The organism is Klebsiella planticola ATCC 33531, from assembly GCF_000735435.1.
GTDB lineage: Bacteria > Pseudomonadota > Gammaproteobacteria > Enterobacterales > Enterobacteriaceae > Klebsiella > Klebsiella planticola.
Window position 1 is genome coordinate 1 of record NZ_JMPP01000070.1, and the last position, 56,748, is coordinate 56,748.

55 protein-coding genes and 4 pseudogenes are annotated in these 56,748 nt (G+C 51.7%); 17 read left to right on the forward strand and 42 right to left on the reverse strand.

The window, feature by feature from the left end:
• The first annotated feature begins 163 nt into the window (after window positions 1-163).
• Window positions 164-1,573, forward strand: coding sequence for an ISNCY family transposase (locus tag GRPL_RS00520; protein WP_032700783.1), 1,410 nt, complete (start codon window positions 164-166; stop codon window positions 1,571-1,573).
• A 43-nt stretch (window positions 1,574-1,616) separates the two neighbouring features.
• On the opposite strand, the gene GRPL_RS00515 is transcribed toward GRPL_RS00520, so the two are convergent.
• The 3 genes and pseudogenes from GRPL_RS00515 to GRPL_RS00500 all read right to left on the reverse strand — a co-directional run bounded on the left by GRPL_RS00515 (window position 1,617) and on the right by GRPL_RS00500 (window position 5,652).
• Entirely contained in the window at window positions 1,617-2,135 is a 519-nt protein-coding gene (locus tag GRPL_RS00515; RefSeq protein WP_032700784.1) for a GrpB family protein, read from the reverse strand.
• 897 nt (window positions 2,136-3,032) lie between these two features.
• Window positions 3,033-3,455: pseudogene (locus GRPL_RS00505) on the reverse strand (SOS response-associated peptidase family protein); the annotation flags it as partial.
• A 433-nt stretch (window positions 3,456-3,888) separates the two neighbouring features.
• A complete protein-coding gene (locus GRPL_RS00500) occupies window positions 3,889-5,652 on the reverse strand; it encodes a sensor domain-containing phosphodiesterase (RefSeq protein WP_032700788.1) in 1,764 nt (587 codons plus the stop codon).
• Between the two features lie 730 nt (window positions 5,653-6,382).
• Here GRPL_RS00500 and GRPL_RS27355 point away from each other — a divergent pair.
• The 5 genes and pseudogenes from GRPL_RS27355 to GRPL_RS00490 all read left to right on the forward strand — a co-directional run.
• Window positions 6,383-6,541 (forward strand): annotated as a pseudogene (locus GRPL_RS27355) (transposase); the annotation flags it as partial.
• A 267-nt stretch (window positions 6,542-6,808) separates the two neighbouring features.
• Window positions 6,809-7,105 carry a TonB family protein gene (locus GRPL_RS0126135; protein ID WP_224275728.1) on the forward strand — a complete coding sequence of 99 codons (297 nt, stop codon included), beginning with the start codon at window positions 6,809-6,811 and terminating at the stop codon, window positions 7,103-7,105.
• Window positions 7,106-7,129: 24 nt separating this feature from the next.
• A complete protein-coding gene (locus GRPL_RS00495) occupies window positions 7,130-7,672 on the forward strand; it encodes a GNAT family N-acetyltransferase (protein WP_012539969.1) in 543 nt (180 codons plus the stop codon).
• A 150-nt stretch (window positions 7,673-7,822) separates the two neighbouring features.
• Window positions 7,823-7,888 carry a hypothetical protein gene (locus tag GRPL_RS28630; protein WP_422119904.1) on the forward strand — a complete coding sequence of 22 codons (66 nt, stop codon included), beginning with the start codon at window positions 7,823-7,825 and terminating at the stop codon, window positions 7,886-7,888.
• 72 nt (window positions 7,889-7,960) lie between these two features.
• Window positions 7,961-8,251, forward strand: a complete 291-nt coding sequence (locus tag GRPL_RS00490; protein WP_012540036.1) for a hypothetical protein — start codon at window positions 7,961-7,963, stop codon at window positions 8,249-8,251.
• Between the two features lie 35 nt (window positions 8,252-8,286).
• Here the strand turns inward: GRPL_RS00490 and nadS are convergent, their stop codons facing one another.
• Together nadS and GRPL_RS00480 are read right to left on the reverse strand one after the other, a co-directional pair.
• On the reverse strand, window positions 8,287-8,589 hold the full coding sequence (gene nadS / locus GRPL_RS00485) for a NadS family protein (protein ID WP_012540018.1): 303 nt from the start codon (window positions 8,587-8,589) through the stop codon (window positions 8,287-8,289).
• Window positions 8,590-8,637: 48 nt separating this feature from the next.
• Entirely contained in the window at window positions 8,638-8,961 is a 324-nt protein-coding gene (locus GRPL_RS00480) for a type II toxin-antitoxin system RelE/ParE family toxin (RefSeq protein ID WP_012539985.1), read from the reverse strand.
• A gap of 116 nt (window positions 8,962-9,077) precedes the next feature.
• On the opposite strand from GRPL_RS00480, the pseudogene GRPL_RS28530 reads away from it, so the two are divergent.
• Window positions 9,078-9,737, forward strand: a pseudogene (locus GRPL_RS28530) (transposase); the annotation flags it as partial.
• Between the two features lie 136 nt (window positions 9,738-9,873).
• Here GRPL_RS28530 and GRPL_RS00475 read toward each other — a convergent pair.
• Window positions 9,874-10,509: a DUF2268 domain-containing putative Zn-dependent protease gene (locus tag GRPL_RS00475; protein WP_012540037.1), complete on the reverse strand. Its 636-nt coding sequence runs from the start codon at window positions 10,507-10,509 to the stop codon at window positions 9,874-9,876.
• A 493-nt stretch (window positions 10,510-11,002) separates the two neighbouring features.
• Between GRPL_RS00475 and GRPL_RS00470 the strand changes: the two genes are divergently transcribed.
• Window positions 11,003-11,998 (forward strand): IS110 family RNA-guided transposase, encoded by a 996-nt coding sequence (locus GRPL_RS00470; RefSeq protein WP_032700789.1) that lies wholly within the window; start codon window positions 11,003-11,005, stop codon window positions 11,996-11,998.
• A gap of 120 nt (window positions 11,999-12,118) precedes the next feature.
• Here the strand turns inward: GRPL_RS00470 and GRPL_RS00465 are convergent, their stop codons facing one another.
• On the reverse strand, window positions 12,119-12,913 hold the full coding sequence (locus GRPL_RS00465) for an AraC family transcriptional regulator (protein WP_012540031.1): 795 nt from the start codon (window positions 12,911-12,913) through the stop codon (window positions 12,119-12,121).
• An 87-nt stretch (window positions 12,914-13,000) separates the two neighbouring features.
• Here GRPL_RS00465 and GRPL_RS00460 point away from each other — a divergent pair, with 87 nt between their 5' ends.
• Window positions 13,001-14,191 carry a CynX/NimT family MFS transporter gene (locus GRPL_RS00460; protein WP_032700790.1) on the forward strand — a complete coding sequence of 397 codons (1,191 nt, stop codon included), beginning with the start codon at window positions 13,001-13,003 and terminating at the stop codon, window positions 14,189-14,191.
• A gap of 208 nt (window positions 14,192-14,399) precedes the next feature.
• Here GRPL_RS00460 and GRPL_RS0126145 read toward each other — a convergent pair whose 3' ends face one another.
• The gene (locus GRPL_RS0126145; protein WP_323092569.1) at window positions 14,400-14,738 is read right to left on the reverse strand and encodes a nitroreductase family protein; all 339 of its coding nucleotides are present in this window, start codon (window positions 14,736-14,738) and stop codon (window positions 14,400-14,402) included.
• On the opposite strand from GRPL_RS0126145, the gene GRPL_RS27365 reads away from it, so the two are divergent.
• Window positions 14,708-14,893 (forward strand): winged helix-turn-helix transcriptional regulator, encoded by a 186-nt coding sequence (locus tag GRPL_RS27365; protein WP_071822081.1) that lies wholly within the window; start codon window positions 14,708-14,710, stop codon window positions 14,891-14,893. The genes GRPL_RS0126145 and GRPL_RS27365 overlap by 31 nt on opposite strands.
• Window positions 14,894-15,129: 236 nt before the next feature.
• On the opposite strand, the gene GRPL_RS27960 is transcribed toward GRPL_RS27365, so the two are convergent.
• From GRPL_RS27960 to GRPL_RS00445, 3 genes are all read right to left on the reverse strand, one after another.
• Window positions 15,130-15,702, reverse strand: coding sequence for a flavin reductase family protein (locus tag GRPL_RS27960; protein WP_032700791.1), 573 nt, complete (start codon window positions 15,700-15,702; stop codon window positions 15,130-15,132).
• A gap of 93 nt (window positions 15,703-15,795) precedes the next feature.
• Window positions 15,796-16,311, reverse strand: a complete 516-nt coding sequence (locus tag GRPL_RS27965) for an NAD(P)H-dependent oxidoreductase (RefSeq protein WP_012540014.1) — start codon at window positions 16,309-16,311, stop codon at window positions 15,796-15,798.
• A gap of 16 nt (window positions 16,312-16,327) precedes the next feature.
• Window positions 16,328-17,293, reverse strand: a complete 966-nt coding sequence (locus GRPL_RS00445; protein ID WP_032700792.1) for an aldo/keto reductase — start codon at window positions 17,291-17,293, stop codon at window positions 16,328-16,330.
• Window positions 17,294-17,409: 116 nt separating this feature from the next.
• Here GRPL_RS00445 and GRPL_RS00440 point away from each other — a divergent pair, with 116 nt between their 5' ends.
• On the forward strand, window positions 17,410-18,303 hold the full coding sequence (locus GRPL_RS00440; RefSeq protein WP_032700859.1) for a LysR family transcriptional regulator: 894 nt from the start codon (window positions 17,410-17,412) through the stop codon (window positions 18,301-18,303).
• 196 nt (window positions 18,304-18,499) lie between these two features.
• On the opposite strand, the gene GRPL_RS00435 is transcribed toward GRPL_RS00440, so the two are convergent.
• Window positions 18,500-19,387: a LysR family transcriptional regulator gene (locus GRPL_RS00435; RefSeq protein WP_032700793.1), complete on the reverse strand. Its 888-nt coding sequence runs from the start codon at window positions 19,385-19,387 to the stop codon at window positions 18,500-18,502.
• A 142-nt stretch (window positions 19,388-19,529) separates the two neighbouring features.
• Here GRPL_RS00435 and GRPL_RS00430 point away from each other — a divergent pair, with 142 nt between their 5' ends.
• The 3 genes from GRPL_RS00430 (at window position 19,530) to GRPL_RS00420 (ending at window position 22,374) form a co-directional block, all read left to right on the forward strand.
• On the forward strand, window positions 19,530-20,927 hold the full coding sequence (locus GRPL_RS00430; RefSeq protein WP_032700794.1) for an amidohydrolase family protein: 1,398 nt from the start codon (window positions 19,530-19,532) through the stop codon (window positions 20,925-20,927).
• Window positions 20,928-20,941: 14 nt separating this feature from the next.
• The gene (locus tag GRPL_RS00425; RefSeq protein ID WP_032700795.1) at window positions 20,942-21,415 is read left to right on the forward strand and encodes a DMT family transporter; all 474 of its coding nucleotides are present in this window, start codon (window positions 20,942-20,944) and stop codon (window positions 21,413-21,415) included.
• A gap of 98 nt (window positions 21,416-21,513) precedes the next feature.
• Window positions 21,514-22,374: an SMP-30/gluconolactonase/LRE family protein gene (locus GRPL_RS00420; RefSeq protein WP_012540029.1), complete on the forward strand. Its 861-nt coding sequence runs from the start codon at window positions 21,514-21,516 to the stop codon at window positions 22,372-22,374.
• Between the two features lie 105 nt (window positions 22,375-22,479).
• Here GRPL_RS00420 and GRPL_RS00415 read toward each other — a convergent pair whose 3' ends face one another.
• The gene (locus tag GRPL_RS00415; RefSeq protein ID WP_012540026.1) at window positions 22,480-23,433 is read right to left on the reverse strand and encodes an aromatic alcohol reductase; all 954 of its coding nucleotides are present in this window, start codon (window positions 23,431-23,433) and stop codon (window positions 22,480-22,482) included.
• A gap of 69 nt (window positions 23,434-23,502) precedes the next feature.
• On the opposite strand from GRPL_RS00415, the gene GRPL_RS0126150 reads away from it, so the two are divergent.
• Together GRPL_RS0126150 and GRPL_RS00410 are read left to right on the forward strand one after the other, a co-directional pair.
• On the forward strand, window positions 23,503-23,937 hold the full coding sequence (locus tag GRPL_RS0126150; RefSeq protein WP_012539944.1) for a winged helix-turn-helix transcriptional regulator: 435 nt from the start codon (window positions 23,503-23,505) through the stop codon (window positions 23,935-23,937).
• A gap of 330 nt (window positions 23,938-24,267) precedes the next feature.
• Window positions 24,268-25,224: an alpha/beta hydrolase gene (locus GRPL_RS00410; protein ID WP_012539955.1), complete on the forward strand. Its 957-nt coding sequence runs from the start codon at window positions 24,268-24,270 to the stop codon at window positions 25,222-25,224.
• A 1,010-nt stretch (window positions 25,225-26,234) separates the two neighbouring features.
• Here the strand turns inward: GRPL_RS00410 and GRPL_RS00405 are convergent.
• The gene (locus tag GRPL_RS00405) at window positions 26,235-27,068 is read right to left on the reverse strand and encodes an oxidoreductase (protein WP_032700796.1); all 834 of its coding nucleotides are present in this window, start codon (window positions 27,066-27,068) and stop codon (window positions 26,235-26,237) included.
• A gap of 104 nt (window positions 27,069-27,172) precedes the next feature.
• Between GRPL_RS00405 and GRPL_RS00400 the strand changes: the two genes are divergently transcribed.
• A complete protein-coding gene (locus tag GRPL_RS00400) occupies window positions 27,173-28,093 on the forward strand; it encodes an AraC family transcriptional regulator (RefSeq protein ID WP_012540028.1) in 921 nt (306 codons plus the stop codon).
• 230 nt (window positions 28,094-28,323) lie between these two features.
• Here GRPL_RS00400 and GRPL_RS28680 read toward each other — a convergent pair whose 3' ends face one another.
• The 28 genes and pseudogenes from GRPL_RS28680 to traU all read right to left on the reverse strand — a co-directional run bounded on the left by GRPL_RS28680 (window position 28,324) and on the right by traU (window position 56,714).
• Entirely contained in the window at window positions 28,324-28,464 is a 141-nt protein-coding gene (locus GRPL_RS28680; RefSeq protein WP_491895533.1) for a hypothetical protein, read from the reverse strand.
• A gap of 641 nt (window positions 28,465-29,105) precedes the next feature.
• Window positions 29,106-30,125 carry a plasmid replication initiator RepA gene (gene repA, locus GRPL_RS00395; RefSeq protein WP_032700797.1) on the reverse strand — a complete coding sequence of 340 codons (1,020 nt, stop codon included), beginning with the start codon at window positions 30,123-30,125 and terminating at the stop codon, window positions 29,106-29,108.
• Complete coding sequence (repA, locus tag GRPL_RS00390) at window positions 30,118-30,669, reverse strand: plasmid replication initiator RepA (RefSeq protein WP_032700798.1); 552 nt, start codon at window positions 30,667-30,669, stop codon at window positions 30,118-30,120. Before repA (GRPL_RS00390) ends, repA (GRPL_RS00395) begins: the two co-directional genes overlap by 8 nt.
• On the reverse strand, window positions 30,662-30,733 hold the full coding sequence (gene tap, locus GRPL_RS27970; protein WP_072023609.1) for a RepA leader peptide Tap: 72 nt from the start codon (window positions 30,731-30,733) through the stop codon (window positions 30,662-30,664). Before tap ends, repA (GRPL_RS00390) begins: the two co-directional genes overlap by 8 nt.
• 213 nt (window positions 30,734-30,946) lie before the next feature.
• Window positions 30,947-31,217: pseudogene (locus tag GRPL_RS27390) on the reverse strand (replication regulatory protein RepA).
• A gap of 140 nt (window positions 31,218-31,357) precedes the next feature.
• Complete coding sequence (locus GRPL_RS00385) at window positions 31,358-31,924, reverse strand: phospholipase D family nuclease (protein WP_050500342.1); 567 nt, start codon at window positions 31,922-31,924, stop codon at window positions 31,358-31,360.
• Between the two features lie 6 nt (window positions 31,925-31,930).
• Window positions 31,931-32,530, reverse strand: a complete 600-nt coding sequence (locus tag GRPL_RS00380) for a DUF2726 domain-containing protein (RefSeq protein ID WP_050500343.1) — start codon at window positions 32,528-32,530, stop codon at window positions 31,931-31,933.
• A 132-nt stretch (window positions 32,531-32,662) separates the two neighbouring features.
• Window positions 32,663-33,247: a hypothetical protein gene (locus GRPL_RS00375; RefSeq protein ID WP_032700799.1), complete on the reverse strand. Its 585-nt coding sequence runs from the start codon at window positions 33,245-33,247 to the stop codon at window positions 32,663-32,665.
• Window positions 33,248-33,400: 153 nt separating this feature from the next.
• Window positions 33,401-34,045: a hypothetical protein gene (locus GRPL_RS00370; protein ID WP_032700800.1), complete on the reverse strand. Its 645-nt coding sequence runs from the start codon at window positions 34,043-34,045 to the stop codon at window positions 33,401-33,403.
• 38 nt (window positions 34,046-34,083) lie between these two features.
• Window positions 34,084-34,869, reverse strand: a complete 786-nt coding sequence (locus GRPL_RS00365; protein ID WP_032700801.1) for a DsbA family protein — start codon at window positions 34,867-34,869, stop codon at window positions 34,084-34,086.
• Window positions 34,870-34,980: 111 nt separating this feature from the next.
• Complete coding sequence (locus GRPL_RS00360) at window positions 34,981-35,568, reverse strand: fertility inhibition protein FinO (RefSeq protein ID WP_032700802.1); 588 nt, start codon at window positions 35,566-35,568, stop codon at window positions 34,981-34,983.
• A gap of 141 nt (window positions 35,569-35,709) precedes the next feature.
• Window positions 35,710-36,435 (reverse strand): type-F conjugative transfer system pilin acetylase TraX, encoded by a 726-nt coding sequence (traX, locus tag GRPL_RS00355; RefSeq protein ID WP_032700803.1) that lies wholly within the window; start codon window positions 36,433-36,435, stop codon window positions 35,710-35,712.
• Window positions 36,436-36,527: 92 nt separating this feature from the next.
• Window positions 36,528-41,789, reverse strand: a complete 5,262-nt coding sequence (traI, locus tag GRPL_RS00350) for a conjugative transfer relaxase/helicase TraI (RefSeq protein ID WP_032700804.1) — start codon at window positions 41,787-41,789, stop codon at window positions 36,528-36,530.
• Complete coding sequence (gene traD / locus GRPL_RS00345; RefSeq protein WP_032700862.1) at window positions 41,789-44,119, reverse strand: type IV conjugative transfer system coupling protein TraD; 2,331 nt, start codon at window positions 44,117-44,119, stop codon at window positions 41,789-41,791. Before traD ends, traI begins: the two co-directional genes overlap by 1 nt.
• Window positions 44,120-44,312: 193 nt before the next feature.
• Window positions 44,313-45,044 (reverse strand): conjugal transfer complement resistance protein TraT, encoded by a 732-nt coding sequence (gene traT, locus GRPL_RS00340; protein WP_032700805.1) that lies wholly within the window; start codon window positions 45,042-45,044, stop codon window positions 44,313-44,315.
• Window positions 45,045-45,228: 184 nt separating this feature from the next.
• A complete protein-coding gene (gene traS / locus GRPL_RS00335; RefSeq protein WP_032700863.1) occupies window positions 45,229-45,774 on the reverse strand; it encodes a conjugal transfer entry exclusion protein TraS in 546 nt (181 codons plus the stop codon).
• Between the two features lie 13 nt (window positions 45,775-45,787).
• Window positions 45,788-48,637: a conjugal transfer mating-pair stabilization protein TraG gene (traG, locus tag GRPL_RS00330; protein ID WP_032700806.1), complete on the reverse strand. Its 2,850-nt coding sequence runs from the start codon at window positions 48,635-48,637 to the stop codon at window positions 45,788-45,790.
• Window positions 48,637-50,007, reverse strand: coding sequence for a conjugal transfer pilus assembly protein TraH (gene traH, locus GRPL_RS00325; protein ID WP_032700807.1), 1,371 nt, complete (start codon window positions 50,005-50,007; stop codon window positions 48,637-48,639). Before traH ends, traG begins: the two co-directional genes overlap by 1 nt.
• Complete coding sequence (locus tag GRPL_RS0126165; RefSeq protein WP_032700808.1) at window positions 49,994-50,422, reverse strand: conjugal transfer protein TrbF; 429 nt, start codon at window positions 50,420-50,422, stop codon at window positions 49,994-49,996. Before GRPL_RS0126165 ends, traH begins: the two co-directional genes overlap by 14 nt.
• Entirely contained in the window at window positions 50,415-50,981 is a 567-nt protein-coding gene (gene trbB / locus GRPL_RS00320; protein WP_032700809.1) for a type-F conjugative transfer system pilin assembly thiol-disulfide isomerase TrbB, read from the reverse strand. Before trbB ends, GRPL_RS0126165 begins: the two co-directional genes overlap by 8 nt.
• Window positions 50,956-51,192, reverse strand: coding sequence for a type-F conjugative transfer system pilin chaperone TraQ (traQ, locus tag GRPL_RS00315; RefSeq protein WP_032700810.1), 237 nt, complete (start codon window positions 51,190-51,192; stop codon window positions 50,956-50,958). Before traQ ends, trbB begins: the two co-directional genes overlap by 26 nt.
• Before the next feature lie 10 nt (window positions 51,193-51,202).
• Window positions 51,203-51,961, reverse strand: coding sequence for a type-F conjugative transfer system pilin assembly protein TraF (gene traF, locus GRPL_RS00310; protein WP_032700811.1), 759 nt, complete (start codon window positions 51,959-51,961; stop codon window positions 51,203-51,205).
• Window positions 51,962-51,983: 22 nt separating this feature from the next.
• On the reverse strand, window positions 51,984-52,310 hold the full coding sequence (locus tag GRPL_RS00305; protein WP_032700812.1) for a hypothetical protein: 327 nt from the start codon (window positions 52,308-52,310) through the stop codon (window positions 51,984-51,986).
• A gap of 225 nt (window positions 52,311-52,535) precedes the next feature.
• The gene (gene trbE / locus GRPL_RS0126175) at window positions 52,536-52,772 is read right to left on the reverse strand and encodes a conjugal transfer protein TrbE (protein WP_032700814.1); all 237 of its coding nucleotides are present in this window, start codon (window positions 52,770-52,772) and stop codon (window positions 52,536-52,538) included.
• Window positions 52,762-53,142, reverse strand: coding sequence for a hypothetical protein (locus tag GRPL_RS00300; protein ID WP_032700815.1), 381 nt, complete (start codon window positions 53,140-53,142; stop codon window positions 52,762-52,764). Before GRPL_RS00300 ends, trbE begins: the two co-directional genes overlap by 11 nt.
• Window positions 53,143-53,157: 15 nt before the next feature.
• Entirely contained in the window at window positions 53,158-55,113 is a 1,956-nt protein-coding gene (traN, locus tag GRPL_RS00295) for a type-F conjugative transfer system mating-pair stabilization protein TraN (protein WP_032700816.1), read from the reverse strand.
• Window positions 55,113-55,742, reverse strand: coding sequence for a type-F conjugative transfer system pilin assembly protein TrbC (trbC, locus tag GRPL_RS00290; RefSeq protein WP_032700817.1), 630 nt, complete (start codon window positions 55,740-55,742; stop codon window positions 55,113-55,115). Before trbC ends, traN begins: the two co-directional genes overlap by 1 nt.
• Before the next feature lie 12 nt (window positions 55,743-55,754).
• Window positions 55,755-56,714, reverse strand: a complete 960-nt coding sequence (gene traU / locus GRPL_RS00285) for a conjugal transfer pilus assembly protein TraU (protein WP_032700864.1) — start codon at window positions 56,712-56,714, stop codon at window positions 55,755-55,757.
• Between the last annotated feature and the right edge of the window lie 34 nt (window positions 56,715-56,748).

Here is a 56,748-nt window from a genome sequence, read left to right on the forward strand (position 1 = left end):
GTATGATTGATCGTGGTCTGCAGGTGGTTATGAACTAAAGGGATGGTGGACAAGATTTAACATAAAACGCATTAAGCGTAGTTGCACTGTAGTAGCAAAGTTGTAATGTCCGCCTTGGGCTAAGTTAAGATGTCCGTCATGTATAATCAACAAGAAGATCACCATGACGGCTCATGCAGCGGAGTTTTTTACATTGGATGAAGTTAACCGACTCAAAATCATTCAGGATGTTGTTGATCGCCGTCTGACAACTCAAATGGCAGCTCAGCGACTGGGCATCTCGGATCGCCAGTGCAGACGCCTTCTGTCGCGTTACCGTGAATCTGGCCCACTTGGTATGGCTAATCGTCGTCGCGGGAAACCCAGCAATAATCATTTGCCTGATGGTCTTGCCCGGTATGCACTCAGTATTATACGTGAGCGCTATACAGACTTTGGGCCGACTCTGGCGTGTGAAAAGCTTGCAGAACTGCACGATGTCTACCTGTCCAAAGAGACTGTCCGGTCGCTCATGGTTAAAGCCGGTCTCTGGGTCCCTCGTAAGCAACGTGCGCCAAAAATTCAGCAGCCACGCTATCGCCGGGCCTGTTGTGGCGAACTGATACAGATAGATGGCTGTGACCACCATTGGTTCGAGAACCGTGCTCCAGCCTGTACCGTGCTGGTTTACGTTGATGATGCAACGAGCCGACTGATGCAGCTCCGCTTTGTAAAATCGGAATCAACATTCACCTATTTTGAGGCCACACGAGGCTACCTGGAAAAACATGGTAAACCGCTGGCGTTATACAGCGACAAAGCCAGTGTATTCAGAATAAACAACAAAAATGCCACTGGTGGCGATGGCTTTACCCAGTTTGGGCGTGCGATGCATGAACTGAATATCCAGACTATCTGCACGAATACCAGCTCTGCCAAAGGCCGCGTGGAACGCGCTCATTTGACGCTTCAGGACCGACTGGTAAAAGAACTCCGGCTTAGGGGAATTTCTTCTGTTGACGCAGCCAATGAGTATGCTGATGAGTTTATGGATGATTATAACCGGCGCTTTGCCAAAGCTCCCCGACATGACTTTGATGTGCATCGGCCACTTGAACATAATGATGATCTGGCTGCCTTTTTCACATGGCGGGAACCGCGCCGCGTTTCGAAATCTCTGACGGTTCAGTATGACAAAGTGCTCTATCTTATTGAAGACAGTGAAATAAGTCGCAAAGCAATCGGGAAATATATAGAGGTCTGGCACTATCCGGATGGCCTAAAAGAACTCAGGCTTAACGGCGTAGCTCTTCCCTACTCCACTTATGATCGCCTGTCGGAAATCGACCAGGGAGCTATCGTGGACAACAAGCGGCTCGGACGTACACTGGAATATATCAAACTGGTTCAGGACAAACGCGACAATAACCGTTCTCAGGCAATACCTGCTGGCGATGGGCCTTCACGGCGGCGCAGGAAACCAACTGATAAGAAATCCCAGCGATCACTGAACGGCGACGATATGCTGGAAGCTTTGAAAGTTTTACAGAGTCGTTCCGATGAAATATTCGGTTCTAATACTCAAAAAACATAGGGCATGATATAGAAAAAGACATGGGCTGTAGTTTATTTAAGGGTTAGCTCAGATGCCCCGCATCAATAAGCGCCATACGAAGATGTTTTCGAATGAAATCTGCTTTATAAATGCTGTATCGGTGGGTATCATTTTCACATAAAAGCACCGCGTTTTTTTTCATTAAAGCGTACTGATTTGCTATATCATTGTTTTTAATCAGATAATCACGAAATGCCAGATGTTTTATTATTTGAGCATCCCCAGTGGTAAAAGCATGAATGTGATGACTGCGCTGATCTCCACCTTTTGTGAAGTACCTACGATTTGAAATGCCATTTTCACCACGCACAGTATATCCGGCACGCTCCATTGCCTGATTCAGTCTGTCCAGTTCCTCAAGATTAGTAACTTCGATTAATATATCTATCACTGGTTTAGCTGATAGTCCTGGCACAGAGGTGCTACCAATATGGTGAATCTGGGATATCACTTTACCAAGCGCCATCTGCAATAGATAACGTTCGTTCTCAAATAATGTAGGCCACATCTCATCATAATCAACAACAGTCAACATTCGCATATTCAACAATCACACCTTTTAAGGTAATTTGAGCATTCACAATAACATAAATCGGATCTGCTGGCTTGAAGACAATATCTGTCTTCATAACGTTTTAGGACATTTCTACTTTGCTGACATGCGGACATCTGAACTTAGCTTTGACATGCACTGTAGTAGCTAAATTGAGATGTCCGTCTCGGGGCTGCGGATGTTTTCCTGGGCTGTTATGGGTTGCGCTCTGTTCCAGAAAAGTTATGATTAAGTATCAGTCATAGAAACTACAGGAAAGGATATGCAAGGTAAGGGGCTATTTAAATATACTTTAATATCATTATCATTAGGAATAGTCCCCATAATATTAATTTTTTTTATTTATTTCAGGAATGAAGACTCATATATAATTTCATATCTTTTTGATATCGCCAATGGATATCAAAGGGACTTTTCAGAACAATATTTAACAGTGAGCACTATAGCTTCCGCATATACTAAAACCGCACCACTTTTCGTCATGTTAATGTATATGATTTGCTGGAACAAGTTTGATATAAAAACCATCAAACTAGATTTGAAGCAATGGTTTAAACTTCTGCCTGGTCTGCTCCTTTTAACGACAGGGGCATATTATTTAACTTATGTAGGTGTGGAAAATATGTCGGATAGTATTTATCGCACCAAAAGAGTTATTGCTGGCAATGAGTACTTTCTATTTATTTATTACATCCTTTTATTTCTGACAAATTATTTTTTCATATGGTTATTTTTTATTTACCTCTATATGTTAAAAGGTCTACCTTACTTTCAAAAGCGGTGATAACCTCCGCTTTACACTAAACATAAATATTTATTTAAACAAACTAAGTACTGAATTATTCAGTGCTTTGGCTTTATCAGCATCGATATAAGATGTAAGTCTTCGTCACCGCGCTCAAAGGGTATACTGCCGATCGCGGTCATAAATATTGGCTGGCCATCTTTGCAGTGTAGGAAGTAGGGTTGTTTTTTATCTCCTTCCTTCTTCCACTCGAACCAGCCGTCAGCAAAACAAAGCGCCCGGCCATGCTGCCATAACGGTTTAAACATTCTGCTCGATGCGGCTGTTTCCACCTTGGCATTAATCAACGGCGCTTTATCCCACCACCCAGGCGCATACCCCCAGTGAACCGGATCGAGGTGCAGCTGTTCATCACGTTCGCTCAGCAGTAACACCTTGGTTCCTGGGGCGACGTTGTAGCGACCGATTGGTGCCGGATCATAAGCAATATTCCGATCAGCTTCATTGGCAATCAGTGACAGGTAATCTTCGCGGGTCATCGCCTGGGAAAAACGTCCACACATACACACCACCTCTGGCCAGACTTAAAGTATAGATAATGCCGCGTCAGCGGCATGGAGGCGCCTGCAGCAGTTGAATGGAGTACTGCGTGCAAATGGCGCCGTCGCCCGGCGCAGCCGGCTGCTGTTTTGACAGGTTCTGCCTCACCGCCCCCCCTTCCCTTAAGGCCGGAATCGTTTTTAATGATGAAGGCCTGAAACAAGTACTGTCAACCTGACTGTACCAGGCTGGCACTAAACTCAAAATAACGCTCGCTGCAGTAAGTGAGCGCAGTCTGCTATGAGCGAGAAGCGGAAGCGAGAATATGTCATGATTACCCGGATGCAGGACGAGCATCGGCCTCTGATAATCAATGGAGAGCAGGTCAGGATGACCAGTTCCCTTCTTATTTGTATATTACGGGCAGGCGACCATACGTATTTACTTAATACTCGTTCACTTTAAGGCTTCGTCTCTGCCGTGATACCAGGTTTCAAAAGCATCAGGGGTCATCGGTTTGGCAAAAAAATAGCCCTGAACTTCATCGCAGCCCAGCCTTCTTAAAATATCAACGGTCCTGGCGTCCTCGACTCCTTCGGCCAGAACGATATAGTCGAGCTGCTTGAGGAGTGTGATAACGTTGCGAACAATGATGCGGCTGGCATTGTCGCCAGCAACCTTACTCACAATAGAGCGGTCAAGCTTGATGATGTCCATCGGGATTTGTCGCAGGTAATTAATGTTGCTGTATCCGGAACCAAAATCATCCAGAGATATTTTAAATCCGCGTTGTTTGAGCATGTCCAGGCCGATAAGTGCAGCGGGGCTTTCCAGCATCTTCTCGGTTTCCAGACACTCCACCCCCAGCAGGGCGGGATCCAGACGCGCGTCCAGCATTTTCTGTTCCAGCTCATCGCAGAAATCTGGTCTTGAAAAATCACTGGCAGCCAGATTAATCGACACAGGTAAAGAAACTCCACGGCTTTGCCAGGCACTCAGTTGCACAATCGTGTGATCGATAACCCATGCTGTGAGTTCACGCATCAGGCTGGTCTTTTCGACCAGAGGAATAAACACACCCGGCAACACTTCGCCGTTTTTAGGATGTTGCCATCTAAGCAAAGCTTCGGCTCCCGTCACACGCCCTGTCACCAGTGAGATTTTCGGCTGATAAACCAGATATAAGCCCTGGTTTTCTTGTAGCGCTTGCCTAACTTCAGTAAGAAGGCTGAAATCAGTCTTCTTACGGCTATCCAGTGCGTCATCATAAACTGTAAACCGGCGCCCCTGACTTATCCCTTCATGCAATGCGCTGACTGCACGGCGCAGTATTTCATTCGATGTCAGGGATTTATCGCAAAGCCCGGAGTCACCCATGTGAATATCCAGATCAAGGGGAACTTCAGGGGTAAACCTGGCCTGGATCCCCTGAAGGCTTTGAGAGATATCTTCTAATGTCCGAATTTTTTCCTTATGGGTAAAAAAGGCAAATCGTCCAACTGCCACGGCGTAGAGCGGCCCTTCTAAAGGCAGGCGGATCTGCAGCTCTGCGACCATATTACGAAGTAGATTTTCTACGGCTGTCATACCGAGGGAGCGAGCCATTTCGTAGGCTAATGGCATATCAATACAATCAATAATGACGAGCCTGAATGCGCCTTCAGTTGAAACCTCTATATCCTTCAGCAGTCGCTGCCGGTTTGGTAATAGCGTGACTATATCGAGGTAGCCGACGGAGTGCCACGAGGCCAGAAAATCCGATATAAGTCCTGCAATCTTTTCAAAAAGATCGAGCTGCTCGTCTGAAAGTTCCCTGGGCTGAGTATCGAGGATACACAAGGTACCTATGGGTACTCCATCCTGGGTTTTAAGTGGGCAGCCTGCATAAAAGCGAATGAATGGAGCCTCTTTCACCGCGTGATAGTCACGAAAGGTAGGGTGCTGATGAGTGTCATGACAAATGAATGTCTTACTCTGTTCCTGGGTCTGTACGCAAAATGCCTCGCTCAGGCTGATTTCCGTGACGGCAACATTTTGGGCTGATTTGATGTATTGCTTTTCTTCATCGATAACAGAAACAAAGCCCATCGGCATGTTCAGCAATTGGCATATTAGATGAGTATATTTTTTTAACGCATCATCCCGGCCCTTGTCAGGATTTTTCAACAAGTCGATTGCCGCAAGTCTTTTACTTTCATCTCTGCTGAGATCGGTCAACATGGCAAGACATCCTCCGGCGCAATAGGCTTCTGGTTATTCCACACTCAAAGGTAGCATGCATCATTCTTCCAATGGCATATGGTAATACATACGCTGTGACCTGCATAAACTTTCACATTAAAATGTTTCCAGTTGATTGTCTCCCGGAAATGTCGCCCCCGGCTGCCCAGTAATCCATTTGCTGGTTGTGTTTGTGTCAGTAATGTCCGCTCCTGGCACAAAGCAGACATTAAAGACTACAGCATCGGATGCCGCGTTAGCGGCATGGAGGCGCCAGATGAAGCTGCATGTATCTGTGGAGTCAAATGGCGCCGAAAGCCCGGCGTAGCCGGTTACCTGGCTATAAATTCTGCCACCCTCCCCCCTGCCCTGATTAGCCTTAACCCGCTTACAGCAATGAAGAAGTTAAAGTAATCCCTTTTAACCCCGGTGAGCGGGCTTTACGGCGTTTACGACGTAAAGGGCGTGATTTCCGGGGCCTTAGCGGCGGCAACTTGCTGCTGACGCTTAGGGGGATGTTCTTCAGTTATTTCAGCAACACCAGGGAACTTAACACGGTAGCTTGTATCTAACAGTTTGTGGTGATTAGCTACCACCACTACAGCAGAGTGAGCCGCTCCCTTCGCTTAATGGACTGACCCCGCTCTGGTAGACGATCCTGCCCTATAGTTTGGAGTGCCTCCGAGCCCGTAGACAAATCTGCCCTATAGTTTGAGCATAGGAGGAGAGTATGGGCACACCACGATTTACCCCTGAATTTAAGGAAGAAGCCGTCCGTCAAATAACGGAACGCGGTTATACCGTCGCCGAAGTATCTGACTGTCTGGGCGTCTCTGCACACAGCCTCTACAAGTGGCTACGGGCTATCAAACCTGATAACAGCGTGCAGCATCCCCGAATTTGAAGCTGATGACGGTAGCATTGTACCGACTTACAAGAGTCTTATGGCCTACTCAGAATCATAAGAGCACGGCGTGCTTCAGCTGTAAGACCAAGCACTACAGAAGCTACTCATTGGATGAAGGACGTCGATGTCTACCATTAATAGGTGTTCTCATCTACATGTGAAGGCTGTACCTTGATAATATTAATTATCATTCACGATATTGGTGTTGTCATGAAAACGGGATTTATCAGTACGATCTTCCTGTGCGGTATGCTTCTGGGGTGTTCCAGCCCCGCTAAAAACCCGCATCCAAAGCTGCTATATTCGCCAACCCCTGCATATCCGTATTACGCACTGGCTAACAGGATTGAAGGATATGTGACGGTTAGATACAACCTAGGTGCTGACGGGAAGATATCAAAGGTTTGGATCCTAAAATCAGAACCTCAACACCTCTTCGACTCTGCAGTCATTGCGGCAATGGCACAATGGCGTTATGAAACCAATAAACCGAGTCAAGCCTTAACAAAAACAATATATTTTAAACTCCAGGCTCCGTCCAACTAAATTTTACATGGAAAATAGGAGTTTATGTACTGGGAGTCAGAAAGACTACTTTACAGACCAGTAATTATGTCCGACGTGGAAGCGCTGTTTCGCATATATGGTGACGAAAGAACGCACGCGTTTAACCCACGTGGGCCACACCGGGACATCGAGCAAAGTCGCAGTGTTATCCTGCAGCGAACTGCAGATCGTGAGCTATACGGGTTTGACGACTGGGCTGTCTCTGAAAAGACGGCTCCAGAACGAATCATTGGATTTGGAGGCGTATTTGTCAGCCATTTCAATGGCCGACAAACGAATAATCTGGGCTACCGGTTTGAACCAGAATCATGGGGGAAAGGTTATGCAACTGAACTTTCCTGTCGAGCTTTGATATATGGATTTGACGAGCTAAAACTGCCTGAAATTGTCGGAGTGACACGCGAAAATCATATCGCCTCCCGCCGCGTTCTTGAAAAAGCAGGTTTGCTGTTTACCCAAAGGGTGGACAATCCGGAGGACCCCCCGGCTAACCTGATGTTCACTCTGACTATAGAGCAATGGAAGAGGTTAAAACGACAGGCTTGAGGCATGGTTACAGCTTTTGACTACTTAATGTTATGTCCGCTAATTGCCTTCTGCTCTGGAGTGTAGTTAATGCGAGTTCTTCGTTTCATTGCAACGTCCCCCTTGATTAAGGATAGCGTTGCATCGACCCATTGAACTCACAAGGCATACCTGATGATGGATGGTATCAATCAGCTCATGAAAGCACTGGCGGAAGAGGGTTATGCACCACGGTAAGGATGGTTGTTCGTCGTCAGAATCCCTCTATGATAGAGTCCTGTACTGCCTGACGAAGACAAAGGAAATCAGATGATGCAAGTAGCTGATATTTTTGATTTATTCATTAAACTTACGCCATCGGGACTGGCATTACTGGTGTGGGCGTATGGGGTTTATAATCAGTTTTCACTGAAGAAACTGGAAGCCATGCAGTTGCAGAAAAGGTGGCCTGAGCTGCCTGACGGTTTAACCATACAGGACAAAAAAGAAGCACTCCACGCGATGATTTCTGCGGAGGAAAGGAAAACCAGAGCATCGTTAAAATGGCGATTTTCTTTACTGCCATCGCCATTTTCTGGACAGTTTATCTCTGAGAAATAAAGACAGGCCCTGTCGCGCTGACAGGGCCTGTTTTTTCAGACGTGAATACCACGCAACGTATCAATCAGTGCAGGCTCACGCTCGATGAGGCAGAGCATTTTCAGCGCTATACCCGACGGAATACGCCGTTGCTGTTCCCAGCTGCGGACAAGGTCAACGCTGGCACCCACCACTTCTGCAAATTCAGCCTGTTTCATGCCGGCATGTTTACGAATGGCTTTCACATCCGGCAGTGTATGGCGGTGAACCTGTTCTGCAGCGGGCTGGATCTGGCCATTTTCAATGGCCACCATTTCCTCCATGCTGCTGATCAGGGCATCAAAAAGTTTCTTTTCCATAAATTTTTCCTCGTTATGGAGAGGCCTGCCACCATTTGAGTGGCGCCATTACTTCAGCTGCTGTGTTAATGCCTTCATAACGGCTTTTTCTTTCTCGCTGAGATCATCTTTCGCATTCTTCGGGTATATCAGCAGCAGATACAGTCTGCCGCTGGCAAGACGAACGTAGTAAATCACCCTGACCCCACCTCGCTTACCCATCCCCGGGCGCCCCCAGCGAATCTTCCTGCATCCACCGGTATGACTGATTGTGTCACCCCGATCATGGGCTTCCAGTAAATAGGTCTGCAGTTCGCGGAATTCATCATCATCCATGAGCTCCTTACGCAGTCCACTGAAAGCGCTGGTTTCAACAAACTCCAGATAGTTCATCCCTCTGGCTCCTTTAGCTTTCTGGTGCCAATAATACTGGTACCACGTACTAAAATCAATCTTTTTAGTACCCTGTACTAAAATCGAGGTTACCAGGGTTACACGATGCTGGTTTTTATGTTTCTCTGGGCAACCCTCCCCGCTGGGAGCCGCCGGCCCACGAAATCAGATATCTCGGTGCGCGCCTGCTACGGCGGGACGTTCTGCTGGGTGATGAACTTCGTGAGGCGAACAGACTAGAAAAATACCTGTCCACAGACACACCTGCAGAGATTATTAGTTCCTGCATGCATATGGCGCAGCAGCTGCGCGAGGAGATAAGTAATATCGAGCGGCAGATTAAAGCGCATATCAAAGCCAGCCCTGCACTGAGGCGTGATAATACACTGCTGACCTCAATTAAATCTGTTGGTCCCCAGCTGGGGATGCATATGCTGGTCGTGCTTCGCAGTCATGACTTTGCATCAGCAGAACAGGCTGCCGCATTTCTGGGCGTGGTGCCGATCGAGAAACGCTCAGGCACATCGGTTCGTAGCCGGCCCGGATGTCGAAAATCGATCCACCTCAGTTGAGAGCGAAGCTTTACATGTCTGCACTGTGCGGAAAAATCTACAATAAGCGAAGCGTAATATTACGACGAGATGTGCCTGCGGGGTAAACCTAAAATGGTGGCCATTGGCGCGCTGATGCGGAAACTGGTGCACTGGTGTTATGGCGTCCTGAAGACCGGGATCGTTTTTAATGACGAAGGCCTGAAACAAGTACTGTCAATCTGACTGTACCAGGCTGGCATTAAACTCAAAGTAACGCTCACAGCAGTAAGTGAGTGTAGTCCGCTATGAGCGAATAGCTGACATTCAGCTTCCGCTTATGAGTAGAATAATGGCTTTAGAGAAATGAGGAATCTGAACTTTATATAAAATCCTTTAACTCCTCAGCATTAATGTTCGCCAGCATTGAAGCTTTCAAGTTTGGGGATGATGCGAGATACCTCGAGATCAGGTTGAATCCTGCGGTATATCCTAGCCACCTGGGCAAATCTCCTGTTCCGAAAAACCAGGCATTATGGTCGTAATCAGTGCGATGCCAGTTTTCAAGCATTTGTGGATAGTAGGGCTGAATAGTATCGGATTGGAGGCTTTCCCAAGGCTCAGGTTCACCACCAAAAAGCTCAATAGAAAAATGCCCGGCAAGCCCTTCTGAGACTAACACCTCTCCCAACGTTGAGCCATATCCCGGCCCTGTCCACCTAACTGCATGGTGCAGTTCATGCACAAACATTCGTTCAATAGAGTGCGCATCATTTTTGCAAAATGCAGAATTTTCAGGATCAACAGTTATATAGATAACGCCAGCTTCAGGGCAAAAACCAAGATGCCCTTTTTCCGGGATGACAAACTTCCCAGCTTTAACCACCACATCCAGTGAATGAATCGGCATTAACCTTTTGGCTTGTTCGTAGGTATCAGTCAGGTTTATTTGAAGCCATTCACAGTGAGCGGTGAGTTTCTTCTGCGCATTCAGAATGTGGAGATTCATTTGAGACATTACGGTACCACGCCAAAAGCGTCACTAAATCGCCACACATTAACACACAAAGCGAATGTCATGGTGTTGCTCAACAGTTGAGGGCCAAACCATTAACAGCAATGTCCGCATTTGGCACAAAGCAGACATTAAAGACTACAGCATCGGATGCCGCGTTAGCGGCATGGAGGCGCCAGATGAAGCTGCATGTATCTGTGGAGTCAAATGGCGCCGAAAGCCCGGCGTAGCCGGTTACCTGGCTATAAATTCTGCCACCCTCCCCCCTGCCCTTGTATCTAACAGTTTGTGGTGATTAGCTACCACCACTGAAGCAGAGTGAGCCGCCCCCTTCCCTTAAGGTCAGAAAAGTCTGCACCGCTGAACCTTGTTTAGCAGCATATGGCCCTCCGCTTCACCTTTCACGCCAGCACATCAGGTTGAACGGTTACCGGGAGCTCGACTCCGTATGTACAAGGCGAACAGGCGTGACGGTTTATGTGAGAGGAGTTTAACCATGTTTCCATTCGGCATTGACGTGAGTAAAAACACCCTGGATCTTTGCATGCTTTATGACGGTATCAAAGGACGCATAAAAACCCGTAACATCCAAAATAACAGACATTCAGTTGAAAATATTCTTCGCTGGCTCAGGCTCCAGCACTGCGGTCCGGAAGATGTTCATGTGGTGATGGAGGCTACCGGGGTTTATCACGAACGGCTGGCTACTGAGTTACATGATGCTGGTTTCTATGTCTCTCTGGCCAACCCTCACCGTAGCAGAGAGTTTGCACGCGGCATGGGAATAATGACAAAAACGGATAAGGTGGATGCGTATATGCTGGCCTGCTACGCATTCCTTAAGAACCCTCACCGCTGGGAGCCGCCGGCACCCGAAATCAGATATCTCGGTGCACTCCTGCGACGGCGGGATGTTCTGCTGGGTGATGCCCTGCGTGAGGAGAACAGGCTGGAAAAATACCTGTCCACAGACACACCTGCAGATATTATCAGTTCCTGCATGCATATGGCGCAGCTGCTGCGCGAGGAGGTAAGCAATATCGAGCGGCAGATTAAAGCGCATATCAAAGCCAGCCCTGCACTGAGGCGTGATTATACACTTCTGACCTCAATTAAATCTGTTGGCCCCCAGCTGGGAATGCATATGCTGGTCGTGCTTCGCAGCCATGACTTTTCATCAGCTGAGCAGGCTGCCGCATTTCTGGGTGTGGTGCCGATCGAGAAACGTTCAGGCACATCGGTTCGGAGCCGGCCCCGGATGTCGAAAATCGGTCCGCCTCAGTTGAGAGCGAAGCTTTACATGTCTGCGCTGTGCGGAAAAATCTACAATAAGCGGATGCGTAATATTTACGACGAGATGTGCCTGCGGGGTAAACCTAAAATGGTGGCCATTGGTGCGCTGATGCGGAAACTGGTGCACTGGTGTTATGGCGTCCTGAAGACCGGAATCGTTTTTAATGATGAAGGCCTGAAACAAGTACTGTCAACCTGACTGTACCAGGCTGGCACTAAACTCAAAATAACGCTCGCTGCAGTAAGTGAGCGCAGTCTGCTATGAGCGAAAAGCGGACGCTGGTGTTATTTAGATAAATTCGACTTCTGTGCTTGTGCACTAATCCAGGGAAGAGAAATATTGCGTCGGTGATTTACCCAGCGCTTTTCTGAACATCGTAATAAACGCACTTACCGAATCATACCCTAGAGTTCCGGCTACGCGCTGCACGGGCTGACCTTCAGACAGATGGCTTAGTGCAATCATCAAATGCAGCTGCTGACGCCAGCGGCCAAAGCTCATTCCAGTCGCCTCTTTTATCAGCCTGGCCAGAGATCGCTCGCTGATGGCCAGATGAGCAGCCCATTGCTTTAACGTTCGCCGGTCATCTGGCTCATTAAAGAGTGCCTCAGCCATAATCCTGATTTTAGGATGATCTGATACAGGAAGATGGAGTGCTTCGACCGGCACATCCGGAATATGCTCCAGCAGCACCGCTGCAAGCCTGGCGGTTTTACTGTCAGGAGAATAAGTATGTTCCTGCTCTGCAAGATACAGAACAAGCTCGCGGACCAGAGGTGTAACCGCTATGGTACAGCAAATTTCCGGCATCGCTGCTGCGCCGGGCTCGATGAATAAAAAGCACGTATCTGCATTCTTCGTGATCCGGCAACGGTGCGGGATCTCTCCCGGAACCCAGACGGCATGCCCCGGTGGAACAAGCCACAGCGCATCGTCAACCTCACAGCGCACTGCACCGCGCATAGAGAGAATAAGTTGCCCCTTGCGATGAGCGTGCGGACGCTGCCCGGCATACTCGCCTGACGATGATACATGCAGGGCGATAGCGGCCTGACTGAAATCATCGGCATTAAACTCTTCCGGTGAGGTCACCGGTTTTTTATTAACTGGCATGATTTAGCTATATGTTGTCAGATTATCTATATTCTGTAACTCATGCGTCCTTTAAAGTCTTTCTTTTTTTCAGAGAAAGCAAAACTTATGTCCCACACGACGAACAAGTGGTCTTCAATCATACTTGTGATCGGCATTCTTTTTATTGCCATTAACCTGCGTGTTCCTTTTACCGCTATCGCACCCGTTTTAGAGTCCATTCGCCATGATTTTGGGCTGAGTATCACAGCCGTTGGGTTGCTTAACTCGCTGCCTTTACTGGCCTTTGCCGCCTTTTCTCCACTGAGCGCATCGATTTCCCGCAAGTATGGCCTGGAACGCACCCTTTTTGGTGCCCTGGTCGTGATTTCAGCGGGGATTGTGCTTCGCTCAACAGGCAGCGTCTGGGCGCTTTATGGCGGAACAGTATTAATTGGTATCGGGATTGCCCTGGGCAATGTCCTGCTGCCTGGCCTGATTAAACGTGACTTTTCCGGAAACGTGGCTTCCGTGACGGGAGCATATTCCATCACCATGGGCACCGCTGGCGCCATCGGCTCTACCATTGTCATTCCTCTGACGCAGAGCTGGGGCTGGAACATCGCGTTAGCCATGTTGGTTATTGCACCGCTCTTTGCGATGCTTTTATGGTTGCCGCAGTTGAAGAAAAAGCATCAATTGCCAGTAGCAGGTGAGAAAAAAGCAGCGACCGTTGCGGTCTGGCGCTCGTCTCTGGCGTGGCAGGTCACCATGTTTATGGGCTTGAATGCGATGCCCTTTTATGTTGCGGTCGGCTGGCTGCCAGTCATTCTGACAGGCAGTGGGCTATCCTCAGCTCAGGCTGGTGAGGTACATGGCATCCTTCAGCTCACCACCGCTATTCCCGGCTTAATTCTGGCAGCCACGCTGCGTCGTCTTAACGATCAGAAATTAGCCGCTGCTGGTGTCAGCCTTTTAACCGCAGTATCCTTTATTGGCATCCTTTATTTGCCAAATCTGGCGATGCTGTGGGCTGCACTCCTCGGCTTCGGCTCGGGTGCCAGCATGATGCTGGGTCTGACCTTCATCGGGTTGCGCACTACAAACGCTGGTGATGCTGCCGCGCTGTCAGGCATGGCGCAGAGTATCGGTTATCTGATGGCGGCGATGGGACCGCTATTGCTGGGAAAAGTACAGGAGTTGTCCGGAGGCTGGACCGTACCATTACTGATGACCACAGCAATCTCAGTTGCAGGAGCCTGCACCGGAATGGCTGCCGGACGAGATGTACACCTGGAACCTTTACAGCAGCCGGGCTGAATGGGCTTACACAGGAGGGTACCAGCTGAACTTCTAAAGCGGATGCTTTCCATTGAGGTTCTGAAGCGTCTTAATAGTACCGGAGCCATCTGTACTATCCCGATGAGCGGATTTTTCGGTGAAAAGGCCGTTCAGGGCGAGCGTAACATTCAGCGATCGCCCTGAAACTCAGGGCGATCGCTGTCAGTAATAATATAATAAGCAAGCCTCAGGACTGTTTGGCAACGATGAATCGCTTTTCATCACCCATAAAGGCTTTTTCACTGGCGGGTGAAAGGATAGCACCGAAATTCATGTGCGCGCGGAGTTTCAATGATGGAGGAACATTCCACTCAGTGCGAATATCTTCATCGATCAGAGGATTATAATGCTGCAGATTGGCACCAATTCCTTTTTCAGCCAGCGCCAGCCAGACCGCATACTGAGCGATAGCTGTGCTGTGCCGGGAAAATGTCCGCATAGGCCGCAAACTGCTCCTGTAGTGACTTGACAACATACTGATCCTCGAAAAAAGTATTGAGCCGGCAGCCGCTGCAAACCCGTCTATTTTATCTGAGGTGCCGGAGAAACGTTCTAAAGGAACTTGAAAGCAGGAATCTTGTTACGCGCACTGTCTTTCGTGAAGTACCGCCCAAAGTCGAATATGCACTCGCGGAACTGGGAACGTCCCTCAGGCAGCGAATGAACTCAACCGGTGGGTAGAACAAAACTGTCACTTTCTGATTAAAGACACTGATCCTTCCCTGTGACATGCCATTGTTCATTGATGAGTGCTACGGGCTAACAGGAGCATATAAGAATGCAGGGTGCGGGCGCCGAAAAGCGGCGTCCCCTGCTGGCTCAGAGGCGACATCGCCTGCTGGCCATGAGGGAACAGGAAGGCATTTTAACAACCGGTCCCTGCATTTTACTGTATCAGTACAAGCAGTACTTGCGTATTAGTCTTTGCCCGGACCATGGTCAAACCGGGTTCCTTTGCCGATGGCATAAAACTGTCCCCCGGCGACATAATGTATGGTTCGTAATTCGTCAGGTGCTTCATCAAATATCCAGTGCCCATTGCGAAAAACCCGATCGTCACTCCACGCGCCGGCAATTTCTCCCATAAACAGATTATGTTCCAGCTCATATGCCGCGTTAGGTATCACATCACATACAAGCCAGCCAGCACAGCCCTCTACCAGCGGAACATCGAATTCTTTCAGGTAGAACATCGGTATTTTATGATTCTTGTCAGGCCTGTCACGGTAGCTGTGTTCACCTGTGTACAAAACGGTTTCCATCTGGCTGACTACAGGTATCTGTACGGCAAACAGACCACTTTCTTCCACCAATCGACGGGTGTAAGCCTGCGGACTGATATACGCCATGACTTTATTGATTCCTACCAGACTCACCCATGCGGCGGCCATCACATTGGCATTACCATTATGCTTAGCGGAAATCATTGTAGTAGGGCCGACCTGCAATAATCGGTATGCTTTATTCAGTTCAACTGGCTGTAAAGACACAGGATTTCTCCTTCCCATTGATAAAAAATGTGCCGTTAACGGCAACGGCACATTTGAGGGCGTGTTAAAACACTGATGGTCGCCCGAAGTTAATCAGGCTAATACCGTTTTATATTGTTCGACCTGAGCTGCGATTTCTTCGTCAGTTATCGTCGCGCTTCCGCCTGTAATAAACGGCTTGATGTAGTTCATACCCAGATACCCGGAGATGGTTTCAAAAGACAGCAGGTACTCGCCTACCGTATGTCCGGCAGCGCCATCAGGCTGATAGGCAGACTCTGCACCACCAAGCGAAACGGCCAGCATGAGTTGCTTGTCGCGCAGCGCCTGTGTTTCTCCACCATGTGACCAGCCGTACGTCAGTACATCGTCAAGCCACTGTTTAAGAAGTGGCGGCGTGCTGTACCACTGCATAGGAAACTGCAGCACGATACGATCCGTCTTTTCCAGTGCAGCCTGTTCAGCGGCCACGTCGATTTTGCCATCCGGATACTGGTCATACAGATAACGCACTTCAACGTCGGTCAGTGATGCTGCACCTTTTGCCAGGGCTGAGTTTACCCGTGACTGATTAATGTTGGGGTGGGTAACAAATACAGTTGTTTTCATGTCGATCTCTTATTTTTCAGAAGAATGTTTCGTCAATTTCAAGCCGGGATAAAGCTTCATTGATATCATTTAATTCAGCGTCACTGAGCTGAACGTTTGCGGCGTGAAAATTCTCTTCGAGCCGGTGTAATTTCGTTGTTCCCGGGATCGGTACGATGTAAGGCTTCTGAGCCAGCTCCCAGGCAAGAACAATCTGTGCTGAAGTTGCGTTGTTTCTTTCCGCGATTTGAGCAATCAAATCCAGTAGCGCCTGGTTATTTTCCATTACTTCAGGTTTGAAGCGCCCCATCATGCCCCGGTAATCGCCTTCCCCGTAAGTTGTATCAGCGGTAACCTGACCACTCAGGAATCCATTACCCAGCGGGCTGTAGGCCATAAAGCCAATATCAAGTTCATCGCAGACTTTGAACAAATCCTGCTCAGGTTTACGCCACATCATTGAATACTGGTCTTCGACCGCGGTGACCGGGCAGATCGCATGAGCCCGGCGTATGTAAGATACGGGCGCATTGGATAAGCCCCAGTACTTAATTTTCCCCTCCGCGATTAGCTCTTTCATTAATCCCGCCACCACTTCCGGCTCAACTTTTGGATCGACACGATGCTGATAAAACAGGTCGATATGGTCGGTTTGCAGACGACTGAGTGAACCTTCCAGTTGCTCTCTGACAGACGCCGGACGGCTGTCTAATACCGGCACCAGCTGTCCATCAATGTTTTCCATTCCGGTCACGCCGAATTTGGTCGCGATGATAACGTTGTCCCTGTGTTTGCTGAGCGCAACACCCAGCAGTTCTTCGTTTTCAAATCCGTAAATGGGGGCAGTGTCGAAAAGGTTGCAGCCCAGTTCTACAGCCTTGTCTATCAGCTTTGTTCGCTCACGGATTTCAACTGAATAGCCGTAGCCATGGTCCATGCCCATACACCCCAGCCCCATTTCCGAGACATGAAGTCCCTGGCTACCTAACCTTCTCATTTTCATGATTATCTAACCCTTTTTTAAAGCATTTCTGATTCTGAGACGTTAAGTATACGGCTGGATTTGTTGCTGAAAAATTGTTAATTTAGAAAATCAGAATTGCTAAAATCACAATAATGATGAATAAACTTGATGCGCTGAAATTTTTTGTTGCCGCTGCAGAAACGATGAACTTTCGTGAAGCAGCAGTCAGACTGGCCATTTCCCCTTCAGTGGTGACGCGGACTATTGCCGAACTGGAAAATCAGCTCGGCGAGCCACTTTTTAAGCGGAATACCCGATCAATTGTGCTGACCAGCTTTGGTGAGCTTTTCCTGCCGAAGGCCATGCGGCTACTTGAAGATTCAGAGGCCCTTTTTCAGACGGCCCGAGATGACAATGACATGAAGGGCGTTGTGAGGATCACGTTATTCCGGTTTCCCGGCCACGAGCAGGTGTTATATGAGCTTCTTACCTCCCTCGATCCTTATCCTGAGCTGTTTATAGACTGGCGGTTAGACATGATGAAGCTGGATACTGTTCAGAACCGCATTGACATGGGGATCCGTATAGAGCGGGAGCCAAACCCGAATTTTATCGTCAGGCCCATTACGCTGGTTCATCACGCGCTGATGACATCACCCGGGCTCATTGAGAAGCTGGGCGCGCCGAAAAATTTCGACGATCTGCGCCAGCGCTACCCTTTCAGTGGCCTGCTGAATCCTGAAACCGGAAAAGTATTCGAATATATGCTCGATGGCGTTGATACTTTTGTACCGCGCCATCTGGAGTTTTTTACCACCGACTCCCAGTCGGAGATCCAGGCTGCGTTAGCCGGTAAAGCTGTCATTCAGTCGAGTAATCTGGCCTGCAGGGAATACCTTGAAGACGGCAGGCTGGTCAATGTCCTGCCCGAACTGAAACTGGAAACCTGGCAGCTTTATCTTTACAGGCCCTATCAGACCCTGGTACCGCAGCGCATCAGGACCGTTTTTCACATCCTTGAAAGTATTTTACTCAGACACTTCAGTTGAAAGCGGGCCCGGATATTGCTGGCGCTCTTAGCTGGCATCCTCCATAAACCGGAGATGTGAATTATTGAGTAGTGCCTTTCTCCGGGAAGTCGCTGCTCCGGGAGGATCTTACCCGCAGAAACAAAGTCTGCCGCTCGTTCAGGGGCCCTGAATACTGGCGACTTTTAATGTGCAACGGGGAGCTGTGACAGGCGTATCAACTGAATATTTCACCTATCCAGTCTGCAAATGCACGTACAGCAGGGGAAAGAAAACGTTGATGAGGATAAAGTAGCGTGACAGGAACAGACGGCGGCTGCCAGTCGGCCAGAACTTCAACCAACGTTCCTTTCTCCAGGTGTTCTGCTACAACATTTTCAGCAAGCTGCGCCAGTCCGAACCCTTCAAGGCACATTTTTATATAAAGCCCCGTCTCGTTGACGGCTGCCTGCCCACTGACGGATACGGACAGCGTTTCTGTTCCCTTTACAAAACGCAATTCGTCTGTACGCCGGCTTTGTCCGGAAAAATAATGAATAGCCCGATGATGAGACAGATCTTCAGGTGACTGCGGAATACCGTACTCCCTGAGATAGTCGGGAGAGGCGCAGGTTATCCAGCGAAATTCTCCGAGCGGACGAGCTACAAGCGTGGAGTTAAGTAACTCTCCGGTTCTGATCACGCAGTCTACACCCTCCTGAACCAGGTCAACCTGCCGGTCGCTGACGCCGGTCATCAGGTAAATGTCAGGATAACGGCTGTAGAACTCTTTCAGGTTTGGCATGACGATGAAGTGCGCTATACCGCCGGGCATATCAACGCGTAAACGGCCACGGGGGCGCCTGTTCAAATCGGCCAGACTGGCTTCCGTATGTTCAACTAAGGCCAGAATTTCCCGGCACTGCGCCAGATACTGCAGACCTTCCGGAGTAAGGCTGACACGTCTTGTGGTCCGGTTCAGCAGACGCACCTGCAGATATTTCTCCAGGTTTTTGATGGTGCTGGTAACAGTAGAAGAAGGCAGGGAAAGTGTTTCCGCGGCCCGGACGAAGCTTCCGGCCTCAGCCACCCTTATAAAAACCTGCATAGCCTGAATACGATCCACCTGACTGCACTCCTGAATAGCATGTAACGGTGATAATGCTCATTATTCGTAAATTCTGAATGATGAAAACAAGTTAGTCATCTTTTTCAGTTTAAAAAGGAGGCGTATTGTTTCCATTCTGAACCTGAAAGAGACACTTAAAATGACCGATTACATCAGAAATATTGTTAATAATCAGACGGAAAATGCGCCGGTAACCCTGATCCGCGGTGCAACCATACTGAGTATGGATGAGAATGTTGGTAACCATGAACGTGGCGATATTCTTGTCACAGGTTCAACCATCACCGCAATCGGCAAGGACCTGAACGCCGAGGGTGCTCAAGTCATTGATGCCACAAATATGATTGCCATGCCGGGGATGGTCGATTCTCATCGTCACGCCTGGGAAGGTCAGCTGCGCCGCATCAACCCCAACGCCACCTGTCTGGACGACTACAGCAATGCCACGCATTTCTCGTTCGCGAAATATTACCGGCCTGCCGATATCTATGTTGGCAACCTGCTGACGGCGCTGGGCGCGATTGATGCGGGTATCACTACCATGATCGATAACTCGCACAACAGCCGTACCGCAGCGCATTCAGACGCCGCCGTTGAAGCCCTGCTTGATGCCGGTATTCGCGCTATTCATGCGTCCGGTGCGCCGGTAGCAGGCGAATGGGATAAAGCGCACTGGCCTGGCAACTGGCAGCGTCTGCAGGAAAAATATTTCAGGGATAATCCTGATAGTCTTGTGACGCTCGGCGTCATGGCCCAGCTGGAGCCGGAATTGTGGGCCGAGGCCCGCAGGCTGGGGCTGCCAATCGTGACCGAGTTCTTTGGTGCTGAGATGGCCTCCGAGCTTGAATCGCTGCATCAGCAGGGCCTGTTGGGTCCGGACAATATCTTTAACCACTGTACCGCGCTGCCTGATGAGGGCTGGGAAATCCTGCGTGAAGCCGGCGTGCGGGTAAACGTCTGCCCGCGCTCAGATTCGCACTACGGTATTGAAAGCGGGATGTTTGCTATTGAGGCTGCGCAGCGTCATGGCATTACACCGGGTCTGAGCGTGGATAACGAAACGTCTTACAGCACCGACATGTTTATGGAAATGCGCGTGGCGTTTTATCTGCAGCGCGTAATGGGTATGCATAAGCAGCACTGCTGTGATTCAGATCATTCTTTGACAACGATCCCGGCAGCGCAGCTGCTTAAATCGGCAACGGTCGATGGTGCATTTTGTGCCGGTCTGCAGGATAAAGTAGGCAGCCTGACGCCGGGCAAACAGGCCGATCTGATCCTGATTAACGCGGCTGACCTCAACCTTTACCCGAACGGAAATGCATTCGGAACGGTGGTACATGCAGCTGAACGCAGCAACATCGATACCGTGATGATCGGCGGGCGCATCGTCAAGCAGAACGGCAAAGTGCTGGGTGTGGACAGTGAGCGCCTTCGCGCCGCCATTGATGAGTCACGCGAGCATCTATTTGCGGCAGCAGGGTATGAGCCAGACATCTTTGCGGAAAAATTCCTGCCGCTGGTCCAGGCAAACTGACAGGGAATAACAGCATGAGCGCGATTTATTACGTAATAGCTTTTGCAGCGGGCCTGGGTATTACCCTTCAGACGACACTGAACAGTCAGCTCGCAAAAGGGCTCGGCGGAGATCCGGTCACCGCCGCGTTCTTTTCCTTTACGGCCGGGGCGTTGAGCCTCGGGATTTACTCGCTGCTACGTGGAGGGTTATTTACCTCTTTCGCTGCTATTCCTTCGCAGCCTGCGTGGAGTCTGGCGGGCGGCCTGATCGGTGCCTGTGCGTTGTTCAGCTACGTGGTGCTGGCACCGAAAATCGGTTTTTCAGCTCTGCTAGGGCTGGCAATCGTTGGGCAATTACTCTCGTCGCAAATGATTGACCATTTCGGTCTGCTGGGTGCTGTTAGGCGACCGGTTTCGCTGCTCAAACTGGGGGGCATGCTGGTCATGCTGGCAGGTCTCGCCATCATGCTTTTTGGTGACAAACTTTCAGCGCGTTTTTTGCCCTGACAGGGTGAGAATTACTCCTTACGGCGCTCTGCCATAGTGCAGATGGCCGTAAGTTTTTGGTCAGGCGATGCGAAACTTTTATATGCGGGAGAAATAACATGTTTTCAGTGGCTGCTGATGCCAGAAATTTGCTGGGAGAGTGCCCAATCTGGTGCGAGAGGACACGCAGGATTTACTGGACTGACATTGAAGGCAGCGAACTGCTTGCCCTTGAAGAAGACACCAGTGTTGTGATGCGCTGGTCCCTGCCGGAGCGCCTCGGTTCGTTTGCACTTACTGAAAATCCTGACGTTTTACTGATGGGGCTGGCATCCAGATTCGCCTTCTGCGATCTGAATACAGGTACCTTTATGCCGATAGTGGCGTCACCAGGAGGACCGGGAACACGGACAGGGGATGGTCGGTGCGACCGTGAGGGTAATTTCGTCTTCGGGACCATGGATGACGGGTACCCCGCGAAAGTCATAGGAAGATTTCACAGGCTAAATGCAGCGACACTCAGCATTGAGACTCTACCCCTGCCTGAGGTGGCCATCCCGAACAGCATCTGCTTCAGTCCGGACGGCAGCACGATGTATTACTGTGACTCGATGCAGGGCCGTATAATGTGCTGTGATTACCCCTCTATGAATAACCAGCGCGTGTTCACTGTAACAGAAGGAAAGGGGGCGCCTGACGGCTCCTGCGTGGACGCAATGGGCTATATCTGGAATGCCGAATGGGGAGGAAGCCGTGTTGTACGTTATCGTCCGGACGGAACGACGGACCGTATACTGCCCTCTCCAGGAATTCAGAGCACTTGTCCGACACTCGCGGGAGAAGCATTCACAACGCTGTATTGTACCAGTGCCAGCGTGGGTCTTTCTGTGCCGTCAAGGCATGATGGAGCGCTGCTGAGAGCGAAATCAGCCGTATTCCCCGGTTTACCGGAGAGCCGGTTTTCAGCGCACACAGCATAACCGCTTTGCTATCAGTGCCAACAGGGGGAACAGAGTCTTTCTCATCACCGTATTCGGATAGGCAGGAGAAAGACTCTGGTATTTATTACAGCAGCTTAAATACGTTTATAGCGAGCTGCCCGGGGTCAGGTTTGCATTAATCCAGGCTGCCACATCGGTGACCCGAATGTTATGGCGTTCATTGAATGTCTGCTTTTTATCCCATGCAACTCCCCGCCCCTGCGCAAAAACGGCACGATACTTAGACATCATGTCTTGTGGGTTGAGCGCCAGTTTATCTATCAGATATTCTTCGCTCCATACCGTGCAGTCGAAAGGGCGGCCAAGCGCTGATTGCAGCTTATCTGCAACCTCTGCGTAGGTCAGTGTATCACCGGCGATATACACAATTTCATTACGGATGCGAGGAGTTGTAAATACGATCGCTGCCGTCAGCACCCCGATATCATCAGGTGTTGTCAGCGTCATGGTGTTGTCAATGCTGCCGAGTGCGTGAACAGTATCGTTCTGCAGATCGACCACACCGAAGTCTGGTTCGAACAAATAGCTCATGAAGATGCCGGTCGAAATGATGACCCACTCAGTTTCATGCTGGCTGCGTAGTAAATCACGCACGTCAATCTGCGCGTCGAAGATGTCTTGTGGACTGCCACGTCCGATGGCATCAAAATCGGCACCAAACTGCCATGGAAAATAGCGTGGAATTCGCGCCTGCAGGGCCGCCTGCGCCAGTTTCATTGGTGTATTTATTCCGGCCGCGTACCCCGTGCAGCCAACGACTGTGTCAAATTGCGCAAAGAGGCTGGCCAAATCGTCGACAGAACTCATGACGAGATCGCCCGTGACTATATTAATACCGAGGTTTCTGATTTCCGTGATAACTAATTTTTTTACAGGTTCATCTGACGTTACGGTACTTTCGCGCAGCAGTACGCTGATTTTCGTTCCCTCCACATCTTTTGCCCGAAGGGCAAGATTTCGCAGAACGGGGAGGCCCAGCTCACCGGCACCGAGCACGAGGATTTTCTCAGACGTAGCGTTAAGATCAGTTTTGTTCATAATCTGGCCTTACATGAATTGTTGCGCCACTCTAGCAATTCATAACAGGCTAAAAAAGAAGGTACACGTATGATACCGGGAATCTGTGAAATGGATCGGGACGAAATTCTTCAGTATTCGCAGGCTGTTTGTAAGGGTCTGAGAGACGATGATGATGGCTTGCGGCGGGAGGTACTGGCTCATGCAGGCAGTCGATGGTCACTGGGTATCGTCAACACGCTTGGCGTTTATGGCAGACTACGTCACGCCGAAATTGGCAGGCGTATGCACGGAGTGACTCAGCGCATGCTGACACGTACATTACGACAGCTTGAGCGCGACGGACTGGTTATTCGCCATGATTTCAGTGAAATCCCGCCACGAGTCGAATACGAACTGTCCGATACAGGTATGGAGTTGCTTGTGCGAATGATCCCGCTGTGGACCTGGATTGTCGATAATGCTGATCGCTTTCGTGAAGACCGGTTGAGATATGAAAAAAATAACAATAACCCAAGGGCGTAACTGGCTATGAATATAAATATCACTTTTTGTGATTTGTAGATAATACAAGTGTTTGAATTGATGAGCCTTTCGATATGTATGTATACAGTAGTCATCCGGAGACAGAACCGATTTCACCAAGCTTGGTCGGGATGGTGTAATTACAGAGGATTATATTTTACGTATGTCTGACATCAATGTTAGTCTGTACATATTTCAAATGGGTGTTAAAGCGAATTTTATTTTTTTGCTACCATTAATTCGGCCTTGAAAATTATCTGACAGGATGGCCTACCCTTTCAGAATTATAGGTGGGCTGGTGAAACAATATTTAAAAACTGGTGTTTTTTTATGATTTCTAAAGAAAATAATGAAATATCTTCTAATTATCATGATCTTCCTGGTTATGTTCATGGGGCGAAAATTATCCAAGTCGCCTTGACTAAAACCCCTATAGATAATATTAGTGATGTGGTTTATGAGACAGTAAAAAAAACTCGTTCTGTCAGGCAATTGCATATGTCTTTTCTTGTTCCTCGTACCAACATTTTGAAACCAGGTATCATTTATTTTCCTGGGGGAGGGTTTATGACCGCTGAACACAACAAATTTGTGGAGATGCGCATGGCTTTAGCGGAGGCTGGCTTTGTTGTTGCAGCGGCAGAATACAGGACAATTCCTGATACTTTCCCTGCGCCAGTGATAGATGCTAAAGCAGCAGTAAGATACCTTCGTCAACATGCCCATGATTATGGCATTGACCCCTCACGAATTGGTGTAATTGGCGATTCTGCTGGAGGCTGGCTGGCGCAGATGCTTGGTACCACTAATGGCGATAAGTCATTCGATCACGGCGATTTTCTCAGCCAGTCCGCTGATGTGCAGGCTGTCGCTACGCTTTACGGAATATCAGATCTGCGTAACATAGGTGACGGTTTTCCGGATCTCCGACAAAAAGTGCATCAGTCTCCTGCAGTCACGGAGTCACTGCTAATTAATGGTGTGGCTTTCAAGAATTTTGCAGGTGCCTCAATCAGTTCTGTACCTGAAAAAGCGATAAATGCAAGCCCCATAGGGCGTCTCAAGGGATGTAAACCTCCGTTCCTAATAATGCATGGAAGTAAGGATACATTAGTATCACCTAAACAGAGCGCAACGCTTTACAAAGCCCTTTTGGAATCGGGAAACAAAGCGGACTACGTCCTTATCGAAGGCGCAGAACACGGTGATGATCACTGGTATCAACCCGTTGTCATAAATAGGGTTGTTGACTGGTTCCGCGTGCATCTTTGTCCTGAAAATATATGACGACTGACGCTTTGCTGAATCACTCAGACTGTTTGGTAGCAACGTCCGCTTTTGGCACAAAGCAGACATTAAAGACTACAGCATCGGATGCCGCGTTAGCGGCATGGAGGCGCCAGATGAAGCTGCATGTATCTGTGGAGTCAAATGGCGCCGAAAGCCCGGCGTAGCCGGTTACCTGGCTATAAATTTTGCCACCCTCCCCCCTGCCCTGATTAGCCTTAACCCACTTACAGCAATGAAGAAGTTAAAGTAATCCCTTTTAACCCCGGTGAGCGGGCTTTACGGCGTTTACGACGTAAAGGGCGTGATTTCCGGGGCCTTAGCGGCGGCAGCTTGCTGCTGACGCTTAGGGGGATGTTCTTCAGTTATTTCAGCAACACCAGGGAACTTAACACGGTAGCTGCAAAGCCATACCCTCTTAAAACGCCACAGACGCCTCTGTGCGCGGTCGGACTGGTCCCGATTAGCTACCATCAGAAACTGGTGAGTGGGCCCTTCCCACATACCATAAAGTATCCCCATAGAGCCCGGGTTGTTAGCGCAGTTCCCGGATGTCTCGCTGTACCTCCTGTTCCCGGATATGGATAGCGGTTCTGGAGCCCTGGTCGATTATGCCCTGCTCTTCAGCCCTGAGGAGTCTGTCCTCCTGCTGCAGCGATGTACGCAGCGCGGCTGTATGTGTTTGCTTCTCTCCGGAACCTGAGGTGATGTGTTCGCTTCCGGAGGGCGTCATTTTCACCGCATCCTGGGCCTGTGAGGGGTCAGTTTGGATATCGAAAATTATTGTACGTTAAGGCCATTTTTTGTACTTCCAGGCCGTGTTAAGAGCGATCGATCACGTTGACAGGCAGCTTTGAGCGAGGAGCGGAAGTTGATTTCACCGCAAGCCTGGAAGCCTGAAAGTAAAAAGGCTGAACTGCAAGGGCATCAGCATGATGCCCGAGCGAAATGAGCGCTTGTGCGACCAGCCATAATCCATTATCCAGTATGCTCTCTGTCTCAGCAGCTGATCAGCCATCCGTTGAACGTGTTATTTCTTCCCATTGTTCTATTTCCTTACCTAATGCCTCGAGCTTTTGCCGCACTAAACTTAATGCATCACTGCCTAACAATAAATGTGTTGGAGGGTTCTGACTCTCAATCATTGCCAGCATGGCATGTGCGGCCTTAACGGGATCGCCGAGTTGCTTACCGCTTTTTTCTTCACGTGCCTGACGAATCGGATCAAATAAAGCGTCGTAGTCCGGGATGCTGCGAGCGCTGCGTACCATCGATCGTCCGGCCCAGTCGGTGCGAAACGAGCCAGGTGCCACGGCGGTTACGTGTATGTTGAACGGAGCCAGCTCTTTACTTAACGTTTCTGATATTCCTTCCAGCGCAAATTTGCTGCCGCAGTAATAGCTGATGCCGGGCAGGGTAATGAAACTGCCCATCGAGGTGATATTAATAATATGGCCATGACGACGCTGGCGCATGCCCGGTAGCATGGCTTTGATCATTGCCACTGCGCCAAACACATTGACTTCAAACTGGCGGCGCATCTCTGCGAGCGAGGATTCTTCCATTATGCCTTCATGACCGTAACCGGCATTGTTTACCAGCACATCAACCGGACCGACGGTAGACTCAATCTCCGCAACCACCTCATCAATATGCTCAAAGTCCGTGATATCGAGCAGACGGCCGAAAGCCCGCTGCGAATGAAGCGCCTCGAAATCGTGCTGTGCTTCGCGGCTGCGCACGGTACCGATGACCCGATGGCCTGTGGAGAGGGCTTCCTGCGCCAGTGCACGGCCAAAGCCACTGCTGACGCCGGTGATTAAAATCGTTTTTGCAGATGTCATAAAAGAACTCCCATGAACAATGAAGGTTGCATGGTATTCTACGTCCTGCCGCATTTTTAGGCCGTATCTTCTATTTTTCTTGCCTGATTTTATGAGGTGCTGTGATGCCCGGGATGATTACCTTAGTTAAAGCACTTGCGGTGCAGGAGGGATATAACCTTACCGCATTGCCTGATGTGCGAATATTGCGTGCCGATCGTCCACTTGCCAGAACGCCAGTGCTTTACGATCCGGGGATCGTGATTGTCTGCCAGGGGAGCAAACGCGGCTATTTTGGTCAGCAGACCTATTTATATGATGAACAGCACTACCTGGCGGTTTCGGTGCCGGTGCCGTTTGTGATGGAAACCGACGCGTCCGCTGAACATCCGTTGCTGGCGATTTATATGCATCTGGATTTTCATTTGGCCGCTGAACTGATGTTGCAGATTGAACAGCATGACGCCCGATATCCTCTCGCCGCGCCGCAAAGCATGATGTCGAGCCCAATGGACGACGCGGTAAAAACGGCCGTGCGGCACTTGCTCGAAGTCCTTAACAATCCGCTTGAAGCGGCGATCCTCGGTCCTGCACGGGTACGTGAGCTCTATTTCCGCGTATTAACAGGCGCACAGGGAAATGCCATGCGCGCCGCGCTGACCTTGCAAGGGCAATTTGGCAAAATCGGTAAAGTGCTACAGCGCATCCATGCTACCTACGCTGAGCCGTTAACGCTGACGCAACTGGCGATGGAAGCCGGAATGAGTGTGCCGACGTTTCACAGCCATTTTAAAGCGATAACCCGGATGCCGCCGATGCAGTATGTTAAATCGGTACGCCTGCACCAGGCGCGGATGTTGATGGTGCGTCAGCAAATAACTGCTGCTGCAGCGAGTTACGCCGTCGGTTATGAAAGTCCGTCGCAATTTAATCGCGAGTTTAAACGCCTGTTTGGTCTGCCACCCGCAGAGGAGATTAAACGTATGCAGCGATACTTCGCCGTTCCGCCTGTACAGCAAGCGTCGATATTTGTTTCATCGCATTAAGGCTTATTCGCCTGAATATACCAAGAAGTATGAAAGGTCCGCTTTTGGCATAAAGCAGACGTTAAAGTCTACAGCATGGGAAACTTCCGGATGCCGCGTCAGCGGCATGGAGGCGCCAGCTGAAGTTGAATGGAGTACCGCGGGTAAATGGCGCCGTTACCCGGCGCAGCCGGCTGCTGTTTTGACAGGTTCTGCCAATCCCTTCCCCCGCCCTGATAAGCCATACCCGCTTAAAACATCACAGACGTCTCTGTACGCGGTCGGAGTGGTCCCGACAAGGCGACAGCCGCAGTCGGGGCGTATCTCCGCGTTAGCGGGCCGGAGGGCCGCTTACGAGCGTGTACCAGACAACTGACCGCAGCTCCACCCACAGCGACGAAGAAGAGTAGTTACAACACCCATCATTAAAAGCGATGTTGTTCCCCGGCCTTCGGCCGGGGGCGGCGGCGCTTTTCAGTGGTGGTGAGGGGATTGCTGAAATGACTGAAGCGTCAGCGTGGCTCGGGGGTGGAAGCTGAGGTTCCTGTCATGTTCTGAGTCATGTCAGAGGTGCTGAGGACAGCGCTGGGGTTGTTCTCCGGGGATTCAATTGAATGATGTAACTAATATGGTTGCCGGTTGTATGCCCGCCGCTAGGCGGCGGGAGGTACTTTTGAATCTGAGCGACGTGGACGCTTGCGGCCGCTGTTAGCGAAGGCCTTTTTGATTTGTTCACAGGGCTGGCAAAGACAAAGGATCTCCCTGCTGCTTGTCATGCAGGGGATTAATAACTGGGTTAAGACTGTTTTGCGGGTTTCTGGTTATCTGTTTCCGGAATCTTGCAGTTATCTGTTTGCGGGTTTATGTGGATAACGGTTCCGTCGCTTGCGTGTTATGGCCACCATGTCGGCGAAATCATCAGAAGCAGAGAACAATCCAGACGGGACAGGGATGAAGCGGTGAAAATGACTGAAAAAAACCAACACGAAATGCCCCGGAGGGGCTGTTTTTTAACAAATTGTGACTTACCGGACTAATGCGGTGGGGAATGGCTCAATGACAACTCCAGCTGGTACAGGTGCCCGACGGCCAGCTGCTCAAGTCTGTCTGCGGAATAGCCATAGAGTTCATCTGCCGGCAGCGTTTTCTTCAGCCAGCAGGTCATTTCATAGACCTGGCGGTCACGGGGCATTCTGGACAGACGGTTTGCACGCTTACGTGCGGCACCTTTTGCACGCCGAAATTGCAGAGCTTCACGACTGCGCTGCTCATACCAGCGTTTACGCGCCCTGAGGACAGAAATCTCCTCATGTTCGCCTAACAGCCCCTCTTTAATGAGCGCCTGACGTTCCTCGCATTCCCGCAGTTTCTTCAACTGCTGCTCCTGCAGCTTCATCAAGTCAACGCCCAGCATCTTCCAGCCAGCGGGAGTGATCCAGACGTATTTCGGCAGTCGCTTCCGTGATTCACGGTCCCACATGGTTTCCTCTGATACGCCAAGTACACCAAAGCGTACCTGTTCAGCAATTAATGCCGAAATCCGGCGAACCGTGACTTCATTTCCGGACATCACTTTACCTTTATCATCCTTCGGGCTGAGTTCTCTGGCCAGTCTGGACACACTCATCCCTACCGTGTGTTTACCGGCATCGCAAAAACTAATCAGTACCGGCCATAACGCATCGAGCAGACGTTGTTTCTCCGGACGGAAAGCATATTTACGCCCGGCGCGCTGCCGCTCCCGGACATAGAAAGGATGCAGGGACATGTGCATACGGAGTTTACATTGACCCGTGGCCGCATCTTTTTCCACCAGACGGTTATAGGCGTGGCCCAGCTGGCCACCGAGTGCCTTATAGTGAGACGGCCGGAACCAGGACGGGTTTTCGCATTTGGGTTTGGTGGAGTGCTCACCACGACGGCGACGGGTACGTTTCTTCTCCGGGGAAACCAGAAACGATTCAACGTGGCCATCATCAACGCCCTGCCAGAAACGGATCTGTTCTTCCGTATCCAGCTGACTCCAGTGCTGCGGATTGTGCGGATTACTCATCAGCACCCTCCTTTGCACTGATTTTCAAGGCCTGGCATTTCAGCCTTGCTTCACTCAGAGAGAGTGGAAATATTCTCAGAAACTCGAACAGCTTAGGGGTGAGAAAAATCTCAGCAGTTGAATAACGTCCCGATGAGCAGGCAACGAATCCAAAATCTTTTTCCAGCGATTCCAGTGCTCTGACCGCCCGTCCGATGGATACTTCGCCAGAGAGAGATTGACTTACAAGTCCACACTCCGGGGCCATCTCTCTCAGTGAGCGCAGAACTTTATTTGAAAGAGGATCATAATAAAAGCACATCGCCATGAGCAACGCATTCATCGCTCTGCGGCGCAAAACTGGGGGTTTACGTTTTCGTATTCCATCCCTTCGTGACATCGCGGATGCAATATCGAAATCGAAACTTTCAGTGAAACCATTGGCTTTAGCCATAAGTTTCAGCGAGAAAGGCCAGGGGGTGTAGTCCTGCGAAACCGTGAAAACAGGGTCAGGATTGTTGACCCGAACATACTTATGTGGGCATTGTTGGTTATGATTAGTCACCGCTTCCTGCGCTTATGTTGCACGGAAGGAGTGAGCACAGAAGGTCTTGAACTTTTCTGAGCATGAATCTATACTCCCTGCATAGAGCAACAGCTTCTATGCAGTTTTGAAAGGCCCCGTTAATCTTCTCTTCCGCCAAGTTGATAAAGATTATCGGGGTTTTTGCTTTCTGGTTCCGGAAAATCCCCTCCTGTAGAACCAGTTCCCTGCCACCTTGCGGCGTGGCCAGCCAGAAATCTCTAAACGATCAGTAATCTAGCACTCAAAGCCGGATGGATCAAGAATGTGACGTCGTTACATCAATTCCAAGCTTCGCGGACTCCATTTCAATAAGCCTTTCAATCATTTCTGCCTGAGTAATTCCTTCACTCTCACACATGATTTGAAGCTGATTTTTAAGTGAATCGCGCACAAACACCCTCACCTCTTTGTGCGTCGTTTTTTTTACGCGCAACAGCCTTCTGCTGCCGTTCTGCAGCAGAAAGTGGTTTCCCTTTTCTGTAGGGGCGTTTAGATGAGGAAGTAACTGCGTTTATGGCCTGTGACATCTCTGCCTCCTCAAGCATTTAACTAAATACCTGAACAAAGATACTACAGCTGGCCTGATGCGGCGAGTGGCTATGTTATTTTTTGTTATATAACCTAATCTCCGTTGGCGCGAAGTTCAGGTTAAAAAACGTAACGATTTTCAGTACGTACTCTTCCAGTCCGTTCCCTGTGCCCAGCGGGATGCCCAGTGGTTCAGGTAACTGCGGGCGACAACCGGGTCATCCCACACGACCAGCACATTCTCTGAATTCGAACGGTCCGCAGCCCGACTGAAATTGAAAGAGCCGACCTCGGTATTGCGTTTGTCTGCGACGATCACTTTGTCATGAAGGATCTTATATACGTCGACGGTGCGGACAGGGATACCCGCGCTGACCAGCACGTTCATGGCGGCCACGCTGGCTTTCCCGGTATTCGCCTTCTGGTCCAGTACTACCCTGATATCCACTCCACGCCGTTTTGCCGCAATAAGCGAGCGAGTCACTTCCGGCGACGTGAAGGAGTATCCCATCAGGCGGATTTCCTGCTGCGCTGAATCGATGGTCTTCAGGACCAGCTGCAGGGCCGTTCCTTCCGGGGAAAAGCCGGTCTCGATGGACGCGGCGTTGACTGCCGGCACTGGCGTGTAAAGGGCCAGACTGAGCAGTCCGGGCAACCACCACCGGCTGGCTGGGGTTTGACGGGTCGTTCTTTTTTCTATACTCATACGATTTCACTCCTGATGACGTTCAGTGATGTCATGTCGGTGCTTCAGAAAATCCCTCACACACCTGACCAGTTTCTCTGAATCCCGCTCCCGCAACAGCGGAATGCCGGCCTGGCGAAGTACCTCTTCCAGCAGAATATCCCGGCGTACCCGATGTTTTTTCAGGTGCGAGGCATCATCCAGTTCGACAGCGGCCACAATGGCAAAGGTCGTGATATCCACCACCACCACATCGCAGTGCCACTGTGAGGCCATCCGGAACAGCTGCCACCAGGTCCGGGAGCGAGGCCGGATATGAGGTGCCAGGCTGGCGATATCCGCCACCCGCACCTGCGGGCACAGAAGCCAGCGTTTCCGGTCGGTGTGCTTCAGCAATGCCCGGTAAAAATGCTGTTCCCGTGGCGTCATCAGCATGTCATTACTCACCCAGACCCGCTGACGACACAGTCGCTGTTCCGCCTCGGTGGTGCGAATACCCGCCGCTTTCAGTGCCTGCAGCACCGGAGAGGTCTTTCCCGTTGTTCGTCCCTTCACAAGCAAAACCAGAAAACCCAGCAGACCCAGTACTATGACGATGGCGCCCGTCATCATTAATATTTTTGCCATTCCGGGCCTCGCTTTATAACCATATCAATCCATATGTGTTTCTTTACTCTGTTCAGCATTCCACTCAGCCCTTCTGAAAGAATTTTCCCCGGGGATTTTTTTGCTGCAATAAAAACCCGCATATGAATTTCCTTAAATTTGTTTCAGCGCTATTGCCGCTGTCACAATAGCCTGCAGGGGATGCGTCGGTAATTGATTGCTGTAATTTAGCCAGACACGCCGTAAAACTTCTCCATCTTTGATATAGTGCGGCCTTCGGCTTATTGACTCCTTATCAATACAAATGCCACGAAAAAGTGGCCTGGAACCGACTTTATAGAATTCATGCCGTTCTTCATTGCTCATTTTCATCACCAGTCGATTGAGATAGCGTGAAACCAGAGCAAATGAACGAAACGATGAAAGGTCACCGTTGAAATCCACGACACCACCTTTCAGTAATTTAAATTGACCCGAAGTCATGACAAAAGCCCGGGAGGGTTTTACTGGTATCGTCCAGGTCGCATGGTATTTGTATATCCCTCTCTCCTTTTCGATCCATGCCTCCCCTACAAAATCGACGTCTTCATTTAGCTCCCCGGAAAACATCACTTCTTTATATTTCCCTAAAAAATAGATGTCACCGACCCTCATATCTCTGACTTCACGCTGACACCATACGGGCATATGACAATAGCGCATTAAATCGCGAACAGTCTTCACAGCATCAAGCTTCATTAGTTCACCTTTTTAATTGGTCAATTCTTTTAATTGAATAACAAGCGTAACGAGCCAGTTCTTGTCAGTTCTGTTTATAACGGTATTTCCACGGCTGAACGGGATTCAGGCGTCGCCGGCAATCGCTCCCGATGAGTCTGATGCGCAGTCCCGTCAACGCTCAGTCCCTCTTCTGATGCACCAGGCATCTGCCGGCAACCGATCCAGCAACGCGCGTCGGTATCTGTTCGGCACCCCCTGACCAGCCACGAGGTCAGCAATCAGGACCGATATGGCGGAAATCAACAGCACGTAGTGAAGGACGATGCCGGCCAGCTGTACAAGCTCTGTTGCGGGCATAGTTCGCAGGGCGGTCACCAGACGGATACCGTCCTGCGGAAATCCCCAGACCAGGAAGCCGGCGCCCGTCAGTATCGCTGCTGGCGCATAAAGGCATCCCCGGGAGACAAGCCGGACCACCAGGCCGATAAGGTCATGCATCTGCTGGCGATACACTTCACCGTCCTGGAGAATTTCCCATTCCAGCCGGGCTTTCTCGTGGTGCGGCAGCATGGCCACCACCTGAACACCATCACGGATACAGACCAGCGGTGAAACCTCCAGCGTTCTCATTTGGTCGGTATGACGGGTGTACAGCGCCAGACCGGCCCAGAACAGCGCAACCGGCAGCATCACCAGAAGGGGGCCTGCCCATGCGGGAAAAGACGGGTATAAGAGTGTCAGAAAGAGCGCCAGCGCGCCCCCGTACAAATAACAGAATAATTGCTGTTCAGTGCGCAGGGTGAAATATCGGAACATAAACTCAGTCCTTTAAAAATAAACTGGATTAAAAAATATTAATGACGGGATTTATTGATTGCAGACTGAATATTCTCTGCTTCGGTCATTCCGGTAAATACTGTGATGTTTTCAGCCGTCGCGCCTTTTACCGGCAGCACAATAATTCCGGGTGTTCCGGTTAATCCTGTCTCCGTGGCAATATCATTAATATTCTTCAGCGTGGTGTTAATCTCTTCAATGGTCTGCGGTTGAAATGAAATTCCCCCCGATGTCTTTTCAATATCTCCCTTCGTCAGCTTCCCTTCATTCAGGCCTGTCCCGTACAGACCATTGTGATATTTAAGATAGGCCTCCGCTCCTTGCTCTTTCCAGACCTGCAGACCTGTTTTCGCTGCCAGCAGTGACGCTGGCCACCGACTGCCGAAAACCGGCCATTCCATAAAGAAATAGCGCACCTTCGTGTTGTTCTTTATGACCTTCTCCAGCTCGGGTGCAAACCGGCTGCACCAGATGCACTGATAGTCGAAGAATTCGACCACCATCACATCCCCGTCCGCAGGCCCCCAGGACGGGATAGTTTTATCGCCCAGTATTTTCGCCTGCTGCGCCAGCGCAGCGGATGTCAGCCCCCGGCTTTGTTTTTCCTCCTGCTCCTGCTGAAGTTTCTCGCTCATCTGAATCAGTATTTCAGGATGAGCACGCAAATAATCGGCCGCTATTTCTCCGATTCTTTTTTCCTGGATGACGGAGAAAGTCTTTTCTGTCTCAGGCTCTTGAGCAACGCTGTTATTAACAAAGGTGGCGAAAATAAATGGAAGCAGCAAATATATTTTACGTTTCATTTTTATTCCTTTAAAAGTTTCAGTGTAGATAAAAGAATGCCCGACTGCTAAAGAGGTTAAATTCTTTAGCAGGAGCATTTACAGGTAAATTTATTTGTGGCAGAGAATGAATTAAAGCGTCTGACTCTGTATTCGGGCACTCAGGCGGCTCTGGCGCACTCTCCGTTCACGGGCATAGTTTTCTTCTTCTGGCGTCACGGTCGCCACAATATTTCCCTGCAGGTCATACCGGGGAGCGCCAGCCTGCATCAGGGAAAGATACTCTTCTGAACGCGTCAGGCTTTTCAGGCACTTAAGCACCTGTTTATGCGACAGCGGGAGGTTGCGTTGCGTAATGTCCGCAAACAGATGATCACGCATCCCCGTCGCCAGCAGACGTGGCACATTACCGTCGAACAACTGTGGCCAGAACGCCTTCAAAGTCATGATGGCCTGTTCCGGCGGCAGCAGGCGCAGATATCGGACCGGAGGCGGTGGCTTTACCGCGTTGACCACCGGCGCAGATTCACGTGCTGCGGCTTCGTCAGCCTTTTTGGCCCGCTCCAGCTTCTCCTTCTTTACCTTCCAGGCCGGAGGCGTCGTGACCACCACCACTTTTTTACGCCGTACCACTACGGGCGTCTCAGGGGTTCCGGTCGCCGCGGTATCCGCTGCCGGCTTTCTTTTCAGACTCAGTACAGGGCGTTTTTCTTCAGTCATAACAAGGTTTTTTATCTGACAGGAACCAGACTATAAGATACGTGAACACGGTCAAAAGCGCATCCTTTCAGGGCGTAGGCCCCGTTTATCCTAATATTAGATGTCTGCGCAATTGCTGCCCGGACTGATGTCCGGGCTTTTTTACATCGAGACAACGATACCCAGCACCGCCAGATGCACGGCATAGAACATCACGAAGAAATGACGTGGCCAGAAACGTTTCACACGTTCCCCGGCAGATGAACACACCATCAATGCCAGCAGCGCAATGGTCAACCCGGCCACCGACTCACTCACGTCGTTCGGGTTCATCAATAACACCATGATGGCCCACAGCACGCCGTATCCCAGCCGTTCCGTAGCACGTTCTGCCCGACAGAGAAACCAGCCGGCGATAAGCATGCCCACCCCGGCCGCACCGTAGCTGCCGGATGACAGCGGTATCCACGCCGCCAGGAGTGTCATGGCCAGCAGAACATATTGCCGGGAAGGCTGGCTGAACCACCGCAGGGCCTGGCCGGTCACCGCAAAGGCAAACAGAATATTCCCCGTGTACCACGGATATCCAATCAGCATAAAAGACACCTGGGCGACCAACGCCCAGCCCCACAGACTGTTCAGCTGCGACTGGCGAATTTGGCCGTGCCGCGCCAGGTTCACCCCCCACACCAGACCGAACAGCGGAAAACATCCCCGCCCCAGCAGGCGCATGATCTCGTTATTGTGGGCCAGCAATAAGCCTGCATGGTCGGTGACCATCAGGACCAGGGCCACCGTTTTAATCATATCCGTCTGCCCGGGCGTCCAGGTCAGGAGTGCCTGCAGCCAGCGGTCAGCGGCACTGAGGCGCATTACATGTGTTGTCATCTTTATGTCCTTTTTATCCCTTACATCGCGCCCCGGCAGGGTGCCCGATTTTTAATCGGGAAGGATGCCGGGGCAGACAAGCCGCAGGCGCGTCAGTCGCCCCCGAGCGTTTTCTCACGATTGAGATCACGAACCATATCGCGCTCCATCTGCTGCAGGCGCTCCCGCTGAAGGCTCTCCTGAGCCACCTGCTGAACGGCCGCTTCCTGTTTCCGGGTCTGTGGATCGTCGGGCAGGGTCATCTTCTCTTCACCCGGTTTTTCGCGCTCCAGACCGCGAATTACGTCTCCGATGACCTCTTTTACCCGGTCTTCAGATTCGCCGGCTTTACGCCCGTCCCCGGCCACTTCCCGGGCAGTCTGTTCCGCCTGTTTCTCCATATTCTGACGCTGCGCCTCTTCCGCGGCCCGCTGTGCCAGCACTTCTGGCGGAAGCGGAATGTCAGTTCCTGCCGCCTCCGGTGAAACTACCGGTATCGGATCTGCCCAGACGCGTCCGCCGGTGATGGCGCCCGGATTCCAGGGGCGGTCATCGCCAGCAAGGCGCACTACCACGCCGCTGTCAGGGTTATCGCGGGCGACCCTGACGCCCTCTCCCATATTCCCGGCCAGCAGGCTCTCGCCGTTCCGGCTCCCCTGCAGCGCCACAAAGCGGGCATCTTCATTGCCCATCACCCGTCCCTCGCCCCCCATCACCTGCAGGCGGCCGTCGCTGTCCGTCAGCGAACTGAGCCAGATCCCGGCTTCTTTCCCGTTCTTGTCATACACCGGCAGCGCCACGTGGGGCTGCGGATACTGTTTTCCGGGCGAAATGAATTTTCCGGGCGATATCCCCTTCGCAAGGCCGGACTGCTGCAGCGCCGCGCGGCCTGCCGCGGTTTCATTCATCGGTCGCGCACGGCTGAACAGCTGCTCCGCAGTGTGTACCGCCCGGTCATTACGCGGCGCAAGAATATCGTGCGCCGTCGCTTTCGAGGGCGAGGCATTAATTGCTTTTATCCAGCCCTCCCGGCTGTCGGTATAGACCTGAACATGCTGTTTCATACGCGATAACCCGACATAGGCGGATTCGAAGCTGGCCATCGCTTTTCGGCCCTCCGCCACGCCCTCCAGCGCGATGGCAAACGGTTCACTGGCCCCCTGGGCCCCGTGAGCGGTAATGGCATACGCCAGATCGATATGGCGTTGCGCCTCGTCGGCCTTCGGGTTCAGTGTTCGGGTGTTTTTGCCGTCTGATAACGTGACACTGTCACTGGAAATGGATTTTACCTCCCACACACTGTTGGCCACATATCCCCGTTCCGGATCACTCTTGCTGAAACGCATCCGGTCACCCTGAGACACCGTAATCTCTTCCCGGCGGTAGAGTGTGACGCCCTCAGCAGACGCCTCACGGGGAGAGATAAGCCGCTCTTTCCCGTCACCATCCATCAGGGTAATAAGCTGATTTTCCTTATCCACCCCTCCGATACGGTGGTAGGTATTGTCCACCAGGGCGACAGCCCCCTGATGAGCCACCCAGGTGGACAGTTTCCGCAACTCACCGTCGCGAATATTGCTCGTCACGAACACCGGCAGGGTGATGTCTTCTTTGCCGGCTTCGCCGCTCGCCACCCTCTCATCATGGATCAGGCTGTTCAGCGCCCGGCGGTCGGCATTCAGGTGAGTGATAATCAACGACTGCGCCTGCGCCTCCGGGGTACGGCCGGTATAGTCTCTCACCAGGGCGTCATACAGCGTAGCGGGCTGACCTGCCGGCACGCTTTCGCCTTTCTTCAGTGCCTCCTGAATCGCCTTCTCCTGTGCCGGCGTAAACTCCATCACCGACTGCGCCGGTACCCACGCATCCGCCTTTCGCGGCACCTGCTCTGGAGTGACCTTTTCAATCGTTGCCAGCGCACTGTTGATATCCCGGTCAATCAGGCTGTAGACAGCTGGTCGCAGCTCAGGCACCTGGCGCACAATTTCTTTCATGATGGACACATCAGCAGCGCTGCGTTGCTGCATCAGCCTGAATGGCTGGCCCGGCGCGATGGACTGCAGCTGGTCGGTATCCCCGCTGAGTACCGCCCGCCCTCCACCGGCAGCGATCAGCGACAGGGCCTTTGCCGTGTCGGCCAGCCCCACCATCGAGCTCTCGTCGAGCAGAAACAGCGTGTTGCTGAAATCCGGTGTCTGCCCGTTACGTGCCAGCAGTTGCGTGTCATGCAGGAATGACGCTGTGGTCTGCGCATCCACGCCGGCGCTCTGCATTTCGCCTACCGCGCGATGGGTTGGCCCCAGGCCGACGACGCGCGGGCGGGTCTCTTCCGGCAGCAGGTTGATAGCGCTTGTCACCGCCCGGAACTGGGTGGTTTTCCCCACCCCCGCATAGCCCTGAACCAGTGTGAAGCGATCCGGGGTTTCCAGTATCATCCGGGTTGACGCGCGCTGACCGGATGTCAGGTCGGCCAGGATGTCGGCAGGGACACGGTTCATCAGGGGCGCGACCGCCTCCTTTCCTTCCAGCACCCGGGTCAGGATGCTTTTCTCAGCATCCCAGGTCTGACGGGAAATCAGCAGGTCGTTGCCGTGGCCCGGAGCCACCGGCACATGCAGCAAAGTACCTGCCTTAATCTGCGCCTGAATGGTCTTATCGATATCCGCCATCGGGACCTGACCGCCGCCGGTCTCGAGCGCGGTGGCCAGCAGCTGTGGACGCGTGAAGGTCAGGTCGTCGCTTTCCAGCAAGGGGACAGAAAGATGGATGACCTGCTCTGCCGGGGTATGCAGCCCGGCCTTCTGCTGTGCGATGGCCGCATCGAGCGTTGACTCACCAGAACGGGCCTTCAGCTGCTCCGACACCACGCTGAAGGCAGTATGGCGCGCCAGCTTCTCCGTCGTCCGGGAAGCATCCTGCGCGGAGTAAAGACGGACATGGCTCCCGCTTTGTGCCAGCTGGTTCAGCGTGGCGTTATCCAGCTCCCGCTGCGTCACCGAGGCAAAGACGGTCGCCGTCTCGCTGACTGAGCGGCCGGGGCTCTCCACCCAGCCGTGTCCGACCTTGATACCGTCGAACGGACTGCTGCCGACAGAAAGCGACTGGGTGGTTTTCTGCCCGGGGCGCTGTACCGTCAGTTGCCCGTCCCCGGATTTGAGCACGGTGATGCTCTCACCTCCCTTCAGCCGTGTATCGGGGATTTTTCCCAGCACGGCCAGACGCTCCCCTTCCGCCACCGGCAGTTTATCGGCCCGGAACAGCGTCCACTGGCTGTCTACGGCGGAAACTTTCATATCCAGGCGTTCCCCCTCTTTGTCCTTCAGGGTCAGCATGTTGCTGCTGGCGGTCACCCGGTCAATGACAAAGCGGTCATGCTTCCGGGTCTCCGGGTCCCACCGCTCCATCACCATCCCTTCGCGGTAATAATCCCGCACGCCCCGGCTTTTACTGTCCAGCCACACCGGCGCCAGCGCGGTGACCGTCATCTCCTTCTCTCCGAGCACACCTTCATTTTTGAGGGTGTCGCGGATAACGCTGTTGAGCACATTCTGTTCACGCGTCCCGCTGATTTGCGCCACGCTTTCCTGTCCCTCACGCACGCTGGCGGCAAACTCTTGCGCCAGCCGGCCGTAGCGTGCCCCTTTGTCCGGCTCACTGATGATGTCTGCCGTCACCTGATGCCCCCCCTGCCAGCGATAGGTATTGACGCCGCTGTCCTTCAGAACCGTCAGCGCACTCCCCGTCCCGCTGCGTTTGCCGCTGTCAGAAAGCAGAACCTGAACGTTATGACGCATCGCGCCGTCGAGCAGGGAAATCGTCTCTTTCAGGCTCAGCTTCTCCGCCTGGTCAACGATAAGCGTCCCCCCAGGGATAAACGCGGTCCCGTCCTGCAGGGCGGATTTACCGGTCACCGTCTCCCCGGCCAGCCGCGCATCCCCGGCGAGAAAGTCCCGGGAGCGGTTATCAGCAGCAAGAATATGTACGTCGCGTCCCTGCTCCCGGGCCATGAGGGTCAGCTCGGCCACCCGCTCCCGCTGACCTGCCGCGCCACCCTGCCCGGAGACAATCCCCATCGCCGGCCGGTCCTGCGCCAGCACGCTAACCGCATCGCTGAAGGGGACCTGACGGACAACAGACGCATCCGGCGTGACAGAGACGTGGTTCTGGCGCTGAACTTCCTGGCTCAGCGCTTTCACGGAGAGCTCATCCAGCACGTGGATATTCGAGGTGAAGAGACCTTTTTCCCGGTCAAGAGGAATAAGCTGCTCGCGCTCGATCGCCGCATCGATACCCGCTCTGGCCTGCTCAAACACACCGGGTTTTGCTTCCAGCTGGCTGACTGTGCGGGCCAGCAGGTCGGCGTAGGTGAACTGCACCTTCCGGTCGCTGAGACCGGCAATGGCTTTCGTGACCACGTCGCTGATATCAGGGCCGTCCGTTTTCACCGGACTGACAGGCGCACTGGCGAGCTCTGCTGCGCGCTTATCGGCATCCTCGCGGTAGCTGCGCATATCAAACCCGGTCTCCTTCATCGTGTTCATCCATTCCACCATCTTCTCGGCCGGGTCGATGGCTGCTTTGGATTTGCGGGTATCGAGGGCGGCCACATCCCGTGACTTCAGAGAAGCGTCAGGACCCGCAGCCTCCCTGACCTCCTGAGTGCGTGTGGAAAACGGCTCGACCGGAACCTCGTTCATCTCCCACATGCCGTGTTTGCCCACGACTTCGGTTTTGTAGCCAAGTATCTCAACGAGAGGTTTGAGCTCCTCCCGGTAGATTTTCCCGAAGGCTATCTGGTTCGCGTACACATTCTCGATAAAGCCCGTTTTCCCGACTGTATCAGTGCCAAGAGACTGCCACTTGTCCCCGTTCTGCGTCGCATTCATGACGACGGCGTGAGTGTGCAACTGGGGCTCCTCGTTACGGTTCGTGTCGTGGGTGAATTTCGCCACAATAAGGTTACCGGTCAGCACAGTTTCGCTTTTTCCATCGGTCATCACGCGGGTGGCGGCCAGCGTTTCCACCTGCTGTAGCGCTTTTGTCACCGCCTGGTTATGGGCGTCAATAAGTCTTTTGTCTCCCCCCAGCATCGCCATCACTGAGACACTTTTGGGCGCCGAAAAGGTCAGATCGTAACCCGGGCGGTGCTTGTTGGTGCCGTCCTGCATCCGGGTCAGGTCGCTGCCGTCCGGCAGCTTTCCTTTCAGAATCTCTGTGAACACGGCCTTGTCGACCGGCTTCCCTTCCAGACCCAGTGCCTCAGCCCCTTTTCCCTGCCAGCGCTCATCCATGCTGCCGATAACGTAATAGTTATCCTTGTCCGTATAGTAGTTACCGGCGCTGCCCGCCGATTTTACGGAGCCAATCGACATCATCAGAAGTTCCCTCCGATCTCAATATCATCCTGCTCATCGCGGCGGTGGCTGTGATTGATATTGACCTCCTCGCGTCGCTGCATATCCCGCTGTGTCTGTTCACCGGCCAGCCAGGCGTCATAGGCATCCATATCTTCAATCACACCGTCGTCGTTCATCCCGGCCGGCAGCCTGTCCTGGCCCTGCTCTGTAGGCTGTTGCGCCAGTTCCTGCTCCGTCCCGCCTGCAGGCACAGTCGTTGCGCTGGTTGTGGATGCTGCGGTGGTAGCAACTGCAGCCGTGCCCGTTGCTGTCGCAGACCTGGGCCGGATTAACGGAACGGTCACCACTTTCGTGACCGGTGCCGCAGGCTCAGGAGTTTCAGGTGATTGACCGGTCTCATCGGCAGCCGGCGTTTTGGCTGTTGCCGGTGCTTTGACTGTCGCAGGCGATTCGATGCTTTCCGCAGGCTGACTTTGCTCAGGAGTATTCCCGACTTTTACGTCTTTCTCAGCTGGATCAGGCGCCGGTGCATCCGGCGTAAACAGCGCCCTTGCAAGACTGCCTTCGGCTTCCCGGGCTTCCAGCAGGGCACTGAGTCGTGTATCCACCCGCGTATCGAGAGAGCGCTGAATAAATCCCTCGGCAATTTTCGGACGTGGTTTGTACTTCAGGGCCAGCTTCACGGCCGGATACGGCCCGGGCAGCGTGACATAGCAGGACAGGTCCGGGAGTGTCTGAATATCCGAGTAGCTGACCAGCGTTTCACGCTCTTTTTCTTTCCCGGTCGACACCCCGTCACGTACCGGGTCAGCCCCGTAGGAATACTGTTCGCTGGCCTTGAGGATTTCTTTCTCACCAATTTCACCGGCAGCAAACTCGGCAATCTCTTTACTCGGGGAGCGGAAGAAGGCCCGGGTGTTCATCACGTCAAAGAGCGTGGCGGCAGGCTTAACACCGTAGATATCTTCCAGCTGGGCATAAGACTGAATACCAAAGACATAACAGCCACCAAACTTACGGGCTTCCGGAAGGATTTCGACCAGGTCAGGTAATTTGTGCAGCGTGGGCAATTCATCAGCGAAAATCCACACGCGCCGGTTACGGTTCTCCCCCATAGCCAGAAGGCCACGAATGGCAATCGACAGCCACATCGAGATAACCGGCTTCAGGGAGGCATGGGTGTCAGCATTGGAGGAAATAAACAGCCAGCCATTGGGCTGGTCTTCACGGACACCCCGCATCCAGTCCCGGATGGTGAACGGCTCGCCGTTCTTCTCAATACCCTGCAGATAGCGAATGGCTTTGACGTAGTTGGTCAGCACCGCACGGATACTGATGGCGGTTTTCTCAATCTTCTCTTCCACCAGGTTCGCCGCCGGCGTGTTCTGCAGATAGGCGCGCAGCTTGTCGATTTTGATGGAGAGCATCGTATCAACCAGCTTCTCGTAGCTGCGGTCCTTGTCCTCACGCATCAGATAGGCGCCTTCAGCAAAGATGGTGCGACCAGAGCCCTGCCAGAACGGGTCCTCTTTGGTCCCCATCGGAATAAGGGTATTAGAGATGTTGTCGAAGTCAGGCAGCGACAGACACTCTTTCCACAAATCCCAGGCGGCACAGCGCGAATCCAGCGGGTTGAGGATTTTATCCAGCGACGGGTCGTAATAGCTTTTGACAAACTCACAGGAGCGGTCGTAAATAATCGCCATGTCCCCCCTGGCCCGAACGTAATTCAGCAGCCGGCGGATGACCTCGGATTTACCGGAACCGACGGTACCGTGGAGACAGAAGTTCTGAATTTCGGAGTTAAGCAATATCGGTAAGTCACCGATTTTAATGTCGGAGGCCATACCGTCACGCTTCATCTGGCGGGCCACTTCTTTGGGCTTATCGGAAAGCTGGCGCCCGCCGGTATTCTCATCCTCGCTCTGCTGTTTACCCTGACGGCCCAGCACCCAGCTGGCGACAAAGAACGTCACGATACAGATGACGAGAGAAACCACGGCAGCGAGCACAAAACTGGTCCACAGCTGCTCCCCACACCAGATGGTGTATTTATCGGCCAGGATTTGTTCCGCATTATATTCCAGTGATCTGCCGTAGTAATTAATCGTATAGACCGGCTGGGAGCGAATGATATCGCGCATGGGTGCCAGGGTGGTACACCACCAGTACACGCAGCCATTCACAAAGGTCTGCCAGCTGAGCCGGTACATCAGCATCAGTCCACACAAAACCCAGAAAATAATAAACAGCACATAGAATATAATATTGGCAATCTGGCCAAACATGCGAAAGCGCATATTGGCAATCTGACCACCCTGGGTCATATCCTTGGCATTAAAACTCATAATCATTGCCCTTAAATACAAAGCGAAGAAATGTTCCGGCAGCAGCCGGCAACGCCTCGCAGGCGCACAAATAAATTGCGCACCTGTTCACCGTTCTGGAGGGTTAAACCTGATACAAAATGAATGAAAGCTGACTGGCAGGAAGACGTTCTGTCAGTATGGCCCGGAGTGTCCGGGCCCGGGAATGATTAAACTACAGAATATTAGCGACGGATTTTGCCAGCTGGTCTTCAAGAACCGGCTGGGCTTCCGGGAATTTCAGATTCACTTTATTGGCGTTAGAGACAACACGTGTCTGGTATTTATGCTGATTACCGGTTTCAGTGCTGGTCTGCACTTTAGCCCCGGAGGTCCCTTGTCGTAATACCGCGACGTTATCCGTCTGCACCTGCGTTTTCGCGCGCTCTGAAATCTGCACGTCGGTGATCATCGTGTAGTTCACGTCTTCCACCATTGCGTCAGCCGCCATACCGACCAGACCTGCCGCCAGGCCGACACCGAGAGTCGCGCCTGCTGAACTGGAGTTATAGGCGGTGATCCCCGCACCCAGTGCGGCCGCGGTTGCTGCACCTTCATAACCCCGACTTAACCAGCCCTGGGTTTCACGAAGATCCATCTTGTCGGCCTTCAGGACATTCGCCTGTATCCAGTAGCCCGCCGTATCAGGATTGCTGACTACCTGATAGCCCTTAGCAGTGACCGCACTGGTAATTTTAGACTGGAGCCCGCTCATGTCTTTATCGGAGGTATTTTTTATTTGCAGATAAACTGTCTTATTATTTGACGGTTCAAGCCAGATTGTTTCGCTCATCTGGGTTTTGACTTCCAGATTACGCTTTTTAATTGCGGTCCCCATTGCACTACAACCCGAAAGTACCAGTGCTGAACTGACGACCATCACAGCCATGACTTTATTAAGTTTCATCCTGAATCCTTGTGACATAATCAATATGAATGATACACGCGCTCTTTTATTCAAAGGCGCGCGTTTACTATAACGAAATTTTAAGGGAAAGGTGTAAATTAATTACAATTTGAACAATCAATAATAATACAAAGAAACTCTTAGCCTATTAACAAACTACCATAATTAATAGGCCAGAAGGCCTTCATTTGGCACCAGAACTTTTGAATGATTCAAGTAAAGATGTAAGCGCCGTTAACTGATAACGATTGAGGTCAACATTCATATAAATCATAAAGCCAAATGATGAAAGGATAAATATGACAGTCGAATAAATAGCCCCGAACACAGGGAAAGTGAATAATACAATCAATATAGCATATCCGACCAAGTAGGTTGAGCTATAACGTCTGGCTTTGTTGACAAGAAGTCGACACAGTGCTGAGTCATCCCGAAATCTCTTGGGTATTGACAGGTACAGAGCTCTGGTATTAGCAATACCAATCATGATAAACAAACCAGCAACCATCGCAATAATTACTGATGCTGCTACCCCTATATTTGCTGCATCTGGAAGATCTAAAAACAAGAACTTATAGCCGTACAGTATCAACGGCCATGTTACCATCCACGCCATAGCAGCGAGTCCGGGCCAAAAGCATTGCCACATAGATGGGATTTCTGCACCACCATCATGGAACAATTCTTTTAATTGTTCCACTTCCTGTAAAATTTGCTTATTAGTTATCATTGTCCAGGTCCATTCACGGTAATTTTTCATCCATCTTTTTTGTTGCTTCCTCTGCTTTCTGCTTAAACCTCTCAGTCGTATGGCTTAAAGGGTTATTTACCTGACTGTCTGTTTCCTTATTATATCGCTCGGTAAAATTATTTCCCTCTGTTTTATGATGACTTTCCAGATCGGTCTGCTGTTTCTTGACCTCACCACCCTGCTGCTGTATCTCCTGGCGACTTTCTTGGTGTGCCTGTTTGTTTTGAGAGACCATCGTACCCACCGTCTGACCCACATTATCCTTAATGCCGGCGTCGTGCGTCATTCCATCAATACTGCCGCTGTGCTGGCTATAATCGGCCTCTACGGAAGCCGCGCCTCCGCCTCCTGACACATTAGGCATTCCTTGACCAATACTTCCTCTCGCCTCCTGATAAGAGCCATCAACTTTAGGCTCTACCTGTGCTTTAACAAATTCACGGGCCAGCGATTCTCGTTGTGCTGCCACTTCCGGCGAACTGGTATTTGTGAGGATAGCTTCCGCGTTTTGCGGAGAGCGCTGTTGGACAAAGTTTGCAAACTGCTGCGTCAGATTCTCACTCATCTGCCCGCTCATGCTTTCGGTACGTGACGCCATTTCACTGAATTCATGGCTACGTGTACGGCTGTTTGTATATTGGTCATAGCTGTTTTTCGCACTGGAAAGTGACGCAGAGAACTGGTCCACGCGGGAGCTAGCATTATTATCTGTTGTATTACCTGAAGTGCTGGTTTTATGGCTGGTAATATAATCAGACCCTTCTTTAAAATCTTTTGCCGCCTGACTACTGGTATCGTGTCGGGTATCTACTGAATGTCGACCAGATTGCCCAACAGTATCTGTTGAACCCGTACTCCCGGTGCCGCTTGCAGCAACTTTCACCCCGCCTTCAACACTAGCGCCAGTTAACAGTTTCCCAAATTTTCCGGCAAGTTGATCTCCTGAGCTCCATTTCGCCCCACCGTAAGCCTCACCCGTTATTGAGCCTCTTGATGTTTCATCCATCAGGTTCTGGAATGACTGTTCATTACTGATGTTGTTGGCTTTTGCATTTGAAACAACCGCGTTCCACATTTTACTCTTAGCCATCGTGTCTTGTGACGACTCAGTATTATCGGCCCCGGTGGTGGTTGACGCGCTGGTCCCCATATTTGTGCCAAACTGCTTCAGGCTGTTCCAGGCGCTCGTTACGCTGCTGTTATAGCCCTGCAGTGAGCTTTGCGCCTGCACGTCCGACTCTCTTGCCATCTGCTGCTGTGCACTGGCTATCTGCCGGCCAACATTAATGTCCACGGGCAGTTTTGACATCGCTCCACTGCTGTCCCAGACCATCGACCCATCCCGAGTCTGCGTACCCATGCCACCGTTCCCCAGTTGCCGGGACATCTGCCCAAAGGCTGTGTTGCTGTTGGTGTTCCAGCTGTTTCCGCTGACATTATCCGTCTGCATATTTGAGAACGAGTAATTCCCGTCAACCACGCTGGAAGAGGCCTGCGACGTCGAGCTGAGGCCTGACGAAGCAAAATGGCTGTACGCGCTGGAGAAGCCCGCTCCCATGCTTTTGATCATCGCCCAGGTTAACGGAGGGATCATCATGGAGATGTAGCCCGCGGTCGTGGCAATATCTGAGTTCTTCAGTTGGAGCTGAGAGAGCTCGGACAACACCACTGGTACGCCATTCTGTTTTGCATAATAAGCCATCGCACTGTTCAAAATGGCATACAGCAGGGGCCATGACTGCAGCCACATCAGGGCATAAATGTACCCTTTCAGCACCTGCATCGTCATCATGTTGAACATGGCGGCCATCACCATGATTGGAAACAGACCAATCATAATTCCCATCACTACCGTCTGCATCATCGGCAGGGAGCGTAACGCCTGGTGTCCCATAGTCGCCTGGGCCAGGCGCTGCTTTTCCAGCGAAGAGGTGTTAGCAATGTTGACCAGGCTGGCCGTATCCCCGCTGCGGGCCGCATAGCTCTGTATACCGCTGCGAAGGGCATTCATGGTGACGTTCTGACGGATAATCTGTCCCGCACTCTGCCCGGAGCTGTAGAAGTAGTTATAGGAATCACCGATCATCTGGCTGAACAGTACGTCCGGATTAGGTTTTCCACCAAACAGTTGACGAACGTAGTAGCTCCAGGTTTTCCCGCCAGTCTGGGTATCCAGCGCCAGAGCTGCCTTCAAATCCCGTGAGGCTTCCTGGCAGGTCCTGAACTGATTGTTTTTATCAAACACCCCGCGCAGCGGGCTGGGATTTGAAAAAATAATGGTGTACGGATCTGGGGAGTTCAGTAGTTCTTCAAACGAGTATTTATGGTTCAGGAAAATATCGCCCATCACGCAGTTCTGCACATAGTCGGAGAACAGAGTGGTAATCTCCGGGTTCTGAGAGATAAAGTCGGTACTTTTTGCCACCAGATTACTGCCAAACAACATCCCCGTCTTGCTGTATGTCACGCTGTCGGGCAGCGAGAAAATCATCTCATAGCCCTGTATCAGGGCGTTCCCGACACGCGTGGTGAGTGACGCGGGAATAGCCAGACCTATCGGGACGTTGTCGACCTGATAGACCTGAGAGACATTGCTGTAATCGATAATCTGCACAGGTTTACGAATGACGACTAGCATCGAGACCAGCGTCAGGGCAAACACCCAACCAACCAAATCCATGATGTTATGCTTTTTCACCCAACTGCTGGCGACAATCAGCACGGAAAAGGCGATACACATTTTCTCGATGGAAGACCAGGTACCGGTACTCATAAAAGCAGCAATGGCATTCAGGTTTCCCCGAAACCAGTCGCCGCCGGCTATCGTGTAGATTTCCAGCATCAGAGGCTTCCTCCGAAGTGATAGTTATTCTGGTAGCGGGTCATCATGCGGGCAGAGACCTGCTGACGCATGTAACTCATCTGCCGGTCAACAACCAGTAACGCGTCCTGCTGGACCTGAACACGTTGCTGGAAGGCGGCAATCTGCACACTGGCCTGGTTCAGGTTTTCGAGGATCATATCCATTGTCGACTGGGGATAATTCCCGGTTGCGACCATTGCGCGGGCCTGCTGGATCAGCTCCTGGATGTACTGCAGCAGAATGTCGTAGCCGATATAATCCGTCAGCTGGTAGATAAGCGTGTTAGATACTCCCAGCATCTGCGGGTCGACCAGGTATTTGAATACCGGGATGGTGGTGCTGGAGATAAACCCTTTCTCCTGCTCCGTGAGTTTTTCATCCGCCACAGCCTTATTCTGGATACTACTCAGAAGGGTGGAGATCTGGTTCTTGAGCGCCTTGTTTGCAGCGATGGTGACCGTGGCGTCGGCGACAACCTTGAGGCACTTATCCGAATCATTGCAGTGGTAAATCCTGGCTGTCCCGCCCTCCATCATTGCCTTAATCAGGTCCTGGTCCGTAGTGCGTGCCGGCAGCGGCGTAATTTCACTGTTTTCGCCAAAAATAAGCGTGCCGGTCAGTGTCATCACAAACTCTTTCAATTCCTTGTTGCCATCAAAGAGGCGATTTTTTGACAGGGCATTCCACATGACATTGATGTTCTTCATGACCCGCTCCTTGTCCTTGTCGCTGGCTTTGTCCTGTACCTTGTCCATCTGCCCGCCCACCGAACAGCCCTGCCGAGAAGCAGCCCAGTCCGAGAAGATGTTGCTCTCGCCGGCGATGTCCTGGCAGACTTTCTGCTGCGCCACCTGAGTGCGAGGAAACAGACCGCCCACAATGCCCTGTGCGGCCTGGCAGGAACTGAGGTTCATGCTGTTGATGTCGCTGGCCATCTTCTGCAGAAAATCTTTCGCGGTTTTAATCTCAGGAACAGTCGTCTGCAGTGCCAGATCAAAAAAGTAACCAACGGAATTACTCATAATTTGTTTGCCGAATCGCTGTATCTGCTCGCTGTTGATAAAGGAGAACGAGCCCAGATACGCATCGATACCACCGCAGCCAGCGTTAATATCCGGCAGGGTCATGCTGACCAGTTGGATGGTTTTCACCTGCGTCCTTGCATACAGCGAACCGCCGGAAGCGTAACCTGCCGCCTGCCCCTGCCAGACTTGTGGCTGAGACGTATTGGAGGCAAACCCGAGCTTATTGAAGAAGTTGTTCATGTCGCCGTTAACATCTGCGGCCGCCGTAAATGACATCCCCAGCAACATCCCGCAAAGCACTGATAATGGTTTACGAATGAGCATGAGGCCCTCCTTCTTTCATTTTATTTTTCCGTCCGTGGACGCGGTTTAAATATCGCTGGAAGCTTTTTTCAAAGGCATACTCAAACCAGAAAGCCAGTTCAGCCATCAGTACTCCCAGCAAAGCCGTTGCCAGACAACCAATGGAAAGTGAAAAAAGAATAAAGGGCACGAAATACATCAGGGCATTCAAAATATCCATTACGTTCTTTGCCGTCCCCAGTTTTTCCGGCGGGGTTAACAGGTCAGACAATAAACCGAAATACGCATGGCTTCCCCACCACAGGCACAATCCGGAAAAACCAAACATAAAAGCGAGACAATAATAAACATCGAATCTCTTTTGCCGTGATAGCTTCAGGCGTTTATTTCTTTCCAGTACGGGTAACGAAGAATATATTTTGTTGAGACTATCCATTATCAGGTGCCCCCATCATCTGAAATACCGTATCCATTCTGGCCATAAACCCCTGCGCATCGGTGGCGCCCTGCAGAATCGGATAGGCCGCCAGCGTATTCACATTCACCAGAAACGTGGTCGGGGTAGCCACCGGGATATTCGGGAAAAAAGTCTGCATCACCTCGGGAGGTACCGGCAGGGCTTCAGGGAACGCCTCGTCCCCCTGTCCGTCGATCGTATAAGAGAACACCGAGAATCCGTATTGTCCGGACAACTGCTTCAGCACCGGGTCAAACTTATGGCAGTACGGGCAGTGCCCCTGCATAAACAACACCACTTTCCAGTCGCTGAGATTGACCTGTTTGCCGTTGCTGAGCCGGTACCAGCGGGCCTGAGAGACCGGCTTCACGGCGGCGGGCATGCCAGAAGATGAAGCCGGCGCCGTGCCTGTTATACCCTGTGGGTCCCAGAGGGATTTTACTTCATCGAGCGTCCCGGCCCAGGTCACGGGAGAAAGTGTCAGCAGCAAAGCAGCTGTTGTGATACCCGTCTTAATTGTCTTCAGGTTGCTTTTCACGGGCCTTCTCCTGTTTTTCAGCTTCAGCAATCAGGGCATTCAGAATTCGGTATCCACCAAATATCACCATCCCCAGTCCCAGGATCTCTCCGACCTGAACCGCCATCTCAGGCTGTTTTCTGACGAGCCGGGCTATCAGGTGGAAAAACACGCCAACCGCCAGCACCCACATTCCCGTAATATCCAAATCGGGGAATCGAATCTTTCGCATGACATACTCCTTAAAAATTGGGTTTAAAGTCGCTGGAGACATAGAGGAACTGTTTCGCCAGGTCGTCCTGACTGATAAAGCCGTAACTGAGGGGTTTCACCTGACCGCTTTTCGGGTTGACCAGCATCATCGCGGGGAAGAACTTCACACCAAGCTGTTGCGCCTGCCCCTGGTCCGTCCGGCTGTCGGGCAGCATGGGGTTGATGACGCCATCGACCGAGACCGGTATCACGCTCAGTCCGTAGGTCTCACGGAAGTTTTTGATGACCTGGACCAGCTGGCCATCGATCGCCTCCCGTCCGCGGTAGAAGAACATCACGCCATAGTGCTGCGCCAGACCGGAGATGGCTTTACGCTGTTCGGCGTAGTCGGCAGCCAGCTGATTCTTCACCGTGCCGTTGTAGTGGCTGTACTGCAGGTTGTAATCGAGCTCCGGGTTTTCCAGCATGGCCTTCTTCGCGCTCATCGAGAACAGGCCAGCCTGCTGCGTCCAGTAGTTCTGCAGCCGAAAATACTTCACGAAATTATCAGATGAGGGGTAAAGAATAGCCTCGTAAAGCGAGCGCTTTGTGGCCGCCTGCAGCTGCGCCAGCTTCTCCAGGATGTCCTGCTTTGCCGGTGGTGGCGGTGGCGTGGCTCGCGTCTCCGGGTCCGGGTCCGGTCTTTTCAGCTTCTCGTTGTACCACTGCCAGCCCGCATCTTTCGCCCAGGCCGGCATCAGGGTGCAACAAAGGCACCCCGCCAGTATGGCGGCATGTAGTTTTCCCATAATGAATACCTTTATGACTTAATTAATTCGGCTGGCGCGAAATATGTTGATAAACGCTGTATTTATCGAGGCTGACTGTTTTCGTTTCCGGGTCAGTGCGTCCCTGAAACTGGAAACCGTGGCAGTAGAGTGTCAGATTATTCATTGCTAATGCCGTACGCTCGCCGTTCCTGATAACCCACGCAGCCTGCGAGCTCCTGTCACACTGAATACCCCAGGCCCGGTTGGTGGCCAGAAACGCATTAATCTGTTTATCACGCCACAAGCTGTAAGACATGACGCTGACCAGAAAAACGACAAACACAGCGACAAACGTCATAACCAGACCGTACGCTTTTTTCTCTTCCATGAATTCTCCTGTTTTATTTGCTGAGGAATAAAGCGCCTCTCTCTCAGGGTAAAAGCCGTCTGGCTATAATATTGAGCAAAATAATAAAGAAAAGAGATGGGACAATAACGAAAGAATTATCACCCGTAAACAACCTGGCTATGGTGGTCATCAACAGTACAATCACGATAATTAACCCCGCAATTCTGTACCGAACCTTTAGTTTTCCAGACCAAGATTTCTTTTTCATTTCACACCATTTTCTTTTTTTAACAGCCTCTCAAAGGCCGAAAAAAACAGATAAAGCAAAAACCAGATAAACCCTGTAACAAGAATAAAAATGACACTCGCAATATAATCACTGGCCGTTGTCCCGATAACCGCATCCCAGGAAAAGTAAACCACGGGGAAAATAATAACGGCTGTCAGCAGCAACCTTACACAGAAGTCCACGCCAGGATGTTTAGCAAAGCTAACTATCACTTTTATCCTCCTTACCGGCATCGGCCTTTTCATCACCGAACCCCGTGATGAGGACGTAGATGACAACAGAAGCGGCACCAAATCCGGCAGCCGCGGACAAGTTGTGCGCGGTAAACAACGTGACCAGCATGGCGACGGTAACCTGTGTGACCAGCGCGCCCAGGAAAAACATCAGTGCCCCGCGTGTCATGGCCAGCATAGCCATCAGCAGCGGAGTCGCCAGGATAATAATAAAGAGTACGACGGGTTTTAACGTCGGCATCGCGCCGGTGCTCAGCCACGACATCGCACTTAATGTGATAAAGACCAGGATAAACGGGTATAGCACTTTCACTTTACTGTACTTATTAAAAAGGCCATGTGTTTTCATGTTTGCTTTCCTTTTTTATTTGGATGATGACTGCGTGAGAAGTTCTTTAATTCGCTGTTTTGTTTTCTCTGTCAGTTCCGCATTATCCGGGATTTTTTGGTTATTCATTAAATCCTCCATAAAGTTCGCAAAGTCCAGCCGGTTAAAGTTAATGCCCTGGAGTTCAGCCATCGTGATCCCCCGGCAGTTCGGGCTGCTGGCACCCCCGAAACTAATATGCAGCTGTCCGTTGCGGCCCTGCTCCTGAACGATCTGAGCCAGCTTTGAGTCAAACTGACAGTAACTGCGCTTCTTCTCCAGGCAGATCCCCAGCACCTTCTTCGAACAAAACTCCCCGATACTGACCGTCAGCTTGTTCGTTTTGGCTTTGGCCAGCGCTTTCTCTTCGCTGCTACAGCGTGCCAGGCCAACGTCCTGCCCCCACCCGCTGTCTTTGCAGCAGTTACTGAATCCGGCCGCAAATTTTTTGCAGTACTTCGCCTTACCGGTGAACGCTTTCACATCAACGCCGTTCAGTTCTGCAACATCCTTCCCTGCCGCTGCCAGCGCCGCAAGCTCAGAAACCGCCTGTCCAAAGTCGTTGTTCGTTCCGCTGACCGCTTTATCGCACTCGCCATCGAGGCAGAACACATCGCCACCACAAACCATCTGTTTTCCGCTGGTCCGGGTTTCGCAGGAGAACGTGGCATACTCATGTAGACAGGTCCCGTCCTCCGCGCTGAATGCACACTGGCGTGATGACAACGTACAGGCCGCATTACTCATCAGTTTTTCACAGGAGCCGTTATCCGCAGGTTGAGTCAACCAGGTGTCTTTGTATTTCCAGCAGGCTTCCGTAAAGGCGTACTCTTTCCCGCCCAGGTTGAGGGTTTTCGTCCCGCCAGGGCTGATGCACTCTGATCCGGTCTTCGTGCCCTCGTCTTTACTGAACGGACAACTTTCAACCCAGACCAGCTCGGGTGCAAAAACCGTTTCTGTCTCCTCCATGACCAGTATGACCGTCACCTGGAGGGACTTAACATTCACTGACGGGAGGGTTTTGGAAGTTTTCAAAACCGCAAATGTCTGTCCGGCCACAACATTCCGATCCATGCTGAATGCCTGATGTATCTTCCCGGTACCATCGTAGTAATGGTCAGTACAGTGCGTATTCTGACCACCGGAGCACGTCGTTACCGTATTTGGCCAGGTCATCACGTCGATGGGGAATGTTTTATCAAAGAGGCTGAGTTTTTCGCTGACAGCACTCTTGCAGCTATCTTTTACTTTTCCTTCGCTGTCACACTCATAAATCCAGGGAACGGGCAGGGGTTCACCATCAACGGAAACACTTAACAGGCGACCTGTTGTCGGGATCGTCAGTTTTCCGTCCCATCGGTTGCTGTTCCGGGTGAAGGTTAGCGGGACGGCCTGCTGGTACGTGCGATTCACCTTTTGCGTCGTGGCGTTGTCTTTCAGCGTTGCCTCCCGCGTGCAGAAGTTTTCTACCTGCAAATCCCGCTCACATGTATGGTTCGTGAACTCACTGCGATTAACCACTTCTGCTGTACAGGCCTGACCGGTATTTCCCACGATCGAATCTGCTCTGGATTCGGTCTCTTTGGCCGCCTGAATGAACGGTGCGTCAGCTGATATGCTGTCCGGGGGACGGTTAGTAAATGACTCCGTGATGCTGTTCCCCACGTCACTGCTGGCCCATTCGGCTGCAGAGTCACTTTTCAGGTTACTGTCACCACTGGCAGAGACACCGCCGTAGTACTTCGTCTGCGCCGGTTTGCTGGTATATCCTGGTAGTGTGTCAGCACCGTTGAAGTTCTTCAGCGCGTCAGTTCCGCTTCCCTGTATCTGCTTCGCATAATCAGCGCCCGCTTTGTAATCGGACGTGCTGTCAGCACAGGCTGGAACGGTAAACCAGATAAATGTCCCGAGCACAAACATATGCAGCATCAGGAGCAGGGGGAGTGATCTCATCAGGCACCTCCCAGGAGTTTTCGGGCTGTCTCTGCACAATCCCCTTTATCAACGACCTTCTCCAGGGCCTGCTTCAGGCGGATATTGCCTTGTATGACGTCGAAACCGGCTTTGCAGCGCACAACCAGCGCGGGTACGCTGCGGATGTTGTACTGTGAATAGAGCGTAGGGTCGATTTGCACACCTTCGGTAATCCCCGCCTTAACCAGCCCCATCACCGCATCAGTGGTCGCTTTCATGTCGTTATTGACGAGCCCCCGGAGCGTAGCGGGAATACCGTAGCGGTGGGTTTCATGCAGCATCCGTTTCAACCCTTCATCTGGTATTGAGAAGGAGATGAAATACACAGCACCTTCCGTTGGTTTATCCCGGGTCGACTCCCGCTGCTGACTGGCCAGATTATCGATGAACTGCTGATCCGAGCGGGCCAGCGGGTTACGGCTGATTTGTGCTTCAAGCTCCTGCTGTAACGCCTTATCCGGATGCCGGCGCAACTGCTCACTGAAATCCTCCTGCTGTTTAAGCCACTTACGATCTGCCTCCATCGGATCTGACGAGACTGCGCCCGCTGCCGCGGCGAAAGTGCGGGTCAGTAACAGCATCACCGTCAGTATGTTCAGTAATTTCACAGTAGACTCCTTTCAGTAGACACAGTTACGTTTTCGCCACATCAGATACCCGAAGTTCTTTCGGGTCACCGGCGGGTTTTTCCCGGCTTCCCAGCGCATCACTGTCCTGCCGAGGGGGTGGCACTGCGCGCTGTCGGGATACATATTCACCATCTGGTACCGCCAGCGCTCCTTCGGAATAATCGGTGACGGGTACTCGTAACACACCGCGACATCGGCCCCCACGGTTTCCAGGATCTGCCCCTGACGGTGGAGCTTGTAGGCCATGCGTTCACTCAGCAGTACTGACGACTGGAGCGGGCTGGACTCGTTACTGACCCAGCCACTGAAGGGGTACATCGAGCCCTGAGAGCCGGCACACCAGAAGAGGATGTCCAGCGGTTTGTTGAATGCGCTGGCAATGGCATCGGCAGCACAGGCTCCCTGAGCGATCGGGTTCGCAAACAAAATGGCCTCGGGGTTCAGAATGGTGGTCAGGCTGCTGTCTACCCAGGTTGGATCAATTTCAGAGAGGTAGGCGATGTCCATATCTCCACCCTGCAGGCACCCAGCCGACGTGATAATGCTGAGCCAACTGGTCAGCGGATATTTGTACCAGTGCACGTGATAGAAGGCCCCGTTGACCTGCTTATCGTCCTTTTTCGCGGTTCCCATCCCGGTCTTCCCCAGGTTCAGGCTAAACCCGCCCATATTCACCATGCACCCCGGAGAGCGGCTGACATCCGTCATGGCCATTGGCTCCCAGTAACCGATCGCCATCCCAATACGGTAAAAAATGGGCGGAGGCATGGGGCAGGTTTGAATAGGGCTGCCCGGATTCACCGTATCCGGGCCGCCACCGGCCGCCACAGAGGCACTGCCGATAGACATCGGGAAAATGCATTGCCAGCACACATCGGAAATCGGGTTAACAAAGCGGCCTTCGCAGGACGGGTCGGCAAGAGCATTCAGACTTTGCACCCACAACAGCACGGCGGTGAAGAAAAGAAGTAAAGGTTTCACGTCA

What these genes read in the sequence shown, in the direction of transcription:
- GRPL_RS00490 (WP_012540036.1), top strand. Translation starts at nt 7,961, where the DNA reads ATGATGCAAGTAGCTGATATTTTTGATTTATTCATTAAACTTACGCCA.
- GRPL_RS00440 (WP_032700859.1), top strand. Translation starts at nt 17,410, where the DNA reads ATGAATAAACTTGATGCGCTGAAATTTTTTGTTGCCGCTGCAGAAACG.
- GRPL_RS00470 (WP_032700789.1), top strand. Translation starts at nt 11,003, where the DNA reads ATGTTTCCATTCGGCATTGACGTGAGTAAAAACACCCTGGATCTTTGC.
- GRPL_RS00415 (WP_012540026.1), bottom strand. Translation starts at nt 23,433, where the DNA reads ATGAACAAAACTGATCTTAACGCTACGTCTGAGAAAATCCTCGTGCTC.
- GRPL_RS00300 (WP_032700815.1), bottom strand. Translation starts at nt 53,142, where the DNA reads ATGAAAACACATGGCCTTTTTAATAAGTACAGTAAAGTGAAAGTGCTA.
- traI (WP_032700804.1), bottom strand. Translation starts at nt 41,789, where the DNA reads ATGATGTCGATTGGCTCCGTAAAATCGGCGGGCAGCGCCGGTAACTAC.
- traX (WP_032700803.1), bottom strand. Translation starts at nt 36,435, where the DNA reads ATGACAACACATGTAATGCGCCTCAGTGCCGCTGACCGCTGGCTGCAG.
- GRPL_RS00500 (WP_032700788.1), bottom strand. Translation starts at nt 5,652, where the DNA reads ATGTTGACCGATCTCAGCAGAGATGAAAGTAAAAGACTTGCGGCAATC.
- traH (WP_032700807.1), bottom strand. Translation starts at nt 50,007, where the DNA reads ATGCTCATTCGTAAACCATTATCAGTGCTTTGCGGGATGTTGCTGGGG.
- traS (WP_032700863.1), bottom strand. Translation starts at nt 45,774, where the DNA reads ATGATAACTAATAAGCAAATTTTACAGGAAGTGGAACAATTAAAAGAA.
- GRPL_RS00305 (WP_032700812.1), bottom strand. Translation starts at nt 52,310, where the DNA reads ATGGAAGAGAAAAAAGCGTACGGTCTGGTTATGACGTTTGTCGCTGTG.
- GRPL_RS00520 (WP_032700783.1), top strand. Translation starts at nt 164, where the DNA reads ATGACGGCTCATGCAGCGGAGTTTTTTACATTGGATGAAGTTAACCGA.
- traF (WP_032700811.1), bottom strand. Translation starts at nt 51,961, where the DNA reads ATGGGAAAACTACATGCCGCCATACTGGCGGGGTGCCTTTGTTGCACC.
- traD (WP_032700862.1), bottom strand. Translation starts at nt 44,119, where the DNA reads ATGAGTTTTAATGCCAAGGATATGACCCAGGGTGGTCAGATTGCCAAT.
- GRPL_RS00410 (WP_012539955.1), top strand. Translation starts at nt 24,268, where the DNA reads ATGATTTCTAAAGAAAATAATGAAATATCTTCTAATTATCATGATCTT.
- GRPL_RS0126165 (WP_032700808.1), bottom strand. Translation starts at nt 50,422, where the DNA reads ATGGATAGTCTCAACAAAATATATTCTTCGTTACCCGTACTGGAAAGA.
- GRPL_RS00480 (WP_012539985.1), bottom strand. Translation starts at nt 8,961, where the DNA reads ATGAACTATCTGGAGTTTGTTGAAACCAGCGCTTTCAGTGGACTGCGT.
- GRPL_RS27965 (WP_012540014.1), bottom strand. Translation starts at nt 16,311, where the DNA reads ATGAAAACAACTGTATTTGTTACCCACCCCAACATTAATCAGTCACGG.
- GRPL_RS00515 (WP_032700784.1), bottom strand. Translation starts at nt 2,135, where the DNA reads ATGCGAATGTTGACTGTTGTTGATTATGATGAGATGTGGCCTACATTA.
- GRPL_RS0126150 (WP_012539944.1), top strand. Translation starts at nt 23,503, where the DNA reads ATGATACCGGGAATCTGTGAAATGGATCGGGACGAAATTCTTCAGTAT.
- GRPL_RS00405 (WP_032700796.1), bottom strand. Translation starts at nt 27,068, where the DNA reads ATGACATCTGCAAAAACGATTTTAATCACCGGCGTCAGCAGTGGCTTT.
- GRPL_RS00475 (WP_012540037.1), bottom strand. Translation starts at nt 10,509, where the DNA reads ATGTCTCAAATGAATCTCCACATTCTGAATGCGCAGAAGAAACTCACC.
- GRPL_RS00465 (WP_012540031.1), bottom strand. Translation starts at nt 12,913, where the DNA reads ATGCCAGTTAATAAAAAACCGGTGACCTCACCGGAAGAGTTTAATGCC.
- GRPL_RS00370 (WP_032700800.1), bottom strand. Translation starts at nt 34,045, where the DNA reads ATGTTCCGATATTTCACCCTGCGCACTGAACAGCAATTATTCTGTTAT.
- GRPL_RS00420 (WP_012540029.1), top strand. Translation starts at nt 21,514, where the DNA reads ATGTTTTCAGTGGCTGCTGATGCCAGAAATTTGCTGGGAGAGTGCCCA.
- GRPL_RS00445 (WP_032700792.1), bottom strand. Translation starts at nt 17,293, where the DNA reads ATGAAAATGAGAAGGTTAGGTAGCCAGGGACTTCATGTCTCGGAAATG.
- GRPL_RS00425 (WP_032700795.1), top strand. Translation starts at nt 20,942, where the DNA reads ATGAGCGCGATTTATTACGTAATAGCTTTTGCAGCGGGCCTGGGTATT.
- traN (WP_032700816.1), bottom strand. Translation starts at nt 55,113, where the DNA reads ATGAGATCACTCCCCCTGCTCCTGATGCTGCATATGTTTGTGCTCGGG.
- GRPL_RS00375 (WP_032700799.1), bottom strand. Translation starts at nt 33,247, where the DNA reads ATGAAGCTTGATGCTGTGAAGACTGTTCGCGATTTAATGCGCTATTGT.
- traT (WP_032700805.1), bottom strand. Translation starts at nt 45,044, where the DNA reads ATGAAACTTAATAAAGTCATGGCTGTGATGGTCGTCAGTTCAGCACTG.
- repA (WP_032700797.1), bottom strand. Translation starts at nt 30,125, where the DNA reads ATGAGTAATCCGCACAATCCGCAGCACTGGAGTCAGCTGGATACGGAA.
- GRPL_RS00365 (WP_032700801.1), bottom strand. Translation starts at nt 34,869, where the DNA reads ATGAAACGTAAAATATATTTGCTGCTTCCATTTATTTTCGCCACCTTT.
- GRPL_RS00385 (WP_050500342.1), bottom strand. Translation starts at nt 31,924, where the DNA reads ATGAGTATAGAAAAAAGAACGACCCGTCAAACCCCAGCCAGCCGGTGG.
- traG (WP_032700806.1), bottom strand. Translation starts at nt 48,637, where the DNA reads ATGCTGGAAATCTACACGATAGCCGGCGGCGACTGGTTTCGGGGAAAC.
- GRPL_RS00495 (WP_012539969.1), top strand. Translation starts at nt 7,130, where the DNA reads ATGTACTGGGAGTCAGAAAGACTACTTTACAGACCAGTAATTATGTCC.
- GRPL_RS00460 (WP_032700790.1), top strand. Translation starts at nt 13,001, where the DNA reads ATGTCCCACACGACGAACAAGTGGTCTTCAATCATACTTGTGATCGGC.
- GRPL_RS00430 (WP_032700794.1), top strand. Translation starts at nt 19,530, where the DNA reads ATGACCGATTACATCAGAAATATTGTTAATAATCAGACGGAAAATGCG.
- GRPL_RS00360 (WP_032700802.1), bottom strand. Translation starts at nt 35,568, where the DNA reads ATGACTGAAGAAAAACGCCCTGTACTGAGTCTGAAAAGAAAGCCGGCA.
- GRPL_RS0126135 (WP_224275728.1), top strand. Translation starts at nt 6,809, where the DNA reads ATGCTTCTGGGGTGTTCCAGCCCCGCTAAAAACCCGCATCCAAAGCTG.
- nadS (WP_012540018.1), bottom strand. Translation starts at nt 8,589, where the DNA reads ATGGAAAAGAAACTTTTTGATGCCCTGATCAGCAGCATGGAGGAAATG.
- GRPL_RS00380 (WP_050500343.1), bottom strand. Translation starts at nt 32,530, where the DNA reads ATGGCAAAAATATTAATGATGACGGGCGCCATCGTCATAGTACTGGGT.
- GRPL_RS00400 (WP_012540028.1), top strand. Translation starts at nt 27,173, where the DNA reads ATGCCCGGGATGATTACCTTAGTTAAAGCACTTGCGGTGCAGGAGGGA.
- traQ (WP_032700810.1), bottom strand. Translation starts at nt 51,192, where the DNA reads ATGCGAAAGATTCGATTCCCCGATTTGGATATTACGGGAATGTGGGTG.